Raw genomic sequence first — 57,514 nt, 5'->3', positions numbered from 1 at the left:
TGCTCACGAGCAGTACGGAGATCTTTTCCGGCTCCAGCTTTTTCCCGGGGACATGGGGACTGGGGCTGATCGGTCCTGTGGACGCGGCGGACGAGGACGACCTTGCCGCAAGCATTGCGCGGGTCGGAGCGGGGATGACGACACCCGCGCTCGTCAAAACCTTCGTACACAAGATCAATCCCTCGATCAACGCGCTGAAAGCATGCGGCATCCGGCTACGGACCGCAGAAAAATCCGATGAAAAAGAGTTTATCCCCTGTTTTGACCACAAGCGGCGAAATTGGAATGGTCTGGAAGCCGCCCGTATGCGTGCCGTCTTCCAAAAGGAGCTGTCGGAATACGGGGTGCGGCGCTGCCCCCATCATGAGGCATTGGAACTCGTTCAGCGCAGCGGACGCGTGTGCGGCGCAGTGTTCGCGGCGAAGAACCGCCTCCTCGCCATTCGCAGCAAGGCGGTCGTCCTCGCCACGGGCGGCTACAGCGGGCTGTTTCAGAACTGCCTCACGACCGCCGATGTCACAGGGACGGGGCACGCCTTGGCACTGCGGGCAGGGGCGCGGCTCATCAACATGGAGTTCATGCAGATGATGCCCGGCTTCCTCTCCCCTGCGCCAAAGACCGTATTCAATGAAAAGACCTTTCGTTTTGCCACCTTCCGCGACGCGGACGGAAACGACATCTTGGCGCATCTGCCGAACCGCGCCGCACTGCTGGCGCAGCGATCCACGCACGGGCCGTTTACCGCTGCGGGCGCGGATCGCGCGGTCGACTTCGCCATTGCGCGCGCGGAGAAAAGCGGCGGGGCGTATGTGAGCTATTCGGACGAGATGAAGCAAAATCCGCCCGAGTTTATCGCGACCTATTTCGACTGGCTGCACGAGAAAAAGGGGCTGACCCCGAACGATCCCGTGCGAATTGGGATGTACGCCCATGCAGCGAACGGCGGCATCGTGATCGACAGCGATGCCGCAACGGATGTCCCCGGCCTTTATGCCTGCGGCGAAGTGACCGGCGGGATGCACGGGGCGGATCGGATCGGCGGGCTGTCCAGTGCAAACGGGCTGGTGTTCGGAGAGATCGCGGGCAAATCCGCCGCTACAGAGACGGGCGGCACGATGGCTGCGGACGATGCGATCCTCCTGCGCGCGCACAGCATCCCCGATGCACACGCCATACGCAGCCGTCTCCGCAGCGTGATGACAGAGAACGCCATGATCGCACGCAGCGCGGATGGGCTGACGCGGGCGATTCGCTTCTGCACGGACGCACGGGAGGAAATGGAGCGTAATGCCCCCGCGACCACTGCAGCGGATGCCGCCGCAGTCCTCCGACTGTCCGCTCAGCTGCGGACAGCGACGGCAGTTCTGACAGCAGCTCTGCTCCGACGGGAAAGCAGGGGGGCACACTACCGCACGGATCACCCCGACACACTGAAATCGGAGGAAAAGAGGATCATCGTTACCGAAACGAACGGCGCGATCACGGCGCGGCACGAAAGTTCCGAAGAACGCACGCATGAATAATATGAGGGTCTACAGGAAAAACGCCGCTCTGCGTGGACGGCGTTTTCTTTTTCAAAAAAATCTGCTATGATGAAAGGCAAGAATTGCATGAGGTGATCCAATGAAGATACTCAGCCGCCTTGATGATCTGCCCTTTCGCGTCTCGAAGGGCGACCGCAAGATTATCGCTTGCATCCGTGCTCATCTCACGGAAATCCCGCGCATGACCATCCGTGAGATCGCCCATGCGAGCGGCACGGCAGAGGCGACCTGCACACGCTTCGTTCGAAAGATGGGCTTTGCGGGTCTCAGCGATTTCAAGGCAGCACTTGCTGCGGAGGGAGCAGAGCTGGGACGTTATCTCGATCGTGGGAATATCCGGAATGGGGAGACACCGCGTGAGACGGCGCGCAAGCTGCTCTCCGCGAACGTGATCGCCCTCGAAAAGACGCAGGACATCATTACGGATGAGACGATTGACCGCTGTGCCCGTCTTCTCATCGGCGCACAGCGGATCGCGTTCATCGGACTGGGCTATTCGGGGATCATTGCGCAGGACTCCTGTTTCAAGTTTCTGCGCATTGGCATGAACTGTATCGCGCCGCGCGATAATCACACGATGCGGATGATCGCCGCCATCATGGAGCCGGACGATGTCATTGTCGCCATTTCGCACTCGGGTGAGACGGCGGACATCCTTGCAACGGTCGATATCGCCCGCACACGCGGCCTGCGGGTCATCTCCCTGACGGAGCATCATCCCTCGCGGCTGCGCAGCGCCTCCGATGTGAGTCTTACCTACATCGCGGCGGAAACCCCTCTCGAGACGGGCTCCATCGCCTCCAAGACGGCGCAGTTCTTCCTCGTCGATCTTGTCTACACCGAGGTGCTGAAGATTCTCCCACCGAGCGCCATGGAAAAGCGCATCCGAACAACGGCAGCCGTGCGGGAGACAAAGGAGTAGAAACGGTCCATTCAGGCATAGAGAAGCTCCCCCTCCATTGTGGAGGCGGAGCTTTTGTTATTTCAGTGACGGGAAGAGGAGCGTACCCTGATCGAGGCCGTAACGGATCCGCACATTGGCGTCAGAGGCGTAGTCCACGGCAAGGGAGGAGATATGTTCACGTGTGGTGATGTAGTCGCTGGATGCGCGGAGGGCCGGGATGGAGAAGGGGAGGTCGCCGTCCCTTTCGTGCGTTAGAATGAGCGGTGCCTGTTCGCCGTGCTCGGCGATGGCATTCAGGATGATATTGAGGCAATCCCCGCATTGATCGTGTGGCGGGATCGCCATGATGAGTGCTGCCCGATCCTCTGCATGGTAGGTATTCAGAAAGGTATAAACGACGCGTGGCCACACTGCTGCGCTCGGTTCGATTTCAAAGTCCGGGATGAAGTAGGAGATGTGATAGTTCTTTTCACGCAGATCGTTGATGGTCTCCATGATTTCGTCTGGCTCCTCGATCGGTTGAGGAACATCGAATGCGTCAATGAATTGCTGTATATCTCCGTAGAGAAGGGGGGCTGCCTCCACGATCTGCTTTTCGGGCCAGTTCCACCACTTGATGCGCTGCAGTGCAGCGATGGTCTCCGCATCAAATCGATACTTGATGATACGTGCCGGATTGCCAACGACAATGGCGTATGGGGGGACGTCCTTTGCCACAACGGAACCCGCACCGATGATGGCGCCGTTGCCAACGCGGACACCATTCAGGATCATAGCAGCGCAGCCGATCCATACATCGCTGCCGATAACGACCTGATGATAATTGATTGGATCAGAATGCGGGTTTGTCACACCATCTGCTCCGGGAAGAGCGTTCGCGTCTAGGAGCTTGTGTTGGGGATACATTGTTGCACAACGGTAGTCGTGGTTGACTGCAATCTCGAAGAGGAGGCGATGGGAAAGAGTAGAGTATTTTCCTATGAGAATATGACAGGCAGGACTTCCTATTTCGACGGTTGCATAAACGATGTACGTTTTTTCTCCGGCGGTTACAATGGGGATATTGTTATCGATAAGTATTTTTCTTTTTTTAAATTTAAAATCCATTAAATTGATGTTCATTTTCTCTTCTCCCCAACCAACAGCGCAGCGCTCATTCTCATCATACCATAATTTCTTTTATTCGCCTAGGAAAATACAGATAAAACGTCATTTGCACAGCGCATGGTCTGACGGAGGAACGTCTCCATCGTGCGGCGCATATCGCATGGGCGACGGGCGGGCGGCTCGTGCCGGCAGAGGTTTGGGAGGATTATTTAGAGACGTATCGGTGATTCTGCAAAAAAAGCATCGCTTTCTGTGAAAAGAAGCGATGCTTTTTGATATGTAGTTTTTACTCACTCACCTGCGCTGTCGACGATGCGGTTCATGGTTGCCATGGAGGCAACGCGGTCGCTTTCGGCGATGGTCATGAGTTTGACGCCCTGGGTGTTGCGGCTGATGAGGGAGATCTCGTCGACGCTGGTGCGGATGACGATTCCCTCGGTGGTGATGAGCATGAGTTCTTGGTTCTCACGCACGACGCGGATGCCGACGACGGGGCCGGTTTTTTCGGTGACCTTCATGTTGATGAGTCCCTTGCCGCCGCGCGTCTGGGTGCGATACTCGGAGGCGGTAGTGCGCTTGCCGTAGCCGCCCTCGGTGACGGTGAGCACCTCGGAGTCGCTGCGCAGGACGTCCATGGCAACAACCTCATCGCCGTCGGCGAGGGTGATGCCGCGCACGCCGCGCGCAACGCGCCCCATGGAGCGTACGCCGTCCTCGGGGAAGGTGATCGCCTTGCCGCCGCGCGTGCCGAGCATGATGCGGTTCTCACCGTCGGTGAATTTGACGCCGATGAGTTCGTCGTCCTCGTCGAGGTTGACCGCCCTCAGGCCGTTCTTGCGGATGTTGCCAAACTCGGAGAGCGGTGTTTTCTTGACGACGCCGTGCTTGGTGCCGAGGAAGAGGTAGCGGTCGGCGCGGAATTCCTTGACCTGGATGACGGCGGTGATGCGCTCGTCATTCTCGACGGCGAGGAGGTTGATGATCGCCGTGCCCTTCGCCTGCCGTCCGCTTTCGGGGATTTCATAGGATTTCAGCACGAAGGCACGCCCGCGGTTCGTAAAGAAGAGGATATCGTGATGCGTGGTGGTGATGAGGAGGTCGCTGACGATGTCGGTTTCCTTGGTCCCCATGCCGCGCACGCCGACGCCGCCGCGCCGCTGGCGGCGGTAGGTATCGAGCGGGATACGCTTGATGTAATTGTTCAGGGTGAGGGTGACGACGACGTCCTCCTCGGCGATGAGATCTTTGATGTCCATCTCACTCGCATCAAAGGTGATTTCTGTGCGGCGTTTGTCGCCGTATTTGTCACGTACTTCGATGAGCTCGTTTTTGATGATGGCAAGTACCTTCATGCGGTCGGCGAGGATGCCCTTGAGCTCCTCGATCAGCTTCAGCACCTCTTGGTACTCCTCTTCGATTTTCTCGCGCTCGAGGCCAGTGAGGCGCTGGAGGCGGAGGTCGAGGATGGCTTGTGCCTGTTTCTCGGTGAGCTTGAATCCGTCCATGAGTGCCGTGCGTGCGATGTCTGCCGTGCGGCTTTCACGTATCGTTGTAATGACAGCGTCCAGATGGTCGAGTGCTATTGTCAGTCCTTCGAGAATGTGGGCGCGAGCCTCTGCCTTCGTCAGTTCGTACTGTGTGCGCCGCGTGATGACGGTTTCCTGATGGTCGATGTAGTGCTCAAGGACGTGCTTGAGGTTCATGATGACGGGCTGTCCGTCGACGAGCGCGAGCATGATGACGCCGAAGCTGTCCTGCAGCTGGGTGTGTTTGTAGAGCTGGTTGAGGATGACGTTCGGCGCGCTGTCACGGCGCAGTTCGATGACGATGCGCATGCCGCTGCGGTCGGATTCGTCGCGCAGGTCGGTGACGCCGTCGATCTGTTTGTCGCGGACGAGTTCGGCGATTTTCTCGATGAGGCGTGCCTTGTTGACCTGATACGGTAGCTCGGTGACGATGATGCGCGGTTTGCCATTGCTCATCGTTTCGATGTGGGCGCGTGCGCGCATTTTGATGACGCCGCGTCCGGTGGTGTATGCCTTGCGGATTTCCTCGGTGCCGAGGATGAGTCCCGCGGTCGGGAAGTCGGGTCCCTTGATGACGCCCATGAGTTCGTCGATGGTGGTGTCGGGGTTGTCGATGAGCATTAGGGTGCCGTTGATGACCTCGACCATGTTGTGCGGCGGGATGTTGGTCGCCATGCCGACGGCGATGCCCGCGGTGCCGTTGACGAGGAGCTGCGGGAATTTCGCGGGGAGGACGGTCGGTTCTTTCTCCGAGCCGTCGTAGTTGTCCGTAAAGTCGACGGTTTCCTTGTCGATGTCGCGCAGCATGAGCTCGGCGATTTTCGACATGCGCACTTCGGTGTAGCGCATGGCGGCGGCAGAGTCGCCGTCGACGGAGCCGAAGTTGCCGTGGCCGTCCGCGAGCATGTAGCGCATGGAGAAGTCCTGCGCCATGCGGACAATGGCGTCGTAGACGGAGCTGTCGCCGTGCGGGTGATATTTACCGAGCACTTCACCGACGATGCGCGCTGATTTTTTGTACGGCTTGCTGCTGGTCATGCCAGAGCCCTGCATCGCATAGAGGATGCGGCGGTGTACGGGTTTTAGGCCGTCGCGTACGTCAGGAAGGGCGCGCGCGACGATGACGCTCATCGCATAGTCGATGTAGGAGTTTTTCATCTCGTGTTCGAGGTTGACGGGGACGATGCGCCCCTGTCCAAAGTCCAGATCCAAAATGTCACCTCTCCGTGTTCGTTTCATAAAAATACATACTAAGTATAGCATTTTCGCGGGGAAAAGTCTATGTTTGGGGGCGTGGGGTAACACCGTATTGCACAAGGCGGAGATATTCTCCGTGCGCGCTCCACGCGAACACCTCGTTGCGCAAGTGATCGTATGCTTATTCGCCTAAATACCGACGCACTTCTTAAACGCGCTTCGCTTGGACGAAAGAAGTGCGCCGGGGGCGAAACGCATACTTTACTCACTTGCTTCACTAAGGTTCGCTTAGGAGCTGCGCACCGCATCGTCTCACGATATTTTGTCAAAAGTCAGGGGCTCTTTGCTGAGAGAGGGGAGAAAAGGGATTCTTCTTCCTCCCGTCGAATAGAGGTTATATTGCGAAAGGCGGGATGGTATGGACGATGTGCAGGCACTGCGGCAGGAGATTCTCCTGCGTGCCAATGATCTCTATGAAAAGAGGGAGTATGCGCGTGCGGCGGAGGTCGCGCAGGAGCTGCTGACGGTTCTGCCCGAGGATGCGGAGATGCGCTATATTCTAGCCGCCGCGCTGACGCAGACGGGGGCGTACGATGCGGCGCGGGCGGAGGTCGCACGCATCCGCGCCGTGTGTCCCGATCATGCGGGCGCCGCGCGGCAGGAGGTCTATATCGACCGCGCGGAGGGGAGGCTCGCGACGGAGATCGCACATCTGCGCGCGCTGATCGATATGCTGAAACGGCGCATGGCAGAGGAGGAGGAGCGCCGTGCGCACGATGCGGTGTTTCTTGCGAGTGCGTACAGTCTCCTCGGTTCGGCACTGACGGAGGCGGGGGAGGCACAGGAGGCGGTCGCGGCGTTTCTCGCGTCCGCACAGCTGGAGACGGAGCGCGCACAGCGGGCGGTGGAGTACAGCAACGCGCTCTTTGCCGTGAACTATCTTCCAACCCATCTGCGCCCCGCCTATGCAGGGCTTGCGCGCGTCTATGATCCGCTCTTTGCCGATGTCCTGCCGCGGGCGGGGGCGGCGGACGCCGTGCGCGGGCATGCGCGCATCCGCATCGGCTATATATCGCCCGATCTCTGCGTGCATCCCGTCGGGCGGCTCGTGCGTCCGCTCCTCACGCAGTATGACCGCACTCAATTTGCCGTCCATTGCTACGCGCGCTGCGCAGAGGATGCGCTCTCCGAGACGTTTCGTGCCGCTGTGGATGTGTGGCATAATATTCGCGCGCTCTCTGCGGCAGAGGCGGCGGCGCTCATCCGCCGTGACGAGGTGGATATTCTCGTCGATCTTGCGGGGCATACGAAGGGAAATTCTCTGCCCGTTCTCGCGTTCCGCCCAGCGCCCGTGCAGGTGACGGGGATCGGCTACTTTAACACGACGGGGCTCTCTGCGGTGGATTATGTGCTCTCGGATGTGTATGTCGATCCGCCGGGGGCGGGAGATGATGCGATGACGGAGGAGATCCTCCGCCTGCCGCACAGTCATTTCTGCTGTACGCTGCCCGATGATCTGCCCCCTGTCATGCCTCCGCCGATGGAGCAGAGGGGACACGTGACGTTCGGTTCATTTAATAATTTCAATAAGGTGACGGATGAGGTGCTGTACCTCTGGCGGCAAGTGCTGGATGCGGTGCCGGGGGCGCGTCTCCTGGTCAAGGGCAAGATTTTTGATCATGCGGAGGGTCGCACGATAGTCGCGGAGCGTCTCGTGCGCTGTGGAATTCCCGCCGTGCGTGTTGAGATGCGCGGGTTCAGCCGCGGTTATCTGGCAGAGTACGGGGATGTGGATATCGCACTCGATCCGTTTCCCTATACGGGCGGCATTACGACCTGTGAGGCGCTCTCGATGGGCGTACCCGTGGTGACGCTCGCAGGGGAGAGTCACGGCGCACGGTTCGGTGCGAGCCTCCTCACGAATGCACATCTCCCCGAGCTCATCGCGCAGACGCCGGCGGACTATGTGCGGATCGCGGCGGGGCTTGCCTCCGATCCTGCCACCCTGCGTGCTCTGCGGATGAATCTGCGCACGATGCTGCGGCACGCACCGCTGACGGATGCCGCAGGCTATGTGCATGATGTGGAGGACGCATATCGATCGATCTGGGCGAGATTTGTGCGTACGGCGGACGGTACGTGAGAGGTGTGATATGAAGCGTCGTTTCTGTCTTTCGGTGCTCGCTCTGTTCTGCTCCGTGCTGTCGGGCTGCGATTTTTTCGTCACGGAAAACAGCGATCCCTATACGGCGGATGAGGTCGCCGCGATGGTGAATGGAAAATTTCATGCCTATGGGGCGCAGGTCGTGCCGGAGGGAGTGCAGACGCTGCGGGAAAAGCCGTTTCAGAGGAATCGTTATGCGCTCTATGATGCGGGGAACGGGATCCGCTTTACCGCTGCGGCGGAGATTCGGCGTGCACAGTTCCCCTATCCCTTCCTTTACCGCGATACGGATGTCGCTGCGGCGTATGCGGAAGGCTATTTCGCCCATCTCTATCCCGCGGTGAATGCTGCCGCGGCTGACGTTCATCTCACGGCGGCGTCCCCCGAGGAGGCGGCAACGCTGCACGAGAGTCATGTGATGCACGAGGGAGAGCCGCTTTTTGATCAGGGCGATTTTATCTTTCTCCATGAGGCACGCGGAGCGGATGCTGTGGATCTGTGCCGTGCGCTGCACGCGCTCTATCGCCCGCAGGGCGACGATACACTCCTCACGGAGGCACATGGGCGCAGGATAACATTCTGCTGTTTGCCGGAGGGCACGGAGGAGCAGGCGCGCGCGGTGCCGATCATGACGTTCTATCTGCGGGCGGGAGAGGACTGGGCGCAGACGCTGCAGGCAAACCCGGGGCACTCGTCGGGGGAGAAGGATGCCGCACTCCTGGAGGAGCGGCTGGCGCAGTATTTTGAGGTGCGGCTGAAGGCGGCGAAGGCGTACGTGAGAGAACATCGGAAATAAAATAGGGGACTGCTGTACGAAGTTTGCAGCTTCGTGCAGCAGTCCCTTTCGTTTTCTATATTACTCAGCTGACGGTGTGCCCGAGCAGTTCGCGCGTGTGGGCGGCAACGGCGGACGGGGTGATGTCAGTGCGGCGTGCGACGCCCGTGTTGAGTGCCGCCTCAGCGACGACGCCCGTGTTGAGTGCCGCCTCAGCGACAGCCGCGGCGACGGTCGGTGCGACGCGCGGGTCGAGCGGGCTCGCGATGATGTTGGTCTCGTTCAGCTCGGACTCGTGGATGAGGGAGGCAATCGCGCCGGCGGCGGCAATTTTCATCTCCTCGTTGATTTCCTTTGCGCGTACGTCCAGCGCACCGCGGAAGATGCCCGGGAAGGCGAGCAGGTTGTTGACCTGGTTCGGGAAGTCGGAGCGTCCCGTGCAGACGATGCGTGCGCCTGCCGCCTTTGCCTCGTCGGGCAGAATCTCGGGGACGGGGTTCGCCATCGCCATGACGACGGGGTCCTTGCTCATGCTCTTGATCATCTCGGGCGTGAGGCTGCCGGGCGCGGAGACGCCGATGAAGATGTCCTTGCCCTTGATGACCTCGGCGAGGGTGCCCTGCTCCTTCTGATGGTTGGAGACTTTGGCGATGCTCTCCTTGTACGGGTTCATGTTCTTTTCGCGTCCCTCGTAGATCGCGCCCGTCGTGTCGCAGAGGACGACGGTCTTGATGCCGTAGGCAAAGAGGAGGCGGGCAATCGCCTGTCCTGCCGCACCCGCGCCGTTGATGACGATGTTTGCCGTCTTGAGGTCACGCCCGAGGTACTTGTATGCGTTGAGGAGGGCGGAGACGACGACGATCGCCGTGCCGTGCTGGTCGTCGTGGAAAACGGGGATGTCGAGGGTCTTTTTGAGCTCGTTCTCGATGTCAAAGCACTGCGGTGCCTTGATGTCCTCGAGGTTGATGCCGCCGTAGGTCGGTGCGATGAGCTGGCAGACCTTGACGACGTCCTCGACCTTTTCGCTGTTCACGCAGACGGGGACGGAGTCGACGCCCGCAAAGCCCTTAAAGAGGATCGCCTTGCCCTCCATGACGGGGAGGCCTGCGCCTGCGCCGATGTTGCCGAGACCGAGGACGGCGGTGCCGTTCGTGACGACGGCGACCATGTTGCCCTTGCTCGTGTAGTCGTAGATCTTCTCGGGTTCTGCCTTGATCGCGAGGCACGGTGCGGCGACGCCGGGCGTGTAGGCGCGGCTGAGGTCGTCGCGGGTCTTCAGCGGGACGGTCGGTGTGACGCCGAGCTTGCCGTGATGGCTCTTATGAAGGTCGAGTGATTCTGCATCAAATTTGCTTCCCATAGTGCATTTTCCTTTCCTTGGGGATGTCCTCTCTATATGTCCTCTGCCGCCGTTTCTAGGGTGCCCCTTCCCCATCGGGGAGGCAAGAGGGCGTTATGCTTTGTGATTGGATCGGTGCAGCGATTTCTTAGTTTTCCTTGCCGGGGCTGCCGCCGCTGCGCTGCGGTGCTGCGGTGTCGCCGCCGCTGTCGGCACTGCTGCTCTGGCGCGTGCTCGCGTGGCGGCTGTTGCTCCCGTTTCCACTTCCAGTGTCGGTGTCGGCCGATTTTTTCGGTGGGGATGTGTCGGTGCTCTGGGATTTGCTCCCCTTGTCGCTGTTCTTTCGCTCGGTGGATTTGCGCTCGGTCTTGCTGCTGTCCTCGGAGGAGGAGTGTTTGCGGCTCCGTGTGTCGAGTGCCTCGTCTCCGCTGACGCGGCGGCCGATGCTGTTGTCCCCCTCGGGCACCTCGGTGGCGCCGGCGGGGATGGAGTTCTCGTAGTCGCGGATGGCGCGCTCCATGCGGCTGCGCTCGTTCGCGTTCAGGCTGAGGCCGAGGGTGTTGACCATGTTGCGGCGCAGCTGCTCCATGTCGGGGATCCAGTAGCTGATGCCCTCGATGTAGAGCGGGCGTCCCGGCACCATGTCGGTGCGCAGGCCCTTTGCCTGTGCCTGTTTCAGTGTGCCGATGAACTCCAGCATCTGGCGGACGCTGAGGTCGGTCTTGACGCTGTCGATGACGCTCGAGATGATGCCCGGCAGGCGCGGCAGGATGGCGGGGGTGGTTACAGCGTCAACGCACGCGCGCATGAATTTCTGCTGGCGTTTGACGCGGCCGATGTCGCCCTCCTCGTCGCGGTAGCGGACGTAGGTGACGGCGGTCTTGCCGTCCATGTGCTGGCGTCCCGGGCGCAGGTCGATGACGAGGCCGCCGTCGTCGTCCCACGGATCCTCGTAGTACATGCGCTTTTCGACATCGATGTCGATGCCGCCGATGGCGTCGATGATCTTTTGGAAGGCGTGGGTGTTGATGATGACGTAGTGATCCATGCGGATGCCGAGGAAGTCCTCGACGGTGCGCTGGGTGAGTTTTTCGCCGCCGTAGGCGTATGCCGCGTTGATTTTGTCGTAGCCGTTTTTCGGGATGGCGACGCGCGTGTCACGCGGGATGGAGAGGAGCGAGGCCTCGTTCTTCTGCGGGTCGATGGTCGCGACCATGAGGGTGTCGCTGCGTCCGACGTCGTCGGAGCGCTCATCGACGCCCATGATCATGATGGTTGCCTTGTCCTTGGCGGTGAGCAGCTCGTCCTTCGGCGTCTCCTTGGCGCGGTCGAGCAGGCTGCTCTGGGCAAAGAAGACGCCCGCGAGCGCCGCGAGGACGAAGATGAGGATCGTGCCGAGCACGATGTAGGGCCATCGTTTCTTTTTCGCCGTTGGTCTCTTCGGTGGTAGTGTCGTCAATGCAGAATCTGTCCTTTCCTCCCCCATCGCAGGAGGGCGCGTGTATTCCGCGCCGTGCGGTTGCGCTTCGCGTGCGTGTGGATTATACTGTAGAAATCACAGGGATGGTACATATCTACTCAGTATCACATAATATATAGCAAACGCGGCGAATATGCAAGGGATTGTTCCTTGGAAAATGGCGGAAATCTGCTGTTTTTGCTGGCGCTAGGCGGCAGGATGGGGCTGTATTCATTGTTCCATTCGGTTTAATCGCAAAAAACATGCAGCCTGCGCTACTTTTTCCATGGTCGGATGAAATGCCGATTCGTGCCGAGAAAATTATTTTGCCGCATCATTTTTGAAAGAAAACCTACTATAATGTAGGAGGGAAAATATGGGCGTTGAGATCGAGCGCAAGTTTACGGTGCGGGCGGACTTCTGCCCACAGGGTGCGGGGACGGAGATGGCGCAGGGCTATCTCTCGCGCGATCCGCAGCGGACGGTGCGCGTGCGTCTCGCCGGCGGGCGCGGCTATCTGACGGTCAAGGGGGAGACGCGCGGGATGGTGCGCGCGGAGTATGAGTATGAGATCCCCCCGACGGATGCGCGGGCGATGCTCGCGCTCTGCGATCCGCCGCTCGTGGAGAAGACGCGCTATGTCGTGGATGTCGCAGGGCGCCGATGGGAGGTCGATGTCTTTCATGGGGCGAACGATGGTCTCGTCGTCGCCGAGGTGGAGCTGCCGTCGGAGACGGCGGAGGTCACGCTGCCTGCGTGGGTGAAGCGCGAGGTGACGGGGGAAAAACGCTACTACAATTCGTCACTGATTGTGCACCCTTATCACTCTTGGACGGCGGAGGAGAAGTCCGGATATCCACGTGTCCCTGTGGACAAGTAGCTCCGATTCTGCTACAAAATATGGAAAATGTCAGCCGATCAACTCCCATATATGGGGTTATCCACTAATTTATCCACGTTATCCACAGAAATCGGAGGATCGTTCGTAAAAATTATGCACATTGTGTAAAGATGTGTGGATAAAGGCAGTTGGGGGGCTTTTGAACAATTTTATCCACAGAGTTTTACACAGTTGGGGATAACTTATGGAAAAGGTCGTATACGATATATTCTGTTTATTTTAGGAGGAAGTTTTGATGGCGGAGTGGGAGGTATGTCTGCGGCTCGTGCTTTCGTGTGTGATGGGCGGGATCATCGGCTATGAGCGGCAGATGCGGAACAAGTCGGCGGGGCTGCGGACGAATATGCTCGTGGCGCTCGGCTCATGTCTTATCATGATTATGTCGCAGGCGATCTATGACAATGTGGAGGGCAAGACGAATGCCGACCCCGCGCGTCTCGCGGCGCAGGTGGTCTCAGGTATCGGTTTTCTCGGTGCGGGCGCGATCATGAAGGAGGGGCTGACGGTCACAGGACTGACGACGGCGGCGACGCTCTGGGTGGTCGCGGGGGTCGGGCTTGCGGTCGGCGCGGGGTTTTACCTCGGCGCGAGCGTGACGACCGCGATTGTGTTCCTCATCCTCGGGAATCTCTCGCGGCTCGATGCATGGGTCGATCATGAACGCCTGCTCTCCCTCTCCATCCACACGATTGATCGGCCCGGGCAGATCATGCGCGTCAGTGCCTGCATTGAGGATCTCCATCTGCGCTCACGCGGGATGAAGGTCAGGACGGACGAGGACGAGGCGGAGACAGAGACGGGCGGAGAGCGGCGCATCTACCTGACCTTTGAGGTCTACAACCGTGAGAACATCAAGCCGTCCTTCATCGCCGATGCCCTGCGGCAGGTGGACGGCGTGCTGCGCGTCGATGTGGTGTGAGCTTCGTGCTTGACGAAATTGGCGGATTGAAGTAAAATAGACATAGAAAAGGGCACTGCCGCTCAGCGGTTGCCCCCTTATACATGCGAGATACCCCGCCTGTTGTTTGGAGACGCAAGGCGGGGCTTTCTCATTTATCGTTTAACGGATAAAACTAATACGGTGAACACAACGAGAAACGTTAAGAACTCGTAGGTCTCCATATCAATCCCCCCTTTCGGGGGCTGAGTTACCACTGCGCCTATCAGTGCCTGCTATGATTATAGCAAACAAATGTATGCCATGCAATACAGGGAGGAATCGTCATGATCATCTCGTGGGATGAGTATTTTATGGGCGTGGCGCTCTTTTCCGCCTATCGCAGCAAGGATCCGCATACGCAGGTCGGCGCCTGCATCGTCAACGAGGACAAGCATATCGTCGGCGTCGGCTACAACGGGATGCCGAACGGCTGCGACGACCATGAGTATCCATGGGGACGGACGGGGGAGTTCGCCGAGCAAAAGTACCCCTATGTCGTGCATGCAGAGCTGAATGCCATCCTCAATGCGAGCACGTCATTGAAAGGCTGCCGTATTTACACATCACTGTTCCCGTGCAACGAATGCTGCAAGGCGATCATTCAGAGCGGCATTCGTGAGGTCATCTATCTCTCGGACAAGTACGCCGCCGCCGACAGTACGAAGGCATCGAAGCGGATGCTCGCCTCGGCGAATGTCACCTGCCGCCGCATGGAGACGGAGCTGACGGAGGTGCCGGTTCGCTTTACGCCGGAGGAGTAAGTCGTTCCCTTGTACAAAAAGAGCCGCATGGCGGCTCTTTTTGTATGCGGCGCTGCGGCGGTCATTCTCTCGGGAGAAGCAGCTCAAAATATTCCTCCGTATGACAGCAGATGTCCTCTTCGGCAGGGAGCTCTTCATGTGTGAGTTCTCCTCTGCGGTCAGAGACGGAGATTTTGATGCTCGCGTAGGGGATATGGAGATACATGCGGGTGATCTCTTTGCCGTCACTTGAGAGAAAGAGGGTATAGACGCCTTCATAGGGGAGGAAGAAGGCTGATGCGAAATCATACGTCTCTCCCGCATGAAACGTCTGCCCGCCGTGGTCGACGAAGTCCCGTCGGATACGAAAACGGTCTCCTGCCCGTATGTGTCCGAAGGAAAATATCTGATTGTCGGCACTCTGCACCGTACGGTAGAACGCATAGGGGGACAGTTCTTCCTTCTTTTGCCTGAGATATGCATCATGTGCCTCTTGTTTGTGCCGCTGTCTTACACTGTAGAGATAGGCGGCAAGAAAGAACGAGCCGAAGAGGATGGCGGCGATGATGGAAAAGAAGAGAAAGGGGGTCATGTTTCCTCACATGCATGGAAAAGGAGCTGCACAGCAGCTCCTTTTTTGTTCCGTTGTATCGATGTTACCCGACGAGCCATACCACGAAGTAGAGCACGAGCGGGATGGTCACGCAGAAGATGCCGATGAAGTCGATGTAGACACCGGTCTTGATCATTTTTGTGATGGGAATGTAGCCCGATGCATAGACAATTGCATTCGGAGGTGTAGACACAGGAAGCATGAAGCCAAGCGACGAAGAGAGGGCAATACCGATCGCGACGTGGATCGGGCTGAACCCTGCGGATACCGCTGCGGTAATGGCGAGCGGGCCAATCATGTTCGTCGCCGCCGTGTGACTGGTCAGCTCGGAGAGGAGCAGCGCCATCACGCAGAAGATCGCGACGAGGGCGAACTCGGACGGCTCACCGCCGAGCATCCCGACAATGCGGTCGCCGACCCACTGCGAGAGCCCCGTCTTATACATCATGCCGCCCATCGCGAGGCCGCCGCCGAAGAGGATGAGCGTGCCCCACTCGATGCCCTGCACGGCCGATTTCCACTCGAGCGTGAACTTGCGCTCCTTGAAGTTGATCGGCAGGAGGAAGAGGAGCAGCGCGCCTGCCATTGCCGCGACCGCCTCAGGGAAGAGGTGGTTGTACATCTTGAGGAGCGGTGAGGTGCTGCCGAGCGCCATCGAGAGGATGCCCGGGAACACCCAGAGAAAGACGGCGACGAGGAAGCAGACGAGTGTGTTCTTCTGTGCGCGCGTCCAGCCGCCGAGCTCGGCGACACGCGCGCGGATGAACTCCTCCGCGCCGTCGATGCGCTCGACATCGGGCGGGAACATACGGATGAGAACCACATAGGCGATGATGAAGTAGGCCACCATTGCAATGGCGCCCCACGTCATCCATTCGAAGAAGGAGATGTGGATGTTTGCCATCTGATCGAGGAAGCCGAGCATGATGATGTTCGGCGGAGTGCCGATCGGAGTCAGAACACCGCCGATCGAGCAGGCATACGCCGTCATGAGCATCAGCCCGGTCGCGTACTTGTAGTCGTGCAGGTCGATCTCCTTGCCGTTCGCGGCCATCATTTCCTTGACGGCAGACAGCAGGCCGAGGGCGATCGGGAACATCATCGCGGCCGTCGCCGTATTGCTCACCCAGCCGGAGCAGAGTGCTGCGGCAAGACCGATCGCGAGGAAAATGCGGCGCGGATTCGAGCCGACCCACGAGCGCGAGAGCAGCCAGTAGGCAAAACGCTTGTCGAGTCCATGATCCATCATCGCCTTGGCGAGGATGAATCCGCCCATGAAGAGGAAGATCATCGGATTGGCGAATGCCGCATAGGCATCCTTTGCCGTGACCACGCCTGTTACGACAGCGAGCGTCGGCCCGATGAGGGACGTGACGGGGATGGGTACGGGTTCCGTGATCCACCAGAGTGCCACCAGAACCATGATGGCGAGCAGCTTGTGTGATGCAAGCGTCAGTCCGTCAATCGGCGTCAGAAGCACCAGAATCGCAAGGATTGGCGCACCGAAAAGACCGACGAGACGACGTGTGCGATCAAACTTTTGCTCCGCCTCATGAATCTGTTGGGCTTCTTTGCTTTGATCTCCGCTCATTTTCTCAGCCTCCTTCAATGGTAATCGATAATCCCATTATTTATATTGTTATTATACGAAATTTTGAAGTCTTTTTGCAACACTTTTCTTAACCGATGGAATGACTTTTTTTCCTCGGTTCTGTTATAATGAACACGATGAAATAAGTTTGTGAAAAGAGGAGGAGTTTCATGCAGAGCTTTACCTATCATTGTCCGACGGAGATCATCTTCGGGCGGGGGGCGGAGGATAGTGTTCCCGCAAAACTGCGTGCGGCGGGGGCGCGCCGCGTGCTCATTCTCCACGGCGGCGGCAGTGCGGAGCGCTCGGGGCTGCTCTCGCGCATCGAGATGAATCTGACCTCGGCGGGGCTGGCGTTCCTCGTTATGGGCGGTGTACAGCCGAACCCGCGCGTTACGTTCGTTCGTGAGGCGATCCGCGAGGGGCTCGCGGCGGATGTGAACTTCATCCTTGCCATCGGCGGCGGCAGCGTGATCGACTCGGCGAAGGCAGTCGCTCACGGCATTGCAAATCCTGACGTGGACATCTGGGATATCTGGACGAAAAAGGCAGAGCTGACGCGCACGATGCCCGTTGCGTCCGTGCTCACCATCCCTGCCGCAGGAAGCGAGACGAGCGACTCCGCCGTATTGACGAATGAGGATACGGGGCAGAAGCTTGGGCTGAACGCGCCGCTCAACCGCCCTGTCTTCGCCTTTATGAACCCGACGCTCGCCTTTACCCTGCCGCGTGAGCAGATCGCCGCGGGGGCATCGGATATCATGATGCACACGATGGAGCGGTTCTTCACGGACGTCAAGGAGCCGAACGTCTTCACCGACCGCGTCGCGATTGACCTCCTGCGCACTGTGATGGAATCCGTGCGACGCCTTCTCGTCTCGCGCAAGGACTACGATGCGATGAGCGAGCTCATGTACTGCGGCAGTATATCGCACAGCGACTTGACAGGACTTGGATGCGGTAAGGATTTCTCCGTACATAAGCTGAGCCATCCGCTCTCTGCACGCTATGATGCCACACACGGGCGTGCGCTCACTGCGCTCTGGGGATCGTGGGCGCGGTTTGCCTATCCCTACGACCCGGCGCGCTTTGCCCAGTTCGCTGCCGACCTCTTCGGCATTGATGCGGGCACGGATGAGGAGCGGGCGCGCGCGGGCATCCGTCACATGGAGGAGTTCTTCACCTCCATCGGGATGCCGACGAGCATCGGCGGGCTGGGGATCGGCACCCTCTCGGCGGGGACGATCGAGCAGCTCGCCGATGATGCGACGCAGGAGGATCGCATCCGCATCGGCGTGTTCCATCCGCTCACACGCGCCGACGCCATCACCATCTACACGGCGGCAAATCACTAGGGAAGTGCTGAATTTATCAGTATTTCCCTAAGCCATCAGCAAAAGACCTGCCCGACGAAGTCTGTGATTTCGTTGGACAGGTCTTTTAATTATCACTAATTCCCTAGAAAACAACTTCCTGCATAGACAATGCCGATACATACGGCTGTGAATAGGTATTCCCTCAGCGAGCCGACGGTAAAGAGGCGTATCCCGATTTTCTGTGTCGGGAGGACGGCGGGCACCTTGCCGCAGACCGCGTCCTCTGCAATGTGGAGAAGTGCACCGAGGAAGATCCATAGGAGTACTGTGAGGAACATCCTGCTCCCAATGTACGTCTCGCTGTGGAGGAGCGCACCGATGAGGGCGAGATAGAGCATTGGCCAGTGTGACCAGCCGCGATGACGGCTGCGCCATGTACGCCATCCGACACTGCCGGGGGTGCCCTCCACCTTGTCCGGCAGGACGGCGCCGACGCATGCCGCCGCCGCCGCGAGTGGATCGGCACTCACCGCATAGGCAATCGTACCCGTGAGTGCAGCGTGCGATACCCATGTCATGATGGCGTATTTCCTCCTCTGAAAATGGGGACGGGCATCGAATCTATACGGATAGATATTGTGCAGACAATAGCCGTTAAGTAACTATGTGTTTGCTCTTTCTCGTGCCTCTTTGATGATGTCGGCGAGAGTGGTCTCCTCCATTTTCTTTTCCATGGCGTGCTGGATGTCTGCGAGGCGATGGTCGAGTACATCGTGGATGTGGCTGCCGACGGGGCAGGCAGGGTTCGGATTCTCATGGAAGCTGAAGAGGGACTGACCGCTGATGCTCTCCACGGCACAGAAGATGTCGGCGAGCGTGATGTCCGTGAGTTCCTTGGCGATATGTGCGCCGCCCTCGCGCCCGCGCGCGACGGTGATGAGCCCCGCGCGGCGGAGCTGACCGAGGATGCGGCGGATGACGACGGGATGTGCGCCGATGCTTCCCGAGAGCGACTCGCTTGTCGCGGGCTCTCGTTTGCCGAAAAGATCGACGCAGATGAGGATGTGGACGGCGATGGTAAAGCGGCTCGAAATCTGCATATTGTACCCTCCGTTGTTCGATATTCGTATCATACAATGGAGGGAGGAGAAATGCAAGGAGCTTTCTAGGGAATCACTGATAAAATGAAGCCCGTCAGATTGGCGTAGATTTTTTCGTCCGAACAAGGTGGAAAACCGGACGCAGAGTGGTGCTCTGTGGAGGATTTTCCGCCGAAGTACGGGCAAAAAAGATGCGTCAAGATGATGGTGCTGAATTTATCAGTGATACCCTAAGCCAAGTCCTCAGCAAAGCGAAGCTGGCGGCGCACGTCGTTGAGAAGTTTGTAGTGGAGGGCGCGCCCCTCGCGCACGTGGCGCTCCAGTGTGCCGAACGCCCACAGGCTGTGGATGATGTCACCGTTCTGCAGGGCGATGTCGCTCCCCGTGCCGCGCCGCTGCAGGACGAGGGCGGCGTATGCTGTGTTGATGTAGCCGATGCCGCCGCGGCGCGCATTGTACATCTTGATCGGGGTGAGGACGCAGCCATGTAGGATGGGGAGGATAATGTTGCGCCGCCGTGCCATGAGACGGGCGGCGTTGCGTCGGATGAGGCGGAGTGCCTTGTCCTCGCGCTCGGCGAGACAGGCGAGCACGTGCTCCGGTGTGGCGCCGAGCATCAGGCTCCTCCCGTGCGCACAGATCACGGCAGTGCGCGTCGCGTCCTCCTGTGCCGGAATGAGGGCGAGGATGTCCGCCGGAGCGGGCAGGCGCTGCATCAGGCATTCTCTTTTCGTACGATTCATAGTGGATCTCCTTTGTTTGGGGGAATCACGGCAAAATGCTGTGACTCCATGACTCCTGCCTGCCGCTGGCGGGGCGCACAGGCACGGGACACGATTCTGGATCTCCTGTTCCTTTCTGAATGCTATTATAGAGAAAATATGTTCGTATGTAAAGAAAATTTTGCATGGAGGCTCTTCTTTTTTTTCGCCGCAGCAGGTATTTGGGTGTAAGCAGCTTACAGCGGACGAACAAAACGGAAAGGAGTGACATCTATGGCACGCAAAGAAGCAGCGAGCAAGCTCACGCTGAAGGTGATTACGGGGGTCGGCGCAGACGGCAAGAACCTCTATAAGAACCGCACGATCGCAGGGCTTGCGCCTGTGCTCACGGATGCGGATGCGCTCGCGGTCGGACGCGGGTTCGCGAATCTGCAGAAGCACGGGCTCGATCAGGTGATGCGCACGGATACGGCTGTCCTGACGGACTGAGCCCCCGCGCGGCAGATGATGTGAGGACATAGAAAGGAGGTACGACTATGTCGACGAAGAAACAGCTCCGCATGACGCTGGCACTCTCGACGGGCAAGAACCACACGGTCAGTCTGATGGATCCGAAGGATGATCTGACGAAGGCGGCGGTGGAGACCTGCCTGCAGGATGTCATCGCAAAGAAGGCGATCATGCTCGGTGAGGCATACCCTGTCTCCATTAAGGACATCAGTGTCCAGACGGTAGACAGCGCTCAGCTTTCCTGAGTACTGCATCGGCAGGACATGATGAGGGACACTGGACGAAGCGAAATGTTTCGTCCAGTGTCCTTTTTGTGCTCTGTCGCCACTTCCCCCCGCACGGCGGGGGAAGCTAATGTACTGTAGTCACAAGTCTCCCCCGTGCGGCACGGGGGAGGGGGACCGCGAAGCGGGGGTGGGGGCGCCTGCTGCGAGATATGTGACGCTTTGGTAAAGAACTGAGACGTGGAACGGCTTGCACTTTTCGCGTGTTTTTGGTAAACTCTAGTAGTTCCTGCGGTTGTAGCTCAGATGGATAGAGCATCTGCCTCCTAAGCAGAGGGTCGCGCGTTCGACTCGCGCCAATCGCACCATGAAAGCAGACAAGACTTCTCATCGTGAGGAGTCTTTTCTATACATAAGGAGTGATATGCGATGAAAAAGACTATGATGGCGGCACTGGCCGGTACCTATGACGGCGGTACCCACCCTCAGCATGCGGTCACGGGAGTGACGCTGAGTACGGAGACGGGGGAGCCGGTTTCCATTGATGCGGTGATTACGAGTCGTGATGTGCTTCTGCTCGCATTGGCGGATGCCTTCCGCAAGCAGTATCCGGGACGTGAGCAGGATCTCTTTTCACATGATATTGACGAGACACTGAATGACTATCATGATGGCGGTGACTGGCAGAAGTATATCGACTGGATGCTCGATGCGAACAATGATCTCCATGTGTTCTACAATCCGTATGATATTGCCCCGTACTCTGCGGGCGGGTTTGAGCTGACGCTGCGGCATGATGTGTATCCTGAGGTGTATCGCCGTGATCTGACAGAGTAGAGCCCGTATCATCCAATAGACAAGCCCCTCGGCTGCATGCCGAGGGGCTTTCTGTATGTGGCCTTGTTACTTCTTCCCGAATCCGAAGAGCGACTTTAGCTTGCTGCCGATGCCCTCTGTGGGCGGTGCATCCGTGTCGGGCACGTCGTCGTAGAGGTCGGAGTTCACGACCTTCGCCGGGGGCGCGTCGTTGCGGCTCTCTGTGTCATCGTCGCCGAGGGAGAAGCCCGCGCCGTAGTTCGGCGAGAATCCCGAGATGATGGGGATGCCGCAGTGCGGGCAGGCAGTGGCGGTGGAGGGGACGAATTTTTCACATTTTGGGCAGTACATCATGGACCTCGCTTTCGTCGGATGATTCCCTTCTATAGGATATATCGTCATTTGCGAGCAGTCGGATAATACCGATGAACGAGAGGATGCCGCAGAGTGTCCAGAGGAGGATGCTCGGCACGCCGATCATGCTGTCCACTGCCGACTGGAGCGCGCCGTCCGTGACAGTGCTGCCCTCCATCAGAACCTCGTAGGAGAAAAGTCGGGCAAACGGCAGCGGTGTGATGAGGGGTGGGAGCAGTACGGCGAAGGGGAGGAACGCCTCATAGGGGGAATGTCCCAGCGTGCGCAGGCGCTGCCGTACGAGCGGCAGGAGGGGGAGCGGAAAGAGTACGAAGGGGAGGACAAAGAGAATGATGATGACTGTGGCAAGGATCCGCGCTGCCTCCGGAATCGCCGCGACAAGGATCATGAACACGCCGGCCATGGACTGCAGGATGAGCTGTGCCGCCGGCGGGAGGACAAGCCCCAGCACGAGGAGGAGGAGGAGGCTGCGGCGAATGAACGCCGTGCGCGTCACCGTCCCCGCACAGGAGAAATACGCTGTGCGCGTGGGCGGCAGTACCTCCTCGACGGGTGGATCGCCCCAGCGGTTCGCCTCGGGTTTTCCCTTTTTGAGGAAGAGCCAGCCGAGCCAGCAGGCGAGCGGGAGAAAGAGGAGGAAGAAGAGGAGCAGCGCGATGCCCATGCTCGCGGCGACGGCGGAGGCGAATGCCTCCGTTGTTCCGTTCCAGAGGGGAAAAGATGGCCCTATCATCTCGTTGAGGATGCCGATGAAGATGCATACGGGCAGGAGCATGAGGAGGAGGACGGGGACGCAGAGGAGGAGCATGGGCGCCGCCCAGCCGCCGCCGTGTCCCAGATCGTGCAGACGCCGTACGACGGCGGGGATGGCGAGCGGCGGGATGAGTGCGTAGAGGAGGAGGTTGAGCCCGAGAAACGCCGCGATGTAGACGGTGAAGAAGACCTCTGTCGAATCACGGAAAAAGCCCACCGCAGCGGATGCGGTGAGCGGGAAGAGGAGATAGCAGAGCGCGAGCATGGCAAAGAAGACGCCGCCGCTGATGACGCCGAGCGTCAGAGCGAAGTCGCGCCGCGTGAGCCTGCCCGTGCGAGAAAAGAGTGCGTGATTCATACGCAGTCCTCAGCTGCGCGATACGCCGCTGTCATGCGATGTATCACTGTCTGTCTGTGCAGTATCTATTCCTGTGCTGTTCGTCGTATGGGCGACAGGCGCCGTGAATACGGGGATCTCATCCCCCGTGCCGAGCGGATCCGGGCCGTAGGCGTTCGGTCCCTCTGTGCCCTTCTTGAAGATGAGGTAGAGCGCGAAGAAGAAGCTGACGACGGGGACAAAGCTCAGCAGGATGAAGAATGCCGAGAGGTCGAGGTCGTGCAGACGGCGGATCGCGAGGAGGTAGCCCGAGATGATGAAGGGCAGGTAGAGGATATAGGTCGCACTGAATGCGCCCATCGTGGGGATGCCATTCCCGACCTGTGCCGCCGCCGTGGTAAAGGCGATCACCATCAGCAGGATGTAGACCGCCGTCAGGATGAGACCGAGGGCGAGGCAGCGCAGGATGTAGGGCTTGCGGTTGAGACGCCCCTCCCACGAGAAGAACATTTCCCGAATGTTGTCGATTTGGAACATGATGATTCTCCTTTTCGTTGATGAGGGAATCACTGTCTAAGGAAGCACTGATAAATTCGGTACAACCATCTTGACGCATCTTTTTTGCCCGCACTTCGGCGGAAAATCCTCCACAGAGCACCACTCTGCGTCCGGTTTTCCACCTCGTTCGGACGAAAAAATCTACGCCAATCTGGCAGACCTCATTTTATCAGTGATTCCCTAATGGAAAACGATTCCCAAGTATATGGAAATTGTAGCATAGTTGCCTGTGATTCACAAGAAAAATATATGACCTAGTATTAAAAGAGAAAGAGAGAGTAAAAAAGGAGGGGAAGGGGGACCGCGCAAGCGGTGGAAGGGGCACAAAGAAGGGGCTGTTGCACGAAGTTTGCAGCTTCGTGCAACAGCCCCCTTGTCGGCAGCATTTGACTTGGCGGCGAACGCATACCCCTAAGCCGCATCGATCTCGCTCTCGTCGGAGACGGCGTTGCGCCCCTTTTCCTTGGAGCGGTAGAGGGCGCGGTCGGCGCGCGCGATGAGCCCGGGGAGGGAGTCGCATCCCCCGTGCCATGTGGAGATGCCAAAGCTGAGCGTGACGCCGCCCATGCGCTCCTCAAGGATGGCGCGCAGTCTCTCGCAGAACGCGGTCATCGTCTCGAGGTCGTAGTGCAGGCCGAGGAGGATGAACTCGTCGCCGCCGTAGCGGATGAAGATGTGGCGGCGGTCGATCTCATCGTGGATGATGGCGGCGATGTCTCTGAGCACCTGATCGCCTGCGAGGTGCCCGTGCGTGTCGTTGACCTGTTTGAAATGGTCAATGTCAAAGAGGGCAAGGGAGAACCTAAACCCGCGCTCGTGCGCGAGGGTAGAGAATTGCGCAAAGCCCACGTCAAGCTGATGGCGGTTGTAGCAGCCCGTAAGGAAGTCGCGCTTGGCGGCGTCTTGCGAGGCGGCGAGCTCCTGTGAGAGGCGCTCGTTCTGGCGCTCGAGTGTCGCCTCCTCCATCATCTGGATGCGGATGAGGTGGAGGATGAGCGGAACCATGGCGTAGACAGAGAACACGGCCATGGAGAGAATCCCCGTGAAGAGATGGTGCTCCCAGTGCAGTACGTCAAAGATGGAGAGCGCGACGAAGGCGATCAGCCCAAAGGCGGCGTAGCGGCACGCGGGGTGGTATGCCCAGTGGGAGCGGACGAGTGCATGGATGAGGATGAGGTCTGACGAAAAGATCAGGACATTGTAGAACGGGAGCATGCTGCTGTATGCGTTTCGTCCGATGAGTTCGGCGAGGGTGGCCGCTGCGAAGATGCCGACGAAGATGTGCAGGATGTTCTTTACGCGCGCGTGGTACTGCGGAGCGACGATCTCGCGCACGACGAGTGCCCAGCAGACCGGCAGCGCATAGATCATCGCGAGATGGAGCTCCCACCAGAGTGCGGGCATCCCGAAGAGACGCGGGAAGAGAGAGGTGTTGCCCGTCGTCCACAGGGCGAATGCAGCGAGGAAGGCGATGAGGTAGATGAGTGCGCGGCGATGGATGTCCTGCAGGGCGCGCCACGAGAGGTTGAGGCTGAGGAACGCGATCATCGCGAGGGCGATGGAGAGCGCCGAGATGTAGATCGCGTCGGCAAAGGAGATGTTCTTCATGAACTGCATTGTCGTGTCGATCTCAAAGTCGTCGATGCTCCCACGCCGCCCCATATCCGTCGTGTGCAGGAGGATCGTGAGCCGCCGTCCTGCCGCCTTGTTGTCGAGCGGTATATAGTGGATCGTGCGGCCGCGCGTCTCCGTGCGCCCCGACCAGTCACCGTAGCGGTAGAGGAAGTCGTCGTCGAGGTAGACGGCGATATCCTGATTCGTCGTGGTAAAGAGCAGGTTGCAGTTCATGAATCGCGAGGAATACGGGATCTCCCACGAAAGATAGACCGCCGATGCATCCGTTGGCAGCGGCGGCGGGACGGGGTAGTCATAGGACTGCCAGTCGAGCGCGTCAGCGCGAAAATCGCGGAGCATCGGGGAGGTCGTGTCCGCGAGGGCATACGTGGGGGGGAGCTGACGGTCGGGGGGCGCTGCGAGGAGACGCCATGAAATGATGCAAATGGCGGCGAGCGCTACCGTGCAGAGGAGAGCAGCGGCATTGTCCTGCAGGAATGTGCGGAGTTTCATCATGGGGAGCACCTTCCTTCTGGGGGAGAGAAGGACTTTCGTAGGAATTTGTGTGGATTTTCTAACATTATAGCATATTTAGGTGCGATGAAACAATAGAAAAGACGATTCCCGCAGCATCAGTGATCTAAGTATACAGTGGAAGGGATACAAAAAAGGCGCTGCGCGAAGTTTTGCGCTTCGCACAGCAGTCCTCTGATGCGCTGGTATCATCGGCGTTCGCCGCGTTCGGACAAATCTGCGTCAATCCGGCAGACCTTATTTTATCAGCGCTGCCTTTATATTACTCGTCAGCGATGGTGCTCCGCATTCGCGTTCGCACAGATATCGCAGCACGCTGCCTCGCTCTCGGTGGAGACGCTGTTGCGTCCCTTTTCCTTGGAGCAGTAGAGCGCACGGTCAGCACGTTCCATCAGATCGTGCATGGTATCGCCTGCCCCATGCCACGCCGATACACCGAAGCTTATCGTGATGCCGTCCATGGTCTCTGCGACGGCACAGCGCAGGGATTCGCAGAACTCTGCCATCTGTGTGAGGTCGTGATGGAGGGCGAGGAGGATGAACTCGTCGCCGCCGTAGCGGATGAAAATGTGGCGGCGGTCGATCTTCTCCTGTACGATCTCGGCGACGCCGCGCAGCGCATCGTCGCCGCCGAGGTGGCCGCGCGTGTCGTTGACCTCCTTGAAGTGGTCGATGTCGAAGATGGCGTAGGAGAAGGAGAAGCCCTTCTCGTGTGCGAATGAGGCGAACCGCTCATAACTTGGTTCGAGCTGCAAACGATTGAATGCGCCCGTGAGAAAGTCGTGCTTTGCCTCGTCCTGCGATACCTGCAGCTCCTGCACGAGGGCGTTGTTCTCCCGGACGAGCTGCGCCTCCTGTATCATCTGCTCGCGGATGAGGTAGAAGACGAATGGGATGATGGCATAGATCGAGAAAACGGTTGCTGAGAGTGTCGAGGTGAAGAGATGATACTCGAAATGGAGGGCATCGATCGCGACAAAGATCATCAGCGAGGCCGCTGCGATCACTCCGTAGCGGCAGGCGGGATGCTTTGCCCATGAGGTGCCCAGGAGAACGAAGATGGGGTAGAGGAAGGTGACGGCGAGGATGGGGTAGAAGGCAAAGAGCATATTCATATAGCCGTTCAGCCCGAGTGCCTCCGCCGTTGTTGCGACGGCGAAGAGTGCGCCGTAGAGACCAAAGATGCCGGTCAGAGGATGCTTGCAGTTCGGCGGACTGATGTGCTCGATGATCTTGACGAAAAGCATCGGCATGAGGTAGAGCATGATGAAGTGGAGCTCCGCCCAGACCTGCGTCGTGCCGAAGAGTCGGGGGAAGAGTGAGGAGGTGCCCGTCGCCCAAAAGATGATGCTCAGGAGGAAGGCAATGAGGTAAAGCTGCAGATGCCGTCGTCGGATATAACCGCGCCAGATGATATCCATGACGAGGAAGGCGATGAGTGCAGCGGCGATGGCAAGGCTCGCCGTGTAGATGGCATCGCTGATGCTGATTTTCTGGAAGAGGGCCAGCTCGCTGCCAATGAAGAAATAGTCTACGCTGCCAAGCCACCGGGCATAGTCCGTATGCAGGAGGAAAGTGATGCGTTTCCCCGCGAGGGACTCCTTTGCGTCGATGAAGTGCAGGGTGCGCCCATAGGGGTTGTGGAAACCGTCCCATTGACCGGTGGTGTAGATCAGACGGTCATCGAGGTAGACGCAGAGGTTCTGATTCGTCGTCGCCGCGAGGATGTGATCAATGGAGAGAGGTATATCCTGCGGGATCTCCCACGAGAGATAGACCGCCTTCACATCGTCGGAAAGGGGCGGCACGGGGGACGTATAGGGCTGCCAGTCATGCTCCGCCGCGTGAAAACCAAGGATGTCGTTATGTGTGAGATCCTTGCCGACGAGGGCGTACGAGCGAGCCAGATCAGTATACGGCATGGTATTGAGCAGCTGCCAGGCAAAGGCCATGGACCCGATGATTGCGGCGAACGCAGCCAGTCCAATGGCATTCTTCAGCGCGTGCTGTACGGCTTCCTTCATAGGGGTTCATTTCTCCTGCGTTGTTCTCCAATAAGGGATAAATGAAATAAATATCAATATACCACTGCATTATATCATAAAATACGGGTGCGTGTGGGAAAAAATGAGAAAAGAGCAGGTCGTACGTTTACCAAGAGAAAAGAGACTGCGATATGAAGGTGTCCACCTCGTACGACAGTCTCTTGTGCCTTTCCCTCACGTGGGCGGCTGACATGGATGTGTTCTATGCGTGAAAGCCGGAGAGGTTGAGCGCGTCGAATCCCGCGAGGAGCTCCCTGACCTCGTGCTCGATCCTGTCCGCGCCGCCCGCTGCGTCCGCCTCGATGTTGACCGGCATGTTCGGATCGTGCAGCGACATGCGCAGCAGCGCCCAGCCGCTCGGGAAGATGAGGCGCACGCCCTCATAGGAGGGAGCGGCGATCCTGAGCCCCTTGTCTTTGGCGCGCTGCTCGAATGCGGCAAGGACGTCACGTCCGTATGCCTTGACGTCGCCCATGCCCGTGATCTTGATGCGGATCTCGCGTGCCTCGGCGGGATGGCGCAGATCCTTGATGAGGTCGCTGAGGGTTTTGCCCTCGGCGTGTGCCTTTGCCGCTGCGATGAGAAGCTTTACCGCGAGGTAGGCACCGTCGTCGAGGTAGTAGTTCTCGCTGAGCGCGCCATGCCCTGAGGTCTCGATGGCGAGCGGGGAGGTTTCGCCCGCCTCGTTGCGGCGGATGCACTCGTTGATGACGTTCTTGTAGCCGCGCATGTAGCGCAGGTGCTTCAGATGGAGGTGATCCTCGAGGAAGTCGTGCAGCCCGTCGGAGGTGACGGAGTCGGTGATGATGGTGGAGCCGGGGTAGTCGGGCGCGAGGATGGCGGCCATCATGGCAATGAGGGCGTTGCGGCTCACGTCCGTGCCGTCGGCGAGGACGGCGCTCATGCGGTCTACGTCGGTGTCGAAGATGAGTCCAAGGTCGGCATGGTTCTTCACCACGGCGTCCTTGATGGCGCGCATGGCATCGGCATTCTCGGGGTTCGGAATGTGGTTCGGGAAGTGCCCGTCCGGGTCGAGAAACTGACTGCCTGTCGTGTCCGCGCCGAGCGGGGTGAGGATGCGCCCCGCGAAGAAGCCGCCCGCGCCGTTGCCCGCATCGACGACGATGTGCATCCCCTCGAGCGGACGTTCTGCGCCGCCGAACGCGTCGCGGATTTTCTTCGTGAGGTGTTCGCTGTAGCGCCCGATGAGGTCGAACTTCAGGACGTGCTCGAGCGTTCCGTGTTCTTCCTTTGCCTCGGCGGCGTAAGTGAGGATCTTCTCTATGTCCGTCTTGTCTGCGCCGCCCGCGGCGGTGAAGAATTTCAGTCCGTTGCGGTTGTATGGGAGGTGGCTCGCGGTAATCATGATCGAGCCGTCCGCCGCCGTGTCCTCGAAGATGGTCGCCATGAACATGGCGGGGGTGGAGGCGAGGACGCAGTCGATGCCGTGCGCGCCCGTGTAGGTGAGTCCCGTGAGGACGCTGTCCTTGATGGCGAGCGCGGAGATGCGCGAGTCATGGCCGACGGCGATCTGCAGCTCTGCGGGGCTTTTGCCCGTCTTTTCGCTGAGGAAACGGACGAAGCCGGCAGCGATGCGGTTTGCTGCCTCGGGGGTGAGGGTGACAGGTTCGCCGGGCACGCCGGGGACGGCGACGCCGCGGATGTCGCTGCCGTTCGCGAGTTTTTTGAAGTCGTCCTGGGTCAGGGGCATGGGGATTCCTCCTTTGCGTATGATTGTGTGTTTGTGGGGGTATATATTATGCATTATACATTATGCGTGAGTATCCCCACGCAAACGCCTCGTTCCACAAGTGATCGCGCACTTATCTGCCTAAATACCTGCGAATTCCGAAACGCGCTTCGCTTGAACGACGAAATTCGCAGGGGGCAGAACGTGCGCTTATCTTCACTTGTTCCACTAGGGTTTGCTTTGGGGATACTACTACGCCACGAGTGCCCCGAGCCTTCCCCGCCGGTGCGGGGGAGGTGCCGCGACAGCGGCGGTGGGGGCGTAACTTCTTTATCAATAGATAGTGGACTGCACCGCGAGCGACATATCCTTACTCCGCACCAAAGAATTCCTCCTCGACGGCGATGCAGAGGGTGTGGTAGATGGGGAGGTGGTACTCTTGGATCTTGTACGTCTCCTCCTCGGGGGCTTTGATGACGATGTCGGCGAAGCCCGACGCGCATTTGCCGCCCGATGCGCCTGTGAGGGCGATGGTCTTCAGCCCGAGTGCCTTTGCCATGCGGAAGGCGTAGAGGACGTTCTTCGAGTTGCCCGAGGTGGTGATGCCGAGGAGGACGTCGCCCGCGCGCCCGAGTCCGAGTACCTGCTGGGCAAAGGTGAGATCGGGTGCCTGATCGTTCGCGAACGCTGTGCTGATCGCAAGCTGGGACGGGAGGGAGATGGCGGGGAGTGCACCCTGCAGGTGCCGCATGAAATAGTCGACGGTCAAGGGGTCAGCGGCGTCGCACGCTTCGTGGAGTTTTGCGAGGATGTCCTCGTCGAGGTGACGCGGCAGGAGAAAGCCCTTCATCAGCTCACCGACGATGTGCTCGGCATCTGCCGCAGAGCCGCCGTTGCCGCAGACAATGAGCTTGCCGCCTGCGTGGTAGGATGTGCAGAGTGCCTTGATGGCGGCGCGGATGTCTGTACCGCAGGCCTCGAGTGCGGGATAGCGTGCGATGAGCGTGTCAACGGCGGCAAGGGTGGATGATTTCATAGTTGTTGCTCCTTTGTGATTCTTTTACGATTGATGCGAGCCTCACGCGGACAGTTAGGGAAGCACTGATAAATTCGGCACAACCATCTTAACGCATCTTTTTTGCCCGCACTTCGGCGGAAAATCCTCCACAGAGCACCACTCTGCGTCCGGTTTTCCACCTCGTTCGGACGAAAAAATCTACGCCAATCTGGCAGACCTCATTTTATCAGTGATTCCCTATCTGCGCGCGAGGGGTGAAGAAATGTACCGTGTACATTGTATTCGCAGGGCGGATAAAGAAAACGCTGCTTCCTTTATGCTCCGTTCCCTTCTATTATGGACGAAAATGCTGCCTTTTTCAAGGGAAAGGGGAGGGAAATGCGGCAGGTTGTCCGATGCGGTAGGCTTTGTCGTCGTGCTGGGGCGTTCAGCGTATAAAAAATCGCTGTGAGGAAGGAATGACGCGGGGTTAGAGGGATTTTCCCATACGCATTCCTGCCTTTTAAGGTGTAAAATACTCCATTTTGAAGTTATTGATTTTAATTTATAGTTATTTATCGATATTTTATGGAATTTATCTATATTGTTTTACTGATTTGCTTTTGTGTTTTTACAGGGTGGGAAATCTCTCTGATGGGATTCTTCAGTAAGTGTATGGGCATAAGAAAAGGGACACTGTACGAAGCCGGAGCTTCGTGCAGTGTCCCACGTTTCTCTGTGTATCTCAGCGGCTGCGATAGCGGTCGGCGATGGCACGCGGGCTGTCGCCGGCATCGAGTGCCGAGGTCGGCGGCGTGACGTCCATCGGCGCGGCGTTTTGCGGTGTGACGTCCATCGGCGCGGCGTTTTGCGGTGCGGTGCCCTGCGGACGGATGTCCGTGATGGGCGGCTGCGGTGCGGCCGCGCGCGGCTGCTCTGCACGCTGGTAGACGTTCTCCTCCTCCTTGCGGGAGCGGAAGCGGTTCCAGAACCAGCGCAGCACCATGAAGGCGACGACGGCGATGGCGACGTTCACAAGGACGCCGAGGATGTCGGCGAGGAGGCCGCTGCCCATGCCGCCGAGGAGGCTCGCGAGGAGCCCGCCGAGCATCATGCCGCCCGCGAGGAGGCCGATGTTGCGCAGGGTATTCCCCCAGCCTGTGCTGCTCTTAGCGGGGGTCGCGGCGTTTGCTGCATTCGCCTTGCTGTTTGCCGCGGGGGCATTCTTTTCCAGCTGGTTCGCGTTCTTCGAGGGGGCGTAGCTGTTGCCGTTCCCCGAGACGGATTTGCCGCTGCTGCTCTGTCCCTCGGATGCCTTCGGTGCGGCCTTGGGCGTCGCCTTCGGTGAGATGCGCGCGCCGCCCTTGGCGGCCTCTGCCTGTGCACCGAGCGTACTCTGCACGGCGTTCGGGACGATGATGGGTGCGGTAAAGGCCAGCGAGCCGACCATTGCCGCAGCGATGAGTTTCTTTAGTTTCATTCCATATTCTCCTTCATATATCATTCGATACGGGGATAGCCCCGGTATTCGTAACCGGATTGAAGAACGCAGATTTATACCTTGACGACCGCTTGCGTAACGAGGTGTTCTGCGAGGAGCACACGAAGATGCCTTACTCCTGATAGGACTTGATGTCCTCGGGGAAGGCGTAGATCTCGCCGACGGTGTCGAGCTCGCCTGAGAGGTAGCGGTCGATGTCGTCCACGTCGATGTAGAGCTTGCAATTGATGTCGAGGTAGCCCTGCTCGCGCCCGTCGGAGAGGTCGCGGATCGCCATGAGCTTTTCGCGGAGCTTCAGGAGGTCGCTGCGCGTCGCGTGTACGTCGAGACGCAGCTGGGGGACGCCGTATTCTTTGAGGACTTCGTCCATGGTCATACGTTGTGACATAGTGTTTTCCTTTCTCTGCTTTGACTATTTGCCTTTTATCCTATCCGATGATGCTGAATTTTGGCTGAATGCTGCATCTGCACCGCTTTCCCTCTGTTTGCGCAGGGCATGGAGGGCAGTTTCGAGGGCGCGTTTTTCGCAGCGGCAGGTTTCGTAGTCGAGGTCACCCGATGCGCGGAGCATCCGTGCGTCGAGGGTGCGGATGTCCGCCTCGATGCGCCGTATGGCGTCCGATGGGTCCTGTACCATGCACATCCCTCCTTTGATAAGTATTCTAACAGTTTTGGCAGAAACTGTCTACATTCCTATTATCGTTATGATATAATATGACTGTTAAGGAAGCACTGATAAATTCGGTACAACCATCTTGACGCATCTTTTTTGCCCGCACTTCGGCGGAAAATCCTCCACAGAGCACCACTCTGCGTCCGGTTTTCCACCTCGTTCGGACGAAAAAATCTACGCCAATCTGGCAGACCTCATTTTATCAGTGTTTCCTTATGAATGTTGCCCAGAATTGTGGATTCCCTTAAGGAGTTCCTTATGAAGAAGGACTTTTATGAAAATGTACGCGAGCATGCTCTCGCCCATGCGCATACGCAGGATACGTGGCGGACGCGGTTCATTCTCGCGCGCACGGCGGTGTTTCCGCTGATGCTTGTCGCCCTCGTTCACGGCTATGACCGCGGCTCGGTGGAGGAGCTGATGCTCGGCGGGTTTTTCCTGCTGCTCTTTGCGGTGCTCGTGCTGCGGCATCGGCGGCTTGAGCGGCGCCGCATCTTTACGCAGGCGTATCTCGGCGTGGTGGGGGAGTATCTCGCGCGCTTTGATGGGAGCTGGAAGAAGTCGCCCGTGGACGGCGCTGCCTATCTGCGCGAGAAATGTCCGCCCGATCGGGATCTGCACATTTTCGGCGCGGCGTCGCTCTATCAGTATCTTTGCGCAGCGCATACGCGCATGGGGCGTGACCGTCTCGCCGCTGCGCTCTCGGCGACGCCGCAGGATGCGGCGGCGGCAGGCGGCGGTGACGGAGCTGCTCGCCCATCCGCTCCTCGCTCTGGAGCTGGAGGCGCGCGGTGCACTCCTGCCCGATGCGCATGATACGCGTGTGCTTGCCAAGGAGCTCGCGCAGCCGCTCAAGGGGTCGCTGAAGCTCATTTCCTGCATCGGCATCGTTCTTGCCAATGCCTGCGTCTGGTCGCTGTTTTGGGCGATTTTCTTTGGCGGCAGCTGGGCGATTCCGATTGCGCTCTTTACGTTCAATCTCACGATGGCGATGGCTTTTTTCTCGCGGACGCAGCGCGAGCTCGCACCGCTCGGCCACATGGCGAGTGCGCTGCGGCTCTATGGGCGGATCTTTCGTGCGCTCGAGCGCGCCCCGCTGCGCAGTGCTGCGTTCCACGCGATTCTGTCGCCGCTCTTTGCGCCCGTGCGCGCGACCATCGGGCTGAGCCGCCTGACGATTCTCGCCGACTGCGCGGCGATGCGGCGCAATTTCTTTTTCTTTATTCTGGCAAATGGGATTCTGCTCTGGGATTTTCACTGCATGGCGTATTTTTCCCACTGGCGCAAGGGCTACGGTGCGGCGGCTGCCGACTGGCTGAAGGTGTGGGCGGAGACGGAGGTGCTGCTCTCGCTCGCACGCGTCGGGCATACGCGCGAGGTGCACGCGTTTCCGCGCTTTGCGGAGGAGGGCGCGCCGCAGCTCATGGCGGAGGACGCGACGCTGCTGCTCCTGACGGAGGAGACGGCGACGCCGAACGACGCGCAGCTCACGGCGGGGACGCTCGTCATCACGGGGTCGAATATGTCCGGCAAGACGACCTATATGCGCTGCCTCGGCGCGAATGCTGTCCTCGCGTATGCGGGTGCGCCGGTATGTGCGCGCTCCTTTACGCTCACGCCGATGGCGGTCTATACGTCGATTCAGATCAGCGACGATCTCGCGGGCGGGATTTCGACGTTCTATGCGGAGCTGCTGCGCATCAAGAAGATGATGGTCTACAGCAAGCGCGGCAAGCCGATGCTGATCTTGATTGATGAGATTTTCCGCGGGACGAACTCTGCCGACCGCATTGTCGGTGCGCGCGAGGCGATCCGTCGCCTGACACTGCCGCACGCGATTACGGTGGTGACGACGCACGACTTTGAGCTCTGCGATCTCGGGCGCGAGGGCATCCCCGTGACGAATGCGCATTTTGAGGAGCACTACGAGGGGGATAAGATCCTCTTTGACTTCAAAATGCGCGCGGGGCGCTGCCACACGACGAACGCGCAGTATCTCCTGCGCATGGCGGGCATTATGGGGGAGTGAGGCGAAGATTTCCCTTGGCTTTGCGGACACGGTGACAGCGCGGCGGAAATCTGTTATAATGGGGAATACTTTCCTGCGATAAGAGAATAAAGGAATCGCTGATAAAACAGCCCTCGGATTGGCGCTGCATTTATCCGTGCTTCCTGAATGGCAGTGCGGGGGATCCCTCCGCTGAAAGGATACAGAATGAACGAGCATGCTGCACGCCCCACTGCCACGGCAGGGGTCATGACTGCCGCCGCCGTGGTCTATGCGCTCGCGGCGATCTATCTGCCCATGTTGACCATGATGATGGGAATGCTCTGGCCCGTGTTTATCGCGCTCGTGACGGTGCGCGCGGGGGGGCGGTTCGGCGCGCTCGCGGCAGTGGCGGCACTCCTCCTCACGATGCTCTTTGCCACCCCCGTGGCGGGGGCGACGTTTGTCCTCTCCTTTGCGCCGACAGGGCTTGCCCTCGGGCTGCTCCTGCGCCGTCAGGGCAGCACCCTGCGTGCACTCGTGGGCGGCACGCTCGCCTCGCTCCTCGGAAAGGCGGCGGCAGGCCTGCTCATCCTCCTGCTCTTCGGCATCAATCCGTTTGCGATGGATCCTGCCGTCATGCAGCAGGCGATGGATGAGACGCTCGGGATCTACCGCTCGCTCGGCATGACCGAGGTACAGATCGAGGAGACGCGCGCGGCGGCGAGCGAGGTGCTGGAGCTCTTTCTCCTGATGCTGCCTGCGCTCTTCGTGGGCAGTGCGCTGATCGAGGTGGGCGTCTGCTATGCTGTCATGCGCAAGGTGCTGCGCCGCATGGGTGTCGCCGTTACGGCGCTTCCGCCGTTTGCCGCGTGGCATCTGCCCGTCGTGTTCCCCTATCTCTTTGCCTTCTCTCTGATCGGTATCTACTGGGGCTCGACGCGCGAGATCGTGCTGCTCTATCAGGTGGCGCTCAACGGCTATGTGATTGCGTTTCTCGCAGGGCTCGTGCAGGGCCTTGCACTCCTGCATTTCTTGCTCCTGCGCTTCCGTGTCTCGCCCTTTGTGCGTGCGCTCATCTACGTGTTCATTCTCGTCAACGGCGTGATGACACAGATCATCTCGTGGACGGGGCTTTTCGATATGGTCTACGACTATCGCCGACGCATTCGTGAACAGCAATAATACTAATGGCTTATATATACTGTATATGCGATGAAAATACATATTCGATATAGATAAAATAACGTAAAGAAGGTGGTACTATGCCGCGGAACTTATCCGCGTGGGTCGATCTGACGATCCATCTGATCGTCATGCTTGCGCTTGCGCTCGTGACGTTCTGCTACAGCACGTTTGTCGGTGCGGCGGCCCTCCTCCTATGGGCGGTGCTGGCCGCGTTTGCGTGGGAACGATGTCGTGACAGGGAGCGGCGATTTGAACGCTACTGCATGGGCATCATCCGTAATGTGAACGACGTTATGAACTACGCCGTGGATCGTCTCCCGCAGGCGATCCTCCTCGTCAATCAGGAGGGGCATCTGGAGTGGTGCAATCACCAGCTCGGTGATGCGCTTGGCGAGATGCCCGAGCCCGGTACGGCGGTCGCGGATTTCTGGCCGCATTTTAACCTTGAGTCCATCTGGGGGACGGAGGGAGAGCACCGCTTCTCCCACGCGGGACACTCCTATCGCGTCTATCACCGCATGATCGCGGAATCGTACCATAGTGAGCCGCTGATTGCGCTCTACGTCGAGGACGAGACGGAGTATGCGGCGCTCGAGAAGCGCTACTACGGGAGCCGTACCGCCCTCCTCTACATCCAGATCGACAACTATGATGAGATCATGCAGGGACAGAGCGAGACGGAAAAGTCCATGCTCCTCCTCGCCGTCCGCGAAAAGATCGATGGCTGGGTCGGCGGGCTCGGTGGCTTCCTGCGCAGCATCTCCGACGGTGAGTACGTGGCGCTGCTGGACCGCAGGTCACTCGACCACGCCATCGCGGAGAAGTTCGACATCCTCGATCAGGTACGCAAGATCATCAACACGAAGGGCATGCCTGTGACGCTCTCCATCGGCCTTTCCCTCGCCGCCGAGCAGACCCTGCGCGAGCTCGGTGAGGAAGCGGAGGCAAAGCTCGACCTTGCCCTCGGGCGTGGCGGCGATCAGGTGGCGCTCGACATCAGTGGCAAGACGCAGTTCTTCGGCGGCAAGGCAAAGGCAGTCGAGAAGCATACGCGCGTCAAGGCACGCGTCGTGGCGCACGCACTGCGCGATATTATGGAGAACTCGGACGAGGTGTACGTCATGGGACACCACAACGAGGACTACGATGCGTTCGGTGCGGCGATGGGCGTCGCGTGCATGGCACGCTCTCTCGGGAAGAAGGTACACATCGTCCTCAGCGAGATGAATGAGGGCATTGACCGCATCGTGGATCTCGTGCGCAAGGATGAGGCCTACGAGGGACTCTTCCTCCGTCCCGGCGATATCACGGAGCCGCCGTCACTGTCCTCCCTGCTCGTCGTGGTGGACGCGCATATCCCGCATATCCTCGCCGACCCTGCCCTGCTCGAACGCATTCCGAAGGTCGTCGTCATCGACCATCACCGCCGCAGCGAGCATTTCGTCAAGAACCCGCTGCTCGTCTACATCGAGACGGCGTCCAGCTCGGCGAGCGAGCTCGTGACGGAGCTGCTCATGTACTTCGGCGACAACGTCCGCCCGACGCGCCTCGATGCAACGGCGCTCTACTCGGGTGTCGTGGTGGATACGAAGAATTTCAGCGTCGGTGCGGGCGTGCGCACCTTTGATGCGGCGGCATACCTGCGTCGCGCCGGCGCGGATCCCGTACTCGTCCGCACGCTCTTCCAGAGCGACTACGAGACGACGGTATCGCTCGCACGGGCGAAGGCAAACGCTGTCTACTACCCGGGCGGGCTGATCGTGGGGAGCCTCCCCGATCTCCTGCCAAACGGGCAGATCATCGCCGCACAGGCGGCGGACGGCATGCTCCGCGTCGATGGCGTGCGCATGAGCATCTATGTGTTCCCGCTCGCGAGCGACGTGGTGGGCATCAGTGCACGCTCGTCGGGAGAGATGAATGTGCAGGTCATCATGGAGGCGTTCGGCGGCGGCGGACACGCCAATGTCGCAGGCGCGCAGGTCAAGGGCGTCCCGCTGGATGAGGTGCGCGCACAGGTGGTAGAAAAAGCAAAGGCATATATAGAGGAGAGTGACCAACGTGAAAGTCATACTGCAGGCTGATGTAAAGAATATCGGAAAAAAGGGCGAGATCGTGGAGGTGGCGGACGGCTACGGCCGTAATTTCCTCCTGCCGAGGAAGCTTGCGCTGCCCGCAAACACGTCGAACGTGAACGTGGCAAAGGCACAGGCGGGTGCAAAGGCGCGCAAGAACGCAATGGAGGTCGATGAGGCAAAGCTCATGGCCGCACAGCTCGAAAAGGTTACGGTGGAGATCCCCGTACGCATCGGCGAGAACGGACGGCTCTTTGGTGCTGTGACGGGCAAGGATGTCGCGGAGGCGCTGAAGAAGCAGAACATCGACGTGGATCGCCGCAAGATCTCGATCAATGGAGAGGTGACGGGCGAGGGGATCTATGAGGCCGTCGTCAAGGTGCATCCGAACATTGCCACCACGATCAAGATTCACGTGCGCAAAGAGTAATCGCTGCGTGCTCTGCGCAAATATTGATGAACGATGCACTCATATTGATTGAATACAATACAGCGGGCTGATGAGCATGTCTCATCAGCCCTTCTCAAAAGGGAGGACTATGTCTTTTTTTAAGGATTTATTCGGCGGCAAGGACGCGGGGAAGGAGCATCCGAAGCTCTCACGGGACGCGCAGATCGACGAGGAGATCGCGACGATCTTTCGCATGCTCGCCGATACAATGGGAACGGAGCGCCTAGTCATCCAAGCGGGCAAGATGAATGCAATGGCACTCATGCGCTCGGAGGATCGCCGTGAGCGCGTCCTCGCACTCATGCGCATTCTTGAGGAGGATCCGCTGCTCTCTCCCCCGCCCGCGGAGACAGAGCTGCCCGAGATCCTTTCGCGCATGACGGAGCAGGTCGCGGGCATCCTCGCACGGCGCGATCTGGAGGATCGCATCGAGCGCAAGGTGAATGAAAAGCTCGAAAAGGATCATGAGGAGTATGTGGACGACATCCGCCGTCAGGTAATCTCGGAGGAGAGCCCCGGCGCAGAGTCTCCGCATGACAAGAAAAAGCGTGAGGCACTTGAGGCGCTGGAAAAGGTGCATCTCACACAGTCGGTGATGGAGCTCCTGCGCCCAAAGACGTTCGATGAGATCGTCGGGCAGGAGCGTGCCGTGCGCTCCCTTATGGCAAAGCTCTCCTCACCCTACCCCCAGCATCTCCTGCTCTACGGACCGCCCGGCGTCGGCAAGACGACAGCGGCACGCCTTGTTCTCGAGGCGGCGAAGAAACGTGCGGTATCGCCTTTTGCAGAGACTGCGCCCTTTGTTGAGACAGACGGCACAACGCTGCGTTGGGACCCGCGCGACATGACGAATCCTCTGCTCGGCTCGGTGCATGACCCCATCTACCAGGGCGCGCAGAAGAACCTTGCCGACAGTGGCGTTCCCGAGCCAAAACCAGGGCTGGTGACCGATGCACACGGTGGTATCCTCTTTATCGACGAGATCGGTGAGATGGATGAGATGCTCCAGAACAAGCTGCTCAAGGTACTCGAGGACAAACGCGCCTACTTTGAATCGGCATACTACGACCCCGATGACAAGCGTGTCCCTCCGTACATCCGCAAACTTTTTGAGGAGGGCGCGCCGGCAGACTTCGTACTTATTGGGGCAACGACACGCGAGCCGGATCACATCAACCCTGCCTTGCGCTCGCGCTGTGCGGAGATCTACTTTGAGCCGCTGACACCGGCGCATATCCGCACGATTGTAGAGAATGCGGCGCAGCGCCTCCACGTCGCGCTCGCCCCCCGCACAGCGGAGCTCATCAGCACATACACGATTGAGGGGCGCAAGGCGATTAACATCCTCGCCGATGCCTATAGCCTCGCACTGAACCGCATGGATGACGCAGAGGTGGAGCGCATTGTTTCACGTGAAACAATCGAGCCAACATCCTCTGTGGAACAACATGAGACGCAGGAAGATGCGAATGTAGATGTTTCACGTGAAACATCCATCGCGGAAGAAAAAGAACTCCTCGGCATGGAGCCTTCCTCCACACAAGACGATGGGAAGAAAGTGGAAAATGTTTCACGTGAAACAGATCCTCCGTGTATCCCTGTGACAAAGGAAGACATCTACGAGGTCGTTCAGGTGAGCCGCCTCTATCCCTTTGGGAAAAAGAAGGCCTCGAATACACCTGCCGTGGGTAGGGTGTTCGGCCTCGGTGTGGCGGGCTTCCTCGGCTCGATCATCGAGATTGAGGCCGTCGCTTTCCCTGCGGCAGAAAAGGGGAAAGGAACTGTGCGCTTCAACGAGACAGCAGGCAGCATGGCAAAGGACTCTGTGTTCAATGCGGCGTCAGTCATGCGTCGCCTGACGGGACGTGACCTACATGACTATGACCTCCACGTCAACATCATTGGCGGCGGCAATATCGACGGTCCGAGTGCGGGCGCGGCCATCCTGACGGCGATTGTCAGTGCTGTGACCGGTGCGGCAGTCCGGCAGAATGTGGCAGTCACGGGGGAAATCTCTCTGCAGGGGGAGATCCGCCCGGTGGGCGGCGTCTTTGAAAAGGCATACGGCGCACGACAGGCGGGGATCTCAACTCTCATCATCCCATGGGAGAACAAGAAGGACATCCCCGAGGATCATCTGAGGCTGAAGATCTACCGCCTCAAGAGTGCTGAGGAAGCCTTTGGCGTGCTGTTCGCCGATGAGAAGTGGAAAGAGAATGCAGAGCATGACGGAGGGTCGCGTTGAATCCCTCCCTCATGTGGATGATGATACGAAAAGGAGTATAATATGCCGGAAGGACGTGTGCCGCCGCAGAGCATCGAGGCGGAACTTTCGGTGCTCGGCTCGATGATGCTGAAACCTGCGGCGGTGTCGCAGGCTGTGGAGCTGCTCCATGCAGAGGACTTCTATCGTCAGGCACATCGTGCCGTCTTTGAGGCGATGGAGCTGCTTCTGCGCAACGGTGAGCCTATAGATATCGTGACCGTGACCGAGTCGCTGAAAAAGTCGGGACTGCTCGAACAGGTGGGAGGAATCTCGTTCCTCGCCAATCTGACGAACACCGTGCCGAGCACGGCGAACCTCGCACACTATGCAAAGATCGTCAAGGAGAAGGCTGTCCTGCGCGCACTGATTGACGCGAGCACGGAGATTGCGGGGGCAGCGTATGAGGCGAGCGAGGATATCGCCGAGCAGCTCGACGATGCAGAGCGCAAGATCCTTGCGATCGCAGGAGGACAGACGACGGGGGCGTTTATCTCTGCGAAGGAGGTCGTCTTTGACGCCGTGGATCGCGTAAGTGAACTCGCCAAGGCAAAGGGGGGTATCACGGGGCTCTCGACGGGGCTCGCAACACTCGACAGTGTGACGCGCGGTCTCCAACCCTCAGATCTCATCATCGTTGCGGCACGCCCTGCCATGGGTAAGACGGCGTTCGTCCTGAATGTCGCCACGCACGTCGCCCTGCAGGGTGGGACCGTCGCTTTCTTCTCTCTGGAGATGCCGCGCGAGCAGCTGATGCATCGTATCTTCTGCGCTGAGGGACAGATCGACGCGACGCGCCTTGCCCGCGGCGAGCTCGATGATGAGGAGTGGGAGCGGCTTGTCAAGGTCGCTGACCGCATCATGAAGACAAAACTCTACTTCGATGATACGAGCAGTACGACAGTGCTCGATATCCGCACGCGTGCCCGCCGCCTCAAGGCGGAACATGGACTCGATCTCATCGCCATCGACTACCTTCAGCTCATCCAGGCGCCGGGGCGCGCGGAGAACCGCACCCTCGCTGTGGCAGAGATGACGCGCTCACTGAAGGTGCTTGCCCGTGAGTTGAACGTCCCCATCATCGTTCTCTCGCAGCTCTCCCGCGCGACCGAGGGGCGCTCGGACAAACGCCCCATGCTCTCCGATCTGCGCGAGTCTGGCTCGATCGAGCAGGATGCGGACATTGTCATGTTCCTGTATCGCGAGGATTATTACAATCAGGATACAGAGAATGCAAACATCACGGAACTGAGCATTGCCAAGCACCGCAACGGAGCGACGGATACCGTGCGCATGTATTTTCAGAAGGAATACACGCGCTTCCGCGATCTCGCGCATGAGTAGATTGTTTCACGTGAAACATTTTTCTCATTCCCCTCAAAAAAAGAGGGGATTTTTTTTGCCGTTTGTGCTATGATAAAAGGGTAGAAAAAGCTAAGGAAGCACTGATAAATTCAGCACTACCATCTTGACGCATCTTTTTCGCCCGCACTTCGGCGGAAAATCCTCCACATAGCTTTTGCTATGCGTCCGGTTTTCCACCTTGTTCGGACAAAAAATCTACGCCAATCTGGCAGACTTTATTTTATCAGCGATTCCCTAAGACCGCGCACTGAGCGTATGGAAATGATGGGCAGGGGGAGGATGCGTTGTGTTAAAGAGTATTGCAGTCATGACGAGCGGGGGAGACAGCCCCGGAATGAACGCGGCGGCGCGTGCCGTTGCGCGCACAGCCCTCTATGAAGGCGTCCGTGTGTGGGGCATCAACGATGGCTATCAGGGACTCCTCGATGAGGATATGTGGGAGCTTGAGTCCAAGGATGTGGGCGACATCATCCAGCGCGGCGGCACCTTCCTCGGGACGGCGCGCTGCAAGGAGTGGACGACGCCCGAGGGACGCCGCCGCGGACATGAGAACCTCATCGAGCGCGGCATCGAGGGGCTCTGCGTGATCGGCGGCGACGGTTCGCTGCGCGGCGCACAGCTGCTCGCCGAGGAGTTCGGCTTCCCCATCGTCGGCCTGCCGGGCACGATTGACAACGATGTCTGGGGCATGGACTATACGATCGGCTGCGACACGGCGGCGAATACGATCATCGACGCGATCAACAAGCTGCGCGACACAGCATCGGCGCATCGGCGCATCATCGTGCTCGAGGTCATGGGACGCGGTTCGGGCTGGCTCGCTCTCGTCTCGGGCATCTCGGGCGGTGCGGAGTACATCCTCGTCCCCGAGGAGAAATTTGACCTCGCGGAGATCGTCAACGACCTCACCAACGCATACGAGCACGGCAAACGCTACATCCTCATCGTCGTCGCCGAGGGCGCGGCCAAGGGGCAGGACGTCTGCGACTACATCGCAAAGCATACGGACATCGAGACGCGCGTCTCGGTGCTCGGCCATATCCAGCGCGGCGGCTCGCCGACAGTTATCGACCGCGTACGCGCCAGCCAGCTCGGCGAGCAGGCTGCACTCGCACTCATCTCGGGGCTCTCGGGCATTGTGTTCGGCTACCACAAGGGACACGTCGTCTCCGTCAACCTCTACGACGCCGTCAACAACAAGAAAAAACTCGATCCCGAGTACCTGCACCTCGCAAAGGTACTTTTCTAGAACATCCACCACAGCACCCGTAGAAAGGATGATCCCGTGGCAAAGATCATTGCGGTTGCCAGTCAAAAGGGCGGCGTCGGCAAAACGACGACGGCAGTCAATCTCGCCGCCGCCGTCGCGCGTGCGAAACGGCGCGTTCTGCTCATCGACATCGACCCGCAGGGAAATGCGACCAGTGCCTTTGGCATCGACAAGAGCACCCTCCCCGCGACGACCTATCGCGTCCTGATCGACGGAAAGCACATGCGCGAGGTCATCATCGAGTCGGACTACCTCGTCGACGTCGTTCCCGCCAATGTGGAGCTTGCGGGCGCCGAGGTGGAACTGGCGTCGCTGGAACATCGTGAGACACGCCTGCACAAGGCGATCGCCGAGGTGCTGACCGACTACGACTACATCTTTATCGACTGCCCGCCCTCCCTCGGCTTTCTGACATTGAATGCACTGACGGCGGCACACGCCGTCCTCATCCCCATCCAGTGTGAGTTCTTTGCCCTCGAGGGCGTGGCACAGCTGATGAAAACCATCAGCCTTGTCAAGGAGCGCGCCAATCCGAAACTGCGTGTCCAGGGCATCGTGATGACGATGTACGACTCGCGGACGCGCATCGCGGGGCAGGTCGTCGACGAGGTGCGCGACGTCTTTGGCGACGCGCTCTATCAGACGATGATTCCGCGCAACGTCCGACTCTCGGAGGCACCCTCCTTCGGGCAGCCGATCACCTCGTACGACATCACATCGCGCGGGGCGGAGATGTATATTGCACTCGCAAGGGAGGTCATACGGCGTGAAGAAGGCTAAAACAGGCGGCCTCGGGCGTGGGCTCGGCGCACTCGGACTCGGAAAAGACGCGCTCACCCTGCCGACCGACCCGCCGCCGGAGGAAAAGACAGAAACCGCTGCAGCCTCCGCGGGCGTCCCGGCGGAGCTCTCCATTGACGTGATCCAGCCCAACCGCTTTCAGCCGCGCCGCGAGTTCGACGAGGCGGCACTCGAGGAGCTGCGCGAGTCCATTGCACAGCACGGCATCCTCCAGCCCGTCACCGTCCGCGACATTGGCGCGGGCAAGTACGAGCTCATCGCGGGCGAGCGGCGTCTGCGCGCCGCCAAGATGGCAGGGCTTACGACCGTTCCTGCATTTTTCCGCACGGCGAACGACGCGGAGATGGCAGAGATGGCACTCATCGAGAACCTCCAGCGTGAGGATCTCAACCCAATCGAGGAGGCACACGCCTATCAGCGGCTCCTCACCGAGTTCAAACTCTCACAGGAACAGCTCGCGCGCCGCGTCGCACGCAGCCGCTCGGCAATCGCGAACAGCGTCCGCCTCCTGCGCCTCGCGAAAGAGGTGCAGGCATTCATCGCGAACGGCGTTCTCACCATGGGGCAGGCACGTCCGCTCCTCGCGCTCGAGACCGCCGCGCTGCAGCGTGAGGCGGCAGAGTACATCCAGGAGCACGAGCTCTCGGCGCGCGGCGTCGAGGCGCTCGTCAAACGCCTGGCGAAGGATCCGAACGCACTGAAAAAATCAGCGCCGCCAAAGCCAGAGAAAAAGCCAGACCTCTTCGTCCGTGAGGCAGAGGAGCGCCTGACGCGCAGCCTCGGCACGAAGGTACGCATCCAGACGGGACGCGAGGAGGGGAAGGGGCGGCTCGAAATCAGCTACTTCTCCGCCGAGGATCTGGAGCGACTGCTGTCGCTCCTGACCGTATCGGCAGACGGCGTGGCAAAAGAGGACAAGCGTGCGGCACTGCGCGCATTCTCCACGCAGAAATTCACCGTATAGGATGTGCGGCGTGCCGTCTGCCGCCCTCTGGGGCACATCCGCCTCCGCCCCATGGGGGACGGAGGAAAGAAGGGAAGAGAGAACTTGTTTTTTAGTAATCTAGTGAAGTCGATCGAAGCACATGATGCAGCCCTCCTGCTCACCGCGCTGCTCCTGATCTTCGTCCTGCTCATCCTCGTCATCTACGTCATGGTACGGCTCTCGACGATGAGCAGCCGCTACCGCGCGATGATGCGCGGCTCGAGCAAGGACGATCTCGAGGGGATGCTGATCCAGCACGTGCGCACGGTGGAGGAGGTCGCGGCAACGAACGCACGCATCCTCGAGGAGAACGAACTAATCCGACAGTTCATCCGCCAGTCGCTCGTGCGCGTTGCCTCCGTACGGTTCCGTGCCTTCGAGGACATGGGCGGCGATCTCAGCTATGCGGTTGCTCTGCTCGATGCAAACAACGACGGCGTCATTTTTTCCAGTATCTTTGCCCGTGAGGACTCACGCAGCTACATTAAGCCAATTAAGAACGGATCGTCGGAGTATCCGCTGAGCGACGAGGAAAAGGACGTACTGAAGGAAGCCATGGCAAAACCGCTGCCGATTCGCTACTGAGGAAATATATTCTTGCAGAACCTGCTGTGTCACAGCAGGTTTTCATGTTCTTTGGCTAGGATAAGGATGTGACTGTGATAGGGGAAGAGGTACATACATTGAACGAAGAACAAGATGCGCGCTATAAACTCCAGCTGGTTGATCGTGTGACCGATACGACACGCACGGTACGGCTCTCACGGAGAGGACTGCGCCTGCTTGCCGTGGGGGCAGGAGCCGTTGTCGGGATCGTTGCCGCCGCTTCCATTTTCTCCATCTACACCCTTACGCATTCCTATCTGCATGAGGCAGAAGCTGCACAGCTGCGCGAGGCGAACCGCATCCAGCAGGAGCAGATCCGCCAGATCGCGAAAAAGGCCTCCGCGCTTGGGCAGGAGGTCGATGCCATCCAGCGTACGGAGGACGGGCTGCGCGCACTCGTCGGCGCACCGCCGGCGGAGACGGACAGCGCGGTACAGGAAGGAGATGCCGCACCGGCACCGACGGGCGGCGCACCGCACGCACTCACGACGGATGAGGTCAGCGAGGCACTCACGATGCTAGAGGAACGCACCGCAGTGCGCCGCACCTCCATCGGACAGCTTGCCGTCATGATGCAGAAGGATGTGCCGGGGGCATCCTCCTTCCTGGGTGACGATACACCCGTCACCACCCCGACAGGCTGGCCGACGGACGGCTTCATCAGTTCAGGGTATGGACTGCGCTGGAATGGCGCAGAGTTCCATCAGGGCATCGACATCGCCGCCGAGATGGGAACACCCATCGTCGCGACGGCGGACGGCGTCGTGACCATCGCGGGCTGGAACGCGGGCGGCTATGGCAACATGGTCGACATCGATCACGGGAGCGGCGTCTCGACACGCTACGGACATGCCTCGGCGGTCGTGGTGACCGCAGGACAGCGCGTGCGGCGCGGACAGATCATCGCCTATGTCGGCTCGACGGGGCACTCCACAGGACCGCATCTGCACTACGAGGTGCGCCTCAGCGGACAGCCCGTCAACCCGGCCTCGTATTTGTAAGCAAAGGAGACACTATGCAATCCATCACCTGCCTGCTCGCCGCAGGAATCCTCCTCCTCCCCGTCAGCGGGACGGCCGCCGAGAAGGAGACGGAGATCCATGCCGTCATGGCGGCAGAGGAGTCTCATGGAGAAGCTGCCGCGTCAGAACAGCGCACCGCATCTGCCGCAAAGGATGCACAGGAGACAGTGGATACGGAAAAGACGACAGACAGGGCGCAGACCACGGCGGAGCCCGCGGCAAAGGACCGTGCGGCATCGGAACAGTGCACGCAGGAAGATGCCTTCGATGCGGAGATGGATGAGCTCGGCACAGAGAACCCTCCAGCAGAGCAGACACCGCAGACCAATGCCGCCTCGGCGAGAGATGCGGAGGCAAAGACGAAGACGAAGACGGCAGAAGAAACGGCTGATGGGGAAGGGACGGCCGAAGCCGTTCTTGTCAAAGAACCCGCGAAGGAAAAGGAGCCGGCCGCCGCAGCGACGGACGGCGCAGGGCATTCCGCCGTGTCCGCAGAGCCTGCAAAGAAGACAGATGCCGCGGATAAAAAAGCTGAGAAAAAGCATGCCGCTGCCGCTGCTGATGCAGCAAAGCGCGAGGCATACGGCAAAGAGACGGCGATCGAGCCCGTCACGCTGAAGGACGGCGACTGGGTCTTCATCGAGGGCGACGAGCGGCGCGGCTGGTTCTTTGACCGCAGCCGCATGAAGCGCAATGCCGACGGCTCCGTCTCCTACTGGCAGCTCATTCTCTACAACAACCTCGGTCGGGCGCAGTTCGCTGAGGCGATGAAGAATGCGGACTACGAGCACCTCGGCTACACCATGCAGCGGCGCGTGCTCAGCCCGAAGAAGGACGCCATCAGCACCTACGAGATCCTCGCCTACGACGGGAATAGCGCACTCATCACGGAGAGCAGCCGCGAGGGGCACCGCGCCGTGATCCGCGCAAACACCATGACAGAGAAAGAGCGCGACGCCGTACGGCAGGAACTGCGCCGAAAGAAATAACAGCGAGGGACGCATCTCCCCATGTGCATCATCACCGATGCCAGAGGGATGCGCCCCTTTTTTGATCGAATTAAGGAATCGCTGATAAAACAGTCTCTCGGTACTTCCCTAAGATGGCTGTGCCGAATTTATCAGTGCTTCCTTAACTGCAGATACAGCATCCATACACCACGAATGGATCACTCTATAACTATAATAAACAAGTATAACTCAAACATGTGATGAGAATAATTTTCGCATATTGACAGGCTGTTTTCACTCTGTTAAACTGTTATTAATTACATAGGTATAGAGGTACATTGTACCTCTCGGTTTCCGAGCAAAAGCATCTAAGGGCGATGCCTATGATGCTGCGCCTGCGCCGCAGGGAGTGATCCCTGCAGTGCACAGGGGTTCGGCAGAAATGCCGGAGCCTCCCTTCCGAACGCGGTTTCCTGCAGAAAACCACGCTCCCTTGAAAAGGAAACGACAACATTGCCGCGCAAGGGCGAGGAGGGGATATTTTGATGCAAAATATCCCTTGGATTCGTCTGCTACGAGGGACTGTTTGTCGTGCCCTCGGGTGCGTCGGACGGCTCCTCCTTTATTATTTTGTACGGAAGGGCCCTGGCTTTCGCGGGATTGGTTTTATATATCTGATGTGTGGGAAGTATTGACGCGAGTTTCTGTTGTCAATCGCCCTGTCGTTCTGCTCGCAAAGGTGTCTGTGTGCCGATCGCGGCGGGATGGATGCGGGTGTTTGGCATGACGGCAGTCTTCCATAGGGACAGGAGGCATAATGTGAACAAAAGGGAGAGCTTGTGGGAGGCATATCTCGCAAAAGGCTTCAGCCGGCGGAATTTCCTCAAGGGCTGCGTGACCCTCACGTCGCTCATGGGGCTGAGCACAGACAACCTCACGAAGGTCGTCGAGGCCGCCGAGGCGAAGCCGCTGCCGGTTGTGATCTGGCTGCACGGGCATGAGTGTACGGGCTGCGATGAGTCGTTCATCCGCTCGGGCGCACCACTCGCATCGGATCTCGTGCTGAACGAGATTGCGCTCGAATACAGCCATCTCCTCTGCGCCGGCGAGGGTGAGGCGTTCGAGGCACATCTCGAGGAGACGATCAAGAAGTATCATGGCGAGTACATCCTTGCCGTCGAGGGCGCGGTTCCCATCGGGGAGCACGCCTACACCTGCATGTCGGGCGGTCACTCCTTCGAGCATACGCTGAAGCACGCCGCGGAGGGAGCAAAGGCGGTCATCGCCTACGGCACGTGCGCGACGGCGGGCGGCATCCAGGCGGCTGCACCGAATCCGACGGAGTCCAGGGGGATCCGTTCCCTCATCGGCGCGAAGCCCTATATTGCTGTGCCCGGCTGTCCGCCGATTCCCGAGGTTATGACAGGCGTCGTTATGCACGTTGCGCTCTTCGGCACACTGCCGCCGCTTGACGGCGAGGGACGTCCGCGTCAGTTCTACGGCAACCGCATTCACGACACCTGCTACCGCCGTCCGTTCTTCGACGCAGGCATGTTTGCCGAGCGCTTTGACGACGCGGGTGCAAAGGGGGGCTGGTGCCTCTACAAGCTCGGCTGCCGCGGCCCCGAGACGTACAACTCCTGCGGCAATCTGCGCTGGTATCAGGGACTCTCGTACCCCATCCAGTCGGGCGCACCCTGTATTGGCTGCAGCAACGCGAACTTCTGGGATCAGGCGCCGTTCTCGAAGCGTCTGCCGGAGTACAACGGCATCGATGTCGACATGGTCGGCGCAGGCCTTGCCGTCGCAACGGCAGTCGGTGTTGCGGCGCACGCGGGCGCGAGCCTTGTACAGAAGAGATGCCATGAGAAGCAGCTCGAAAAAGAGGGAAAGCAGGTGCATGAATGAAACACGTCGTTGTCGACCCAATCACCCGTATTGAGGGACATCTGCGCGTTGAGCTGCAGGTGGACGAGGCATCGGGCAAGGTCACCGATGCCATCTCCTCTGGCACGGCATGGCGCGGCCTTGAGCTCGTCATGAACGACCGCGATCCGCGCGATGCATGGGCATACATTCAGCGCATCTGCGGCGTCTGCACATCCTCTCATGCACTCGGCTGTCTGCGTGCCGTCGAGGACGCATTCGGCATCACGATCCCAAAGAACGCGCACTACATCCGCAACATCATTGCGGCGTGCCTCGGGCATCAGGATCACATCATCCATTTCTACCACCTCCACGCGCTCGACTGGGTCAGCCCGCTCGAGGCGCTGAAGGCGGATCCGGCGGCGACGGCGGCGCTCCAGAACACGGTGCTCCAGACCTATCGCCTCCCCTTCCGCGGGCCTGCGGCATTCGACACGGATGCCTACCCGCACGACTTCCCGATCGCATCGCCCACCTATTACGCCGCGATCAAGGCAAAGGTGCAGAAGATCGTCGACAGCGGTCAGCTCGGCATCTTCTCCGCGCAGTGGTGGGATCATCCGGACTATCAGCTCCTCCCGCCCGAGGTGCATCTCATGGCGATCTCGCACTACCTCGAGATGCTCGACAAGCAGAAGGATCTCGTCGTCCCGCACGTCGTCTTCGGCGGAAAGAACCCGCATCCGCACTATGTGCTTGGCGGCATGCCATGCTCCATCTCGATGGAGGACGGCAACGCGCCGATCAATGCAGCGCGCCTCGCGATCGTTGACCGCTCGATCAATCAGGCACGCCACATGATGAACGACTACTATCTCCCCGACGTGCTCGCCATCGGACATCTCTACGTCCAGAAGGGCTACACCTCGGGCGGCGGCCTCGCGAAAAAGCGCGTGCTCGCCTTCGGCATGTTCTCCGAGGAGCCGTTCTCGGGTGCGACGAACGGCGACTTCTTCAAGAACCTCCTCGTGCGCTGCAACGGCGTCGTCGAGGACTTTGCTTCGGGCGTCATGAATGCGAAGGTCTATGACTTTACGGAGAAGGATCTGACGGATGCCGACGGCGTCGCAGAGAGCGTCGAGCACGGCTGGTACGAGTACAAGGGCGGCGACGACAAGGCACTCCATCCGTGGGAGGGCGAGACGACCCCGCACTACACGGAGCCGAAGGAAGGCACGAAGACCGAGTGGAAGGCGCTCAACGAGCAGGGCAAGTACTCCTGGCTCAAGACGCCGAAATGGCGCGGCAAGCTCTGCGAGGTCGGCCCCCTGGCACGCTACATCGTCCTCTACACGAAGGCAAAGCAGGGCCTCCTCGGTGACCTGACGTGGGCAGAGCAGATGATCGTCGATCAGATCGATGCCGTGACGAAGGTGCTGAACGTCCCCGTCGAGGCATGGCTGCCCTCCACGGTCGGACGCACGGCGGCGCGTGCGCTCGATGCACAGCTGCAGGCGGAGATCAGCAAGTATTTCTTCGACAAGCTCGTCGCAAACATCAAGAGCGGCGATACGCGCGTGGTGAACAACGACAAGTGGGATCCCTCGACCTGGCCGAAGGAGGCAAAGGGCGTCGGTCTCTACGAGGCACCGCGCGGCGCACTCAGCCACTGGGCGGTCATCAAGGACGGCAAGATCGCGAACTATCAGGCGGTCGTCCCGACGACGTGGAATGCCTGCCCGCGCGACGATGCCGAGGGACACGGCGCATACGAGCTCGCGATGATGGATACGCCCGTCAAGGTCGCAGACAAGCCGCTCGAGATCGTCAAGGCGGTCCGCTCGTTTGACCCGTGCATGGCGTGCTCGACCCACCTCTTCAACGCGAAGGGGGAGAAGATCCGCGTTGTGACGACCGATCCATACGCGGGCGTCAGCGTCGATAAATAAGGGGGCGAACCGCATGAAACAAGAAGTACGCAAGGAGTACTATCTCTTTAGTCCCTTTCTGCGCATCTTCCATTGGCTGATGGTCATTGCGATCATCGTGCTCTTCATCACGGGCTTCCTCATCACGAAGCCACCTGCGATGCTGTATGCGGAGCCGGATGCGTCGCCGCTCCTGATGAATGTGACGCGCAACGTCCACTTCATCGCGGCGTTTGCCTTCTGCGCGGGCTTCATCGGCCGCGTTTACGGCTTTATCATCAACCGCGGCGACCGCCTTTTCCCGCATTTCTGGGAGAAGCAGTACTACACGGACACGATGGAAGTGGCGCAGCACTATATGCTGATCAAGGCGACGCACAAGCCGTTTCTGCGCAACCCGCTCGCACGCGGATCGTACGCAGGGCTCTACGTGCTCGTGGCAATCGAGGTGCTGACGGGCTTTGCCATGTACTACATGACGGAGCCGTCTGCGATCGGCGGGACGCTCTTCGGCTGGGTGAACCGCGTGCTCGGCGGCGAGATGATCTCGCACTATGTGCATCACTATGCGGCATGGGCGATCATTCTCTTTGCCATCGGCCATTTCTACATGGTCATCCGCGCTGAGTTCATGGAGGGCGAGGCAGAGGTCTCGAGCATGTTCGCAGGCTCGAAGCTCCTGCGCCATACCCCGGCGGATGTCAACGACGTGGAGTAAAGCAGTGTGCGTGCAGGCACCTCGTTGTGCAAGTAACAGGCGCCCCTTCCACCGCTTCGCGGTCCCCCTCCCCCGCTGTGACAGGGGAGGCACTCGATGAACGGTGGATTCGCCTCCCCCGTCGCTACGGGGGAGGTGGCGCGCTTGCGCGTCGGTGGGGGCGCTTTGATCAATCAGGCACCCTTGCACCGATGAGTGTTTCTGTTACGCAAGCAATATGCTTTTGTTAGGAGATAAAGGAGTTTTCTATGTGTAAAGAATGCGGCTGCGGGCTCGCAGAGAGCACGACGCATCTACAGTTTTTTGTGAAGGGCTACACCGAGGAGAATGCCGCCGCTGTGGAGAAGGCGCTCCTGGGGCTGCCCGGCGTCCTCTACGTGCACATCCACACGCACGACGGGGAGACGACCGTGGACTATGACCCGGCAAAGACGAAGATGACGGAGCTCATCAGTACCTTTGCCGCACATGGGCTTTCGGCGGAGCTCTAAGATGCACGAAATGGCGATTGCCGAGGGCATTTTGGATATTGCCCTGGACTATGCACAGAAAAATGGCGCAGCGCGCATCGAGCGCATCGGCCTCCTGCTCGGCGAATTGTCGGGCGTGGAGACCGATGCGCTTTCGCTGTGTTTTTCCTCCCTTACGGCGGACACGATCGCGGCAGATGCCGTGCTCACCTGGGAGCGCGTCCCCCTCACGGGGCGCTGTCACGACTGCGGCAGGGAGCAGCACATCCGACCGCAGGACTACCTCTGCCCCCATTGCGGCGGCGGAATGGAGATCATCGGCGGCCGCGAGATGCGCGTGGATTTTATAGAGATGGAATAGAGCGATGAAAGTAGTTGTAAAAGCAGACATTCTAGGGCGCAACGATGCGGCGGCGGCGGAGAACGCGGCGCTCTTTGCGCAGCATGGGATCTATGCGCTGAATCTGCTCGGCTCGCCGGGCGCGGGCAAGACGTCGCTGCTCGAGCAGACGCTGCAGGAGCTCGCGGGTGATCTGCGCGTGGCAGTTGTGGAGGGGGATCTCTTTACGACGAAGGATGCGGCACGCATCGAGCGCTGCGGCGCGCCTGTCGTGCAGATCAATACGAGCGGCGGCTGTCATCTCGACGCGGCGATGGTCGCGGCGGCACTCGACCGCCTCGATCTCGACGCGCTCGATCTCCTCGTGATCGAGAACGTCGGAAATCTCGTCTGCCCTGCCGAGTTCGCGCTCGGCGAGGATGAGAAGGCGGTCGTTCTGAGCATCACGGAGGGGGACGACAAGCCGCTGAAGTACCCGCTGATCTTCAAGGAGTCGGCGGCGGCTGTCCTCAGCAAGGTGGATATTCTCCCGTATACGAATTTCGATATGGCGTCGGCGCGTGCGGACATCACAGCCCTGCATCCCGGGATCGCGATCTTTCCTGTCTCCTGTCAGACGGGCGAGGGTCTCGCGGACTGGTATGCGTGGCTGCGTGCGCAGGTGGCGGCAAAGAAGGCGGGGAAGGAGGTGCGCTGATGGAGGAGTCGATTGTACCCGTTGCGCCTGTGACCGTACTCGGCATCGGCAATATCATTCTGCGCGACGAGGGGTTCGGCGTGCGCGCGATGGAGTATCTGGAGCAGCACTGGGCGTTCTCCGAGGATGAGGTGCGCCTGCTCGACGGCGGGACGCTCGGACCCGAGCTGCTGCACTTCGTCACGGGGACACAGCATCTGCTGATTCTCGACGCGGTCTCGGGTGACGGTGCTCCGGGGACGGCGTACCGCTTTGAGGATGATGCGATCATGGCGCATTTTCAGGAAAAGGTCTCATCGCACGAGATCGGCATACAGGATGTGCTCGCGTGGCTGACGGTGACGGATCGGGCGATCCCGAACGTGGTCGTGCTCGGGATGCAGCCCTACGATCTGTCGGCGGGGCTGACGATGAGCCCTGCGATGGAGGCGGCCCTGCCCGCGTTCGCGCAGCGTGCGGCCGAGGAGCTGCGCGCGTGGGGCGTTCGGCTCGCGCCGCGTGCCGTACCGTATGCCTAAGATGACGGGCGCGGCACATACCGCAGTACATACGGAGGGGGGCGCCGCCGAGCGGCGCGCCTTTCGTGTCTCGGGGATTGTGCAGGGGGTGGGCTATCGTCCCTTTGTCTATCGTCTCGCGGAGGAGTATGCACTCAGCGGCTGGGTGCTGAACGACAGCGCGGGAGTCGGCATCGAGGCGGAAGGGACGGCGGCGGCACTCGACGCCTTTGCCGTCGCTCTCGCAGACGATGCGCCGCGTGCGGCAGTGGTAACGGCGGTGACGTGGCAGGCGGTCATGCCATGCGGGGAGCGGACGTTCCGCATCCTGCCGAGCCCCGCGGGGACGCGGGCAGCGACGCTTGTATCGCCTGATCTTGCGGTCTGTGCGGACTGTCGGCGCGAGATCCTGTCGGCAGCGGATCGGCGGTATGGCTATGCCTTTACGAACTGCACGAACTGCGGCCCGCGCTACTCGATCATCCGCGGCGTTCCGTACGATCGTCCGCTGACTTCGATGGCGGTGTTTCCGATGTGTCCCGCCTGTCAGCGTGAGTACGACGATCCGCGCGACCGCCGCTTTCACGCGCAGCCGAATGCGTGCGCCGCGTGCGGCCCCGCCTATCGCCTCCTCGTCAACGGCGGGGTGCAGGCGGGCGGAGATGGGGATAAGAGAAAGGGCGCGGGCTATTCAGCAGAAAATTGGAAAAGTGGCGGGGAGGGGAAAAGGGGGGTACTTAGGGGGTGGCGGTATGTTAAAAGAAAAAAACCAACTAGCTCTGGGATGGGGCGGAGGCGCTGACCGTGGAGGAGCGTGCGGGACGCGCGCTGGACTTTCACGTGACGATGGCGGCGGCGGTCGCCGAGGTGCTTGGCATCCTTTCGGTGCGGACGGGGCTGCGCACGGTCGCCCTCGCGGGCGGCGTGTTCCAGAACGCGCTTCTCCTGGAGGAGCTTCTGCCGCGCATCGGCGGCTATCATGTGCTCCTGCCGCACCGCGTTCCGCCGAACGACGGCGGCATTGCCTACGGGCAGGCGGCTGTGGCGCTCGCGCGGATGGTTCATTCGCAGCACGCATAGCGGCAATTTGCGGCAGACCAAAGCCTCCCCTGCCGCAGCGGGGAAGTGTCATGCGCAGCGTGACGGAGGGGGCGCTTTGAACGCTATCGGTGTTCTATCGTGAGAAATGTGTATGAGCAACGAGCGCCCCTATCGCCTCACGCTGCTCGGCACTTCCCCCGTCTTGGACGGGGGAAGCTGCATGCCGTAAACCGAAAGCCTCCCCTGCCACAGCGGGGGAGGTGGCACGCGCAGCGTGACGGAGGGGGCACCTTGGACGCTTTAGATGCGATGTCCTTGTAGATAAAATTTTCATCATATAGGGAAGGAAACAACATGTGTTTAGCAGTTCCGGCGAAAGTCGTTGAAATAGAGGATCAGCTCGCCTCGGTGGAGGTGCAGGGGGTGCGCCGTGCGGCGAGCCTCATGCTCCTGCCCGAGGCGAAGGTGGGAGACTTCGTGCTCGTCCATGCGGGCTTTGCGATGCAGATCGTCGATCCCGCGGAGATGGAGCGCATTGAGGCACTGCGCGCGGAGATGAACGGTGCGCCGCGCACGGTGACGCACATCGATACGCCGCGCATGGAGCACATGGCATGACCCGCACACAGGAGATGCAGGCGGAGAGTCGGGCGATCCTCGATGAGATGCGTTGTCTGCTCGCGGGGCGGCATATCCGCATCATGGAGGTCTGCGGGACGCATACCGTCGCGATCTTTCGCGCGGGGCTGCGCCAGATCCTTCCGCCCGAGGTCGAGCTGGTCTCAGGGCCGGGCTGTCCCGTCTGCGTGACCCCCGACAGCTACATCGACGCGGCGATTGCGTATGCAGGGATGGAGGATGTCATCATCACGACGTTCGGCGATATGCTGAAAGTTCCGGGGACGCGCTCAAGTCTCGCCGAGGCGCAGGCGGCGGGGGCGGACGTGCGCATCGTCTACTCGCCGCTCGACGCGCTCCCCATTGCGGCAGAGCATCCTGAGAAAAAGGTGATCTTCCTCGCCGTCGGATTTGAAACCACTGCGCCGACGGAGGCGGCTGCGGTGCTCGCGGCAGAGCAGCAGGGGCGCAGGAACTTCTTCCTGCTCTCGGCGCAGAAACTTGTGCCGCCCGTCATGCGCGCCCTGCTCGACGGCGGTGAGACGCACGTGGACGGCTTTCTCCTGCCGGGGCACGTCGCCGTCGTGACGGGGACGGAGGCATTTTCCTTCCTCGCGGAGGACTACCATGTGCCCGGTGTGGTCGGCGGCTTTGCGCCGCTGGAGATTCTCACCGCCCTGCAGATGCTCGTCCGCCAGATCGCAGCGGGGGCGGCGCGCATCGAGAACGCCTACCCGTCCGTCGTGCAGCCTGCGGGGAATCCGGCAGCGCGCGCGGCGATGGAGCGCGTCTATGAGCCGGCGGAGACGGCATGGCGCGGACTCGGCATGATCCCAGCCTCGGGCCTTGCGATGCGCGAGGCGTACTGTGCCTATGACTTTGCCGCTGTGCGCCCGCTCACGATCGAGACGCGCATCGAGGGGCGGCGCGGCTGCCGCTGCGGCGAGGTGCTGCGCGGGGCGATCCTGCCGAAGGAATGTGCGCTCTTTGGTCGGGCATGTGTGCCGGAGCACGCTGTCGGCCCCTGCATGGTGTCGGTCGAGGGGACGTGCGCCGCGTGGTACAAGTACGGCGGAGGGAGGTTCCACTATGGAGCATGATGTGATTACCATGGCACATGGGGCGGGCGGACAGCTCTCCCATGCGCTCATGGAGGAGGTCGTTCTGCCCGCGCTCGGCAACACGCTGCTGAACGTTCTGCACGACGGTGCGGTACTGCCGCTCACGGGCCGCACGGCGTTTACGACGGACTCCTATGTTGTACAGCCGCATTTCTTCCCCGGAGGGAGCATCGGGCGGCTCGCCGTCTGCGGGACGGTCAACGATCTCTCCATGACGGGGGCGGCGCCCGCATATCTCTCGCTCGCCGTCATCCTTGAGGAGGGCTTTCCCATCGCCGCGCTGCGCCGCATCGTCGCGGACATTGCGGCGGCGGCAGAGGAGGCGGGTGTCTCCATCGTGACGGGCGATACGAAGGTCGTGCCGCGTGGCTGCGGCGATGGCATCTACATCAATACGGCAGGTGTCGGGACGATGCTCGCGGGGGCGGATATCGCGCCGACGAACATCACGGCGGGCATGGACATCATCGTCTCGGGCACGCTCGGCGACCATGCGGCGACCGTGATGGCGGCGCGCCACGGTCTCACCCTGCCGCAGAAGGGTATAAGAGACAGGCCTACGGGCAGGCGGCTGTGGGGCTCGCGCGGATGGTTCATTCGCAGCACGCATAGCGGCAATTTGCGGCAGACCAAAGCCTCCCCTGCCGCAGCGGGGAGGGGTCATGCGCGGCGTGGCGGAGGGGGCGGGTT

52 protein-coding genes, 1 tRNA gene, 2 pseudogenes and 1 riboswitch (1 of these 56 running past the window's edge) are annotated in these 57,514 nt (G+C 59.9%); of the genes and pseudogenes, 36 read left to right on the top strand and 19 right to left on the bottom strand.

Annotation, left to right across the window (positions count from 1 at the left end; translation table 11 throughout):
• Positions 1-1,523, top strand: the 3' portion of a protein-coding gene (locus C1713_RS01555; RefSeq protein WP_102492805.1) for an FAD-binding protein. It extends 103 nt beyond the left edge of the window; 1,523 of the gene's 1,626 nt are visible here — the last part of the coding sequence; its start codon lies beyond the left edge, outside the window; the stop codon is at positions 1,521-1,523.
• Between the two features lie 100 nt (positions 1,524-1,623).
• Entirely contained in the window at positions 1,624-2,466 is an 843-nt protein-coding gene (locus tag C1713_RS01550; protein WP_102492804.1) for a MurR/RpiR family transcriptional regulator, read from the top strand.
• Positions 2,467-2,523: 57 nt separating this feature from the next.
• On the opposite strand, the gene C1713_RS12545 is transcribed toward C1713_RS01550, so the two are convergent.
• Positions 2,524-3,300 (bottom strand): CatB-related O-acetyltransferase, encoded by a 777-nt coding sequence (locus C1713_RS12545; RefSeq protein WP_276329528.1) that lies wholly within the window; start codon positions 3,298-3,300, stop codon positions 2,524-2,526.
• A gap of 545 nt (positions 3,301-3,845) precedes the next feature.
• Complete coding sequence (gene gyrA / locus C1713_RS01540; protein WP_102492802.1) at positions 3,846-6,293, bottom strand: DNA gyrase subunit A; 2,448 nt, start codon at positions 6,291-6,293, stop codon at positions 3,846-3,848.
• A 403-nt stretch (positions 6,294-6,696) separates the two neighbouring features.
• Here gyrA and C1713_RS01535 point away from each other — a divergent pair, with 403 nt between their 5' ends.
• A complete protein-coding gene (locus tag C1713_RS01535; RefSeq protein WP_102492801.1) occupies positions 6,697-8,421 on the top strand; it encodes an O-linked N-acetylglucosamine transferase, SPINDLY family protein in 1,725 nt (574 codons plus the stop codon).
• A gap of 10 nt (positions 8,422-8,431) precedes the next feature.
• Positions 8,432-9,238: a hypothetical protein gene (locus C1713_RS01530; RefSeq protein WP_102492800.1), complete on the top strand. Its 807-nt coding sequence runs from the start codon at positions 8,432-8,434 to the stop codon at positions 9,236-9,238.
• Positions 9,239-9,302: 64 nt separating this feature from the next.
• On the opposite strand, the gene C1713_RS01525 is transcribed toward C1713_RS01530, so the two are convergent.
• Complete coding sequence (locus C1713_RS01525; RefSeq protein ID WP_102492799.1) at positions 9,303-10,577, bottom strand: NAD(P)-dependent malic enzyme; 1,275 nt, start codon at positions 10,575-10,577, stop codon at positions 9,303-9,305.
• A gap of 127 nt (positions 10,578-10,704) precedes the next feature.
• Positions 10,705-12,042, bottom strand: a complete 1,338-nt coding sequence (locus tag C1713_RS01520) for an LCP family protein (RefSeq protein ID WP_420852644.1) — start codon at positions 12,040-12,042, stop codon at positions 10,705-10,707.
• A gap of 349 nt (positions 12,043-12,391) precedes the next feature.
• Between C1713_RS01520 and C1713_RS01515 the strand changes: the two genes are divergently transcribed.
• The 3 genes from C1713_RS01515 to C1713_RS01505 all read left to right on the top strand — a co-directional run bounded on the left by C1713_RS01515 (position 12,392) and on the right by C1713_RS01505 (position 14,617).
• A complete protein-coding gene (locus tag C1713_RS01515) occupies positions 12,392-12,895 on the top strand; it encodes a CYTH domain-containing protein (protein WP_102492797.1) in 504 nt (167 codons plus the stop codon).
• A 256-nt stretch (positions 12,896-13,151) separates the two neighbouring features.
• Positions 13,152-13,835: an MgtC/SapB family protein gene (locus C1713_RS01510; protein WP_006690798.1), complete on the top strand. Its 684-nt coding sequence runs from the start codon at positions 13,152-13,154 to the stop codon at positions 13,833-13,835.
• A gap of 305 nt (positions 13,836-14,140) precedes the next feature.
• Complete coding sequence (locus tag C1713_RS01505) at positions 14,141-14,617, top strand: deoxycytidylate deaminase (RefSeq protein ID WP_009753431.1); 477 nt, start codon at positions 14,141-14,143, stop codon at positions 14,615-14,617.
• A 61-nt stretch (positions 14,618-14,678) separates the two neighbouring features.
• Here the strand turns inward: C1713_RS01505 and C1713_RS01500 are convergent, their stop codons facing one another.
• Both C1713_RS01500 and C1713_RS01495 read right to left on the bottom strand, forming a co-directional pair.
• On the bottom strand, positions 14,679-15,188 hold the full coding sequence (locus C1713_RS01500; protein ID WP_102492796.1) for a DUF3601 domain-containing protein: 510 nt from the start codon (positions 15,186-15,188) through the stop codon (positions 14,679-14,681).
• Between the two features lie 64 nt (positions 15,189-15,252).
• Positions 15,253-16,800, bottom strand: coding sequence for an SLC13 family permease (locus C1713_RS01495; protein ID WP_102492795.1), 1,548 nt, complete (start codon positions 16,798-16,800; stop codon positions 15,253-15,255).
• A 170-nt stretch (positions 16,801-16,970) separates the two neighbouring features.
• Between C1713_RS01495 and C1713_RS01490 the strand changes: the two genes are divergently transcribed.
• The gene (locus tag C1713_RS01490; protein WP_102492794.1) at positions 16,971-18,155 is read left to right on the top strand and encodes an iron-containing alcohol dehydrogenase; all 1,185 of its coding nucleotides are present in this window, start codon (positions 16,971-16,973) and stop codon (positions 18,153-18,155) included.
• A 95-nt stretch (positions 18,156-18,250) separates the two neighbouring features.
• Here C1713_RS01490 and C1713_RS01485 read toward each other — a convergent pair whose 3' ends face one another.
• The 3 genes from C1713_RS01485 to C1713_RS01470 form a co-directional block, all read right to left on the bottom strand.
• Positions 18,251-18,694: a metal-dependent hydrolase gene (locus C1713_RS01485; RefSeq protein ID WP_061945418.1), complete on the bottom strand. Its 444-nt coding sequence runs from the start codon at positions 18,692-18,694 to the stop codon at positions 18,251-18,253.
• Between the two features lie 84 nt (positions 18,695-18,778).
• On the bottom strand, positions 18,779-19,216 hold the full coding sequence (locus C1713_RS01480; RefSeq protein WP_170950743.1) for an Rrf2 family transcriptional regulator: 438 nt from the start codon (positions 19,214-19,216) through the stop codon (positions 18,779-18,781).
• A gap of 230 nt (positions 19,217-19,446) precedes the next feature.
• Entirely contained in the window at positions 19,447-19,959 is a 513-nt protein-coding gene (locus tag C1713_RS01470; protein WP_170950742.1) for a hypothetical protein, read from the bottom strand.
• 252 nt (positions 19,960-20,211) lie between these two features.
• On the opposite strand from C1713_RS01470, the gene C1713_RS01465 reads away from it, so the two are divergent.
• From C1713_RS01465 to C1713_RS01450, 4 genes are all read left to right on the top strand, one after another.
• Positions 20,212-20,427, top strand: coding sequence for a DUF1659 domain-containing protein (locus C1713_RS01465; RefSeq protein WP_009753423.1), 216 nt, complete (start codon positions 20,212-20,214; stop codon positions 20,425-20,427).
• 47 nt (positions 20,428-20,474) lie between these two features.
• Positions 20,475-20,693 carry a DUF2922 domain-containing protein gene (locus C1713_RS01460; RefSeq protein ID WP_061945412.1) on the top strand — a complete coding sequence of 73 codons (219 nt, stop codon included), beginning with the start codon at positions 20,475-20,477 and terminating at the stop codon, positions 20,691-20,693.
• Positions 20,694-20,963: 270 nt separating this feature from the next.
• Positions 20,964-21,040, top strand: a tRNA-Arg gene (locus tag C1713_RS01455).
• A 61-nt stretch (positions 21,041-21,101) separates the two neighbouring features.
• Positions 21,102-21,509: an RsiV family protein gene (locus tag C1713_RS01450; RefSeq protein WP_245870894.1), complete on the top strand. Its 408-nt coding sequence runs from the start codon at positions 21,102-21,104 to the stop codon at positions 21,507-21,509.
• Positions 21,510-21,575: 66 nt separating this feature from the next.
• Here the strand turns inward: C1713_RS01450 and C1713_RS01445 are convergent, their stop codons facing one another.
• The 10 genes from C1713_RS01445 to C1713_RS01390 form a co-directional block, all read right to left on the bottom strand.
• Positions 21,576-21,839, bottom strand: a complete 264-nt coding sequence (locus tag C1713_RS01445; protein WP_170950741.1) for a zinc ribbon domain-containing protein — start codon at positions 21,837-21,839, stop codon at positions 21,576-21,578.
• The gene (locus tag C1713_RS01440; RefSeq protein WP_102492793.1) at positions 21,820-22,974 is read right to left on the bottom strand and encodes a DUF805 domain-containing protein; all 1,155 of its coding nucleotides are present in this window, start codon (positions 22,972-22,974) and stop codon (positions 21,820-21,822) included. The genes C1713_RS01445 and C1713_RS01440 overlap by 20 nt, the downstream gene beginning before the upstream one ends.
• A 9-nt stretch (positions 22,975-22,983) precedes the next feature.
• Entirely contained in the window at positions 22,984-23,490 is a 507-nt protein-coding gene (locus tag C1713_RS01435; protein ID WP_102492792.1) for a DUF805 domain-containing protein, read from the bottom strand.
• Between the two features lie 432 nt (positions 23,491-23,922).
• Positions 23,923-25,641, bottom strand: a complete 1,719-nt coding sequence (locus C1713_RS01425; protein ID WP_102492791.1) for a GGDEF domain-containing protein — start codon at positions 25,639-25,641, stop codon at positions 23,923-23,925.
• A gap of 287 nt (positions 25,642-25,928) precedes the next feature.
• Positions 25,929-27,683, bottom strand: a complete 1,755-nt coding sequence (locus C1713_RS01420) for a GGDEF domain-containing protein (protein WP_102492790.1) — start codon at positions 27,681-27,683, stop codon at positions 25,929-25,931.
• 223 nt (positions 27,684-27,906) lie between these two features.
• Complete coding sequence (locus C1713_RS01415) at positions 27,907-29,415, bottom strand: phosphohexomutase domain-containing protein (protein ID WP_102492789.1); 1,509 nt, start codon at positions 29,413-29,415, stop codon at positions 27,907-27,909.
• A gap of 349 nt (positions 29,416-29,764) precedes the next feature.
• Positions 29,765-30,430, bottom strand: a complete 666-nt coding sequence (locus C1713_RS01410; protein ID WP_102492788.1) for a D-sedoheptulose-7-phosphate isomerase — start codon at positions 30,428-30,430, stop codon at positions 29,765-29,767.
• Positions 30,431-31,136: 706 nt separating this feature from the next.
• The gene (locus C1713_RS01400) at positions 31,137-31,871 is read right to left on the bottom strand and encodes a hypothetical protein (RefSeq protein WP_102492787.1); all 735 of its coding nucleotides are present in this window, start codon (positions 31,869-31,871) and stop codon (positions 31,137-31,139) included.
• 133 nt (positions 31,872-32,004) lie between these two features.
• Complete coding sequence (locus C1713_RS01395; protein WP_102492786.1) at positions 32,005-32,280, bottom strand: hypothetical protein; 276 nt, start codon at positions 32,278-32,280, stop codon at positions 32,005-32,007.
• 24 nt (positions 32,281-32,304) lie between these two features.
• On the bottom strand, positions 32,305-32,529 hold the full coding sequence (locus tag C1713_RS01390) for a hypothetical protein (RefSeq protein WP_050342246.1): 225 nt from the start codon (positions 32,527-32,529) through the stop codon (positions 32,305-32,307).
• 294 nt (positions 32,530-32,823) lie between these two features.
• Between C1713_RS01390 and C1713_RS01380 the strand changes: the two are divergent.
• The 24 genes and pseudogenes from C1713_RS01380 to C1713_RS01260 all read left to right on the top strand — a co-directional run.
• Positions 32,824-34,594: pseudogene (locus tag C1713_RS01380) on the top strand (MutS-related protein).
• A gap of 186 nt (positions 34,595-34,780) precedes the next feature.
• Entirely contained in the window at positions 34,781-35,737 is a 957-nt protein-coding gene (locus C1713_RS01375) for a YybS family protein (RefSeq protein ID WP_170950740.1), read from the top strand.
• An 80-nt stretch (positions 35,738-35,817) separates the two neighbouring features.
• Positions 35,818-37,821, top strand: coding sequence for a DHH family phosphoesterase (locus tag C1713_RS01370; RefSeq protein WP_102492784.1), 2,004 nt, complete (start codon positions 35,818-35,820; stop codon positions 37,819-37,821).
• Positions 37,799-38,242 (top strand): 50S ribosomal protein L9, encoded by a 444-nt coding sequence (gene rplI / locus C1713_RS01365; RefSeq protein ID WP_009753407.1) that lies wholly within the window; start codon positions 37,799-37,801, stop codon positions 38,240-38,242. The genes C1713_RS01370 and rplI overlap by 23 nt, the downstream gene beginning before the upstream one ends.
• 109 nt (positions 38,243-38,351) lie before the next feature.
• Positions 38,352-40,508, top strand: coding sequence for a S16 family serine protease (locus C1713_RS01360; protein ID WP_102492783.1), 2,157 nt, complete (start codon positions 38,352-38,354; stop codon positions 40,506-40,508).
• A gap of 42 nt (positions 40,509-40,550) precedes the next feature.
• A complete protein-coding gene (gene dnaB / locus C1713_RS01355; RefSeq protein ID WP_102492782.1) occupies positions 40,551-41,870 on the top strand; it encodes a replicative DNA helicase in 1,320 nt (439 codons plus the stop codon).
• A 307-nt stretch (positions 41,871-42,177) separates the two neighbouring features.
• Positions 42,178-43,140 carry a 6-phosphofructokinase gene (pfkA, locus tag C1713_RS01345; protein ID WP_102492780.1) on the top strand — a complete coding sequence of 321 codons (963 nt, stop codon included), beginning with the start codon at positions 42,178-42,180 and terminating at the stop codon, positions 43,138-43,140.
• 36 nt (positions 43,141-43,176) lie between these two features.
• The gene (locus C1713_RS01340) at positions 43,177-43,941 is read left to right on the top strand and encodes a ParA family protein (RefSeq protein WP_102492779.1); all 765 of its coding nucleotides are present in this window, start codon (positions 43,177-43,179) and stop codon (positions 43,939-43,941) included.
• Positions 43,928-44,926 carry a ParB/RepB/Spo0J family partition protein gene (locus C1713_RS01335; RefSeq protein ID WP_061945374.1) on the top strand — a complete coding sequence of 333 codons (999 nt, stop codon included), beginning with the start codon at positions 43,928-43,930 and terminating at the stop codon, positions 44,924-44,926. Before C1713_RS01340 ends, C1713_RS01335 begins: the two co-directional genes overlap by 14 nt.
• A gap of 84 nt (positions 44,927-45,010) precedes the next feature.
• Complete coding sequence (locus tag C1713_RS01330; RefSeq protein ID WP_102492778.1) at positions 45,011-45,532, top strand: DUF4446 family protein; 522 nt, start codon at positions 45,011-45,013, stop codon at positions 45,530-45,532.
• A gap of 98 nt (positions 45,533-45,630) precedes the next feature.
• Entirely contained in the window at positions 45,631-46,554 is a 924-nt protein-coding gene (locus C1713_RS01325; RefSeq protein ID WP_102492777.1) for a M23 family metallopeptidase, read from the top strand.
• Positions 46,555-46,568: 14 nt separating this feature from the next.
• Positions 46,569-47,564 (top strand): cell division protein, encoded by a 996-nt coding sequence (locus C1713_RS01320; protein WP_102492776.1) that lies wholly within the window; start codon positions 46,569-46,571, stop codon positions 47,562-47,564.
• Positions 47,565-47,867: 303 nt separating this feature from the next.
• A riboswitch (molybdenum cofactor riboswitch) is annotated at positions 47,868-48,010 on the top strand.
• 334 nt (positions 48,011-48,344) lie between these two features.
• Positions 48,345-49,433, top strand: coding sequence for a hydrogenase small subunit (locus tag C1713_RS01315; RefSeq protein ID WP_039981204.1), 1,089 nt, complete (start codon positions 48,345-48,347; stop codon positions 49,431-49,433).
• Positions 49,430-51,343 carry a nickel-dependent hydrogenase large subunit gene (locus C1713_RS01310; RefSeq protein ID WP_006690835.1) on the top strand — a complete coding sequence of 638 codons (1,914 nt, stop codon included), beginning with the start codon at positions 49,430-49,432 and terminating at the stop codon, positions 51,341-51,343. Before C1713_RS01315 ends, C1713_RS01310 begins: the two co-directional genes overlap by 4 nt.
• 13 nt (positions 51,344-51,356) lie before the next feature.
• A complete protein-coding gene (gene cybH / locus C1713_RS01305) occupies positions 51,357-52,040 on the top strand; it encodes a Ni/Fe-hydrogenase, b-type cytochrome subunit (protein WP_006690836.1) in 684 nt (227 codons plus the stop codon).
• A 248-nt stretch (positions 52,041-52,288) separates the two neighbouring features.
• Positions 52,289-52,531: a heavy-metal-associated domain-containing protein gene (locus tag C1713_RS01300; RefSeq protein ID WP_006690837.1), complete on the top strand. Its 243-nt coding sequence runs from the start codon at positions 52,289-52,291 to the stop codon at positions 52,529-52,531.
• Between the two features lies 1 nt (position 52,532).
• Positions 52,533-52,871, top strand: coding sequence for a hydrogenase maturation nickel metallochaperone HypA/HybF (locus C1713_RS01295; protein WP_050342273.1), 339 nt, complete (start codon positions 52,533-52,535; stop codon positions 52,869-52,871).
• Between the two features lie 4 nt (positions 52,872-52,875).
• Positions 52,876-53,547, top strand: coding sequence for a hydrogenase nickel incorporation protein HypB (hypB, locus tag C1713_RS01290; protein ID WP_102492775.1), 672 nt, complete (start codon positions 52,876-52,878; stop codon positions 53,545-53,547).
• Positions 53,547-54,065 carry a HyaD/HybD family hydrogenase maturation endopeptidase gene (locus C1713_RS01285; RefSeq protein ID WP_102492774.1) on the top strand — a complete coding sequence of 173 codons (519 nt, stop codon included), beginning with the start codon at positions 53,547-53,549 and terminating at the stop codon, positions 54,063-54,065. The genes hypB and C1713_RS01285 overlap by 1 nt, the downstream gene beginning before the upstream one ends.
• Position 54,066: 1 nt before the next feature.
• Positions 54,067-54,781 (top strand): annotated as a pseudogene (locus tag C1713_RS01280) (acylphosphatase); the annotation flags it as partial.
• 67 nt (positions 54,782-54,848) lie between these two features.
• Positions 54,849-55,124 carry a Kae1-like domain-containing protein gene (locus tag C1713_RS01275; protein ID WP_420852646.1) on the top strand — a complete coding sequence of 92 codons (276 nt, stop codon included), beginning with the start codon at positions 54,849-54,851 and terminating at the stop codon, positions 55,122-55,124.
• Between the two features lie 315 nt (positions 55,125-55,439).
• Entirely contained in the window at positions 55,440-55,703 is a 264-nt protein-coding gene (locus C1713_RS01270; RefSeq protein ID WP_009753389.1) for a HypC/HybG/HupF family hydrogenase formation chaperone, read from the top strand.
• Entirely contained in the window at positions 55,700-56,803 is a 1,104-nt protein-coding gene (hypD, locus tag C1713_RS01265) for a hydrogenase formation protein HypD (RefSeq protein ID WP_102492773.1), read from the top strand. Before C1713_RS01270 ends, hypD begins: the two co-directional genes overlap by 4 nt.
• Positions 56,793-57,514: AIR synthase related protein (locus tag C1713_RS01260; protein WP_245870893.1), on the top strand; the 722-nt coding region annotated here is incomplete at its 3' end. The genes hypD and C1713_RS01260, both read left to right, overlap by 11 nt.

This window comes from Centipeda felix, assembly GCF_900186465.1.
Taxonomy (GTDB): domain Bacteria; phylum Bacillota; class Negativicutes; order Selenomonadales; family Selenomonadaceae; genus Centipeda; species Centipeda felix.
Note: the sequence above shows the minus strand (reverse complement) of the source record. Positions and strands in the feature narration are given on the sequence as shown.

Excerpts from the sequence above, each read along its gene's own strand:
- C1713_RS01300 (WP_006690837.1), top strand. The coding sequence starts at position 52,289 with ATGTGTAAAGAATGCGGCTGCGGGCTCGCAGAGAGCACGACGCATCTA.
- cybH (WP_006690836.1), top strand. The coding sequence starts at position 51,357 with ATGAAACAAGAAGTACGCAAGGAGTACTATCTCTTTAGTCCCTTTCTG.
- C1713_RS01550 (WP_102492804.1), top strand. The coding sequence starts at position 1,624 with ATGAAGATACTCAGCCGCCTTGATGATCTGCCCTTTCGCGTCTCGAAG.
- C1713_RS01520 (WP_420852644.1), bottom strand. The coding sequence starts at position 12,042 with ATGGGGGAGGAAAGGACAGATTCTGCATTGACGACACTACCACCGAAG.
- hypB (WP_102492775.1), top strand. The coding sequence starts at position 52,876 with ATGAAAGTAGTTGTAAAAGCAGACATTCTAGGGCGCAACGATGCGGCG.
- C1713_RS01530 (WP_102492800.1), top strand. The coding sequence starts at position 8,432 with ATGAAGCGTCGTTTCTGTCTTTCGGTGCTCGCTCTGTTCTGCTCCGTG.
- C1713_RS01390 (WP_050342246.1), bottom strand. The coding sequence starts at position 32,529 with ATGGTACAGGACCCATCGGACGCCATACGGCGCATCGAGGCGGACATC.
- C1713_RS01295 (WP_050342273.1), top strand. The coding sequence starts at position 52,533 with ATGCACGAAATGGCGATTGCCGAGGGCATTTTGGATATTGCCCTGGAC.
- C1713_RS01370 (WP_102492784.1), top strand. The coding sequence starts at position 35,818 with ATGCCGCGGAACTTATCCGCGTGGGTCGATCTGACGATCCATCTGATC.
- C1713_RS01375 (WP_170950740.1), top strand. The coding sequence starts at position 34,781 with ATGAACGAGCATGCTGCACGCCCCACTGCCACGGCAGGGGTCATGACT.
- dnaB (WP_102492782.1), top strand. The coding sequence starts at position 40,551 with ATGCCGGAAGGACGTGTGCCGCCGCAGAGCATCGAGGCGGAACTTTCG.
- C1713_RS01400 (WP_102492787.1), bottom strand. The coding sequence starts at position 31,871 with ATGAAACTAAAGAAACTCATCGCTGCGGCAATGGTCGGCTCGCTGGCC.
- C1713_RS01320 (WP_102492776.1), top strand. The coding sequence starts at position 46,569 with ATGCAATCCATCACCTGCCTGCTCGCCGCAGGAATCCTCCTCCTCCCC.
- C1713_RS01410 (WP_102492788.1), bottom strand. The coding sequence starts at position 30,430 with ATGAAATCATCCACCCTTGCCGCCGTTGACACGCTCATCGCACGCTAT.
- C1713_RS01395 (WP_102492786.1), bottom strand. The coding sequence starts at position 32,280 with ATGTCACAACGTATGACCATGGACGAAGTCCTCAAAGAATACGGCGTC.
- C1713_RS01425 (WP_102492791.1), bottom strand. The coding sequence starts at position 25,641 with ATGATGAAACTCCGCACATTCCTGCAGGACAATGCCGCTGCTCTCCTC.
- C1713_RS01445 (WP_170950741.1), bottom strand. The coding sequence starts at position 21,839 with ATGTACTGCCCAAAATGTGAAAAATTCGTCCCCTCCACCGCCACTGCC.
- C1713_RS01465 (WP_009753423.1), top strand. The coding sequence starts at position 20,212 with ATGGCACGCAAAGAAGCAGCGAGCAAGCTCACGCTGAAGGTGATTACG.
- C1713_RS01490 (WP_102492794.1), top strand. The coding sequence starts at position 16,971 with ATGCAGAGCTTTACCTATCATTGTCCGACGGAGATCATCTTCGGGCGG.
- C1713_RS01450 (WP_245870894.1), top strand. The coding sequence starts at position 21,102 with ATGAAAAAGACTATGATGGCGGCACTGGCCGGTACCTATGACGGCGGT.
- C1713_RS01470 (WP_170950742.1), bottom strand. The coding sequence starts at position 19,959 with ATGAATCGTACGAAAAGAGAATGCCTGATGCAGCGCCTGCCCGCTCCG.
- C1713_RS01310 (WP_006690835.1), top strand. The coding sequence starts at position 49,430 with ATGAAACACGTCGTTGTCGACCCAATCACCCGTATTGAGGGACATCTG.
- C1713_RS01415 (WP_102492789.1), bottom strand. The coding sequence starts at position 29,415 with ATGCCCCTGACCCAGGACGACTTCAAAAAACTCGCGAACGGCAGCGAC.
- C1713_RS01440 (WP_102492793.1), bottom strand. The coding sequence starts at position 22,974 with ATGAATCACGCACTCTTTTCTCGCACGGGCAGGCTCACGCGGCGCGAC.
- C1713_RS01495 (WP_102492795.1), bottom strand. The coding sequence starts at position 16,800 with ATGAGCGGAGATCAAAGCAAAGAAGCCCAACAGATTCATGAGGCGGAG.
- hypD (WP_102492773.1), top strand. The coding sequence starts at position 55,700 with ATGACCCGCACACAGGAGATGCAGGCGGAGAGTCGGGCGATCCTCGAT.
- C1713_RS01285 (WP_102492774.1), top strand. The coding sequence starts at position 53,547 with ATGGAGGAGTCGATTGTACCCGTTGCGCCTGTGACCGTACTCGGCATC.
- C1713_RS01500 (WP_102492796.1), bottom strand. The coding sequence starts at position 15,188 with ATGACCCCCTTTCTCTTCTTTTCCATCATCGCCGCCATCCTCTTCGGC.
- C1713_RS01480 (WP_170950743.1), bottom strand. The coding sequence starts at position 19,216 with ATGCAGATTTCGAGCCGCTTTACCATCGCCGTCCACATCCTCATCTGC.
- C1713_RS01510 (WP_006690798.1), top strand. The coding sequence starts at position 13,152 with ATGGCGGAGTGGGAGGTATGTCTGCGGCTCGTGCTTTCGTGTGTGATG.
- C1713_RS01515 (WP_102492797.1), top strand. The coding sequence starts at position 12,392 with ATGGGCGTTGAGATCGAGCGCAAGTTTACGGTGCGGGCGGACTTCTGC.
- C1713_RS01460 (WP_061945412.1), top strand. The coding sequence starts at position 20,475 with ATGTCGACGAAGAAACAGCTCCGCATGACGCTGGCACTCTCGACGGGC.
- C1713_RS01525 (WP_102492799.1), bottom strand. The coding sequence starts at position 10,577 with ATGGGAAGCAAATTTGATGCAGAATCACTCGACCTTCATAAGAGCCAT.
- C1713_RS01435 (WP_102492792.1), bottom strand. The coding sequence starts at position 23,490 with ATGTTCCAAATCGACAACATTCGGGAAATGTTCTTCTCGTGGGAGGGG.
- C1713_RS01360 (WP_102492783.1), top strand. The coding sequence starts at position 38,352 with ATGTCTTTTTTTAAGGATTTATTCGGCGGCAAGGACGCGGGGAAGGAG.
- C1713_RS01485 (WP_061945418.1), bottom strand. The coding sequence starts at position 18,694 with ATGACATGGGTATCGCACGCTGCACTCACGGGTACGATTGCCTATGCG.
- C1713_RS01270 (WP_009753389.1), top strand. The coding sequence starts at position 55,440 with ATGTGTTTAGCAGTTCCGGCGAAAGTCGTTGAAATAGAGGATCAGCTC.
- C1713_RS01535 (WP_102492801.1), top strand. The coding sequence starts at position 6,697 with ATGGACGATGTGCAGGCACTGCGGCAGGAGATTCTCCTGCGTGCCAAT.
- C1713_RS01420 (WP_102492790.1), bottom strand. The coding sequence starts at position 27,683 with ATGAAGGAAGCCGTACAGCACGCGCTGAAGAATGCCATTGGACTGGCT.
- C1713_RS01505 (WP_009753431.1), top strand. The coding sequence starts at position 14,141 with ATGATCATCTCGTGGGATGAGTATTTTATGGGCGTGGCGCTCTTTTCC.